The organism is Gilliamella sp. B3367 (assembly GCF_026536825.1).
Lineage (GTDB): Bacteria > Pseudomonadota > Gammaproteobacteria > Enterobacterales > Orbaceae > Gilliamella > Gilliamella apicola_E.
Genome location: NZ_JAFNNJ010000002.1, coordinates 169,228 through 226,898, shown reverse-complemented (window position 1 = coordinate 226,898; position 57,671 = coordinate 169,228). Strand labels below are relative to the sequence as shown.

Below are 57,671 nucleotides of genomic sequence, written 5' to 3'. Positions count from 1 at the left end.
GACTATGGACGGTCGCAGCCCAATAATATGCGTCACCATAATCACTATCATAAACTATCCAATCACTATCCGGATAATATTCCCTGGTTACCTTACCCCATTCAGAGAATATACCACCCATCCATTCGGTAGTCGCACTGTTTCGGTAGCTAATCTTCCTACGGTAAATTTCGCCAACTCCTGGTACACCTTCTTCCCAGTTAATTTGGTTGCCGGATGCGTCGACTTTACGATTAGAGTTTGTAAAATCCCATACTGCCGGTAGATGGTATGTACCATTTAAGGTATTACAACGATCAGAACTAGCAGCCCAATTTTCTGAAGGGCCATCCGGGAAGGCGATCATCCAGCGTTGAATAAAAAATGAATAAAATGCATGAGTTTTGTTGCGATCGGCGTACAATTTAAAAATTGAAGGAACAAAAGTACCGCCATTGCTTGCAGCTGAAGGCCCTTTTAAGGTCACTCGCAATTTTCCGTTATGCTCACTTAAGGCTAAATGTACCCCAGTTCCACCAAGAGATGAAACGTTAGTACCATTGATATCGATAACTTCAGCAACACTTAAGCCGGCAAGTTTAAGGTCGAAAAATAAGTTGTTAGATCCAATCGTTGGAAAATTGTTTCCCGGATTATCGGTATCATTTATCGTAAAGCCCTTACCTCTAACCCAAGTGTTATCTACATCACCTTCATTGTTAATATTCGGTTGTGCATAACAAAATTTAACCCCAGAAGCGACTTTCGGGTACATATAATAAGCGTGTTGTTCGCCGATAAAAGAACTTTGGTTAGGAATACCATATTGCGTGCTGATCGTGCCATTGTCAGCAGATATCAATAACTTAAAAGGGGCATCACAAGGATCTAATACAGCATTTTGATTATTTTTAACAAAATTGGTTAGATCATTACCGTCACCGTCAGTCCAATTTACCAGTAAATCGCCAGTTATTACCGGGTTATTATCGCCGTCATCATCACCCCAAAAATTAGAATTGAGGATGACATCTTGAATCGGTAGTCGAGGGTAATTCGCGTTTTGCGAAGGCAATGTGACGATAGTTTTTATATCGGAGAATTTGACATCTTCGTTATCAAATTTAATCGGATGTTCAGTCGATGAGGTATCAGTATGCGCAGTGATTTCTTCACCATTGGGTAATGTGATTGACAACAAAGGGGATAGATACTCCGATTTGGTTTGTCCATTATCAAATGATACATAAGGTGGGTAACCTTCGATACTTTTTAAGGTGGATACCGAGATTGACGTAGCTGAATTAGATATAGTAAGCAAGCCTAAAGTTGATAGTAATATTTTTTTCTTTTTAAGAAGAAAATTGTATTTGAACATATTTTAGTCCTTTTTTGTTACAACTTGTTTTTTATTGTTTTTTTTATTGTATTTTGATCTTTCCTGATCTTTTCGAGAGTATAAATTAAAGATATTTGTTAATCAATTTGTTATACCTATCGTATTAGTCAGAGAAAATTAATCTTGGATATTTTTTGAACACAATCTAGAGGATTTGGATTTAACGCTACAGTGATGAAGAGAAACTACATAAATATTACAGGTATAATCGACTCAACTACTGGAATTCCCCATCTCTTTTACTGATAAATCTAGCAATGCTAGCTAATTAAGATCGGAATGGTTTTAAGATTAAAGCCTGCTTGTTTATAGGTTTTATACCTTTCACGGGCTAGCGATTTTTGTTGTTCTTCGATAGGGACAAAGTCAATAATATCGCGGTATACACCAGCAAATTCAGGGTATTGCTCTTGTAGATTGATAAGTAAGTGACGTGAACCATTGCTACTGCGCTTTTGTGGCCAACAGATTTCGACAGGTGATCCGCTTTTCAGGCCTTCGCCAGCTAGATTATGGGGAACAAAATTTTCAGTATCGAGTTGCCATAAATATTCATCAATACGTTCAGCTTGAGCTTGATCTTGACAGGCCACTAACACACGTTGCCGATTTTGCCATGCTTCAACAATTTTTTCACACGCTAGCTTTTCTTTGAATAAAACCCCGGCTTCATTGGCTGGGGTTGGGTTTTCAAGTAGATAAAATATCACTTTTTTCATGTATTTACTCATTTTTGGTTAAGTAAGTATTGAATTAACATCGCGACTGGTCTGCCTGTAGCGCCTTTGTTTGCACCCGATTTCCAAGCTGTTCCTGCAATATCAAGATGTGCCCATTGGTATTTTTCAGTAAAGCGAGATAGGAAACAAGCGGCTGTAATCGTTCCTCCATCTCGACCAGCAGCATTGACAATGTCAGCGCAGGTTGATTTGATTTGTTCTTGGAAATCACTATCAATCGGTAATGACCACGCTTTGTCCCCTGCTTGATTTGAAGAATTCACAAGTTGTTCAGTAAGTTCTGCGTTATTTCCCATCACCCCAGTATAATGATGACCGAGTGCAATGATACAAGCACCAGTAAGTGTAGCAATGTCAATCACAGTCTTTGGTTGGAAACGTTCAACATAAGTTAAAGCATCGCATAATACTAAACGACCTTCTGCATCGGTATTGATGATTTCAACGGTGGTGCCCGACATGGTGGTTAAGATATCACCAGGACGGTATGAATTACCATCTGGCATGTTTTCACAACCAGCCATCACGCCAACTACGTTGATAGGTAGTTTTAATTCAGCCACAGCTTGCATTACACCAAACACAGTGGCAGCACCACACATATCATATTTCATTTCATCCATACCGGCTGAGGGTTTGATGGATATGCCACCTGAATCGAAGGTTAATCCTTTACCAACTAATACATATGGTTTGGCTTTTTTGTCTTTGGCGCCATGATATTCTATGACCGTCATAATTGATTCATTAGCTGAGCCTCGTCCAACCGCTAAATAAGCGTTCATGTTGAGTTTAGCAAGCTCTTTTTCACCTAAGCATGTTACTTTCAAGCTTGAATGCTGTTTACCTAAACTTTTACCCTGCTCTGCTAAGTATTTAGCATTGCCGATGTTAGATGGCATGTTGGCAATGTTTTTGGTACTGACAATAGCATTTGCAATAATTTGTCCTTGCGATAATTGACTTTCAACATGCTTGATTGTTTTTTTATCACTATAAAGTAGCGTTACTTTTTGTAAGCTTGGTTTTTCTGATTTTGTTGATTTGAATTGGTCAAAGCTATAGGTTAATTCGCTAGTAATTTGTGGTAGTTGTTTAGCAATTTCACCACTTATTGCAGGATTTAGAGTTAGAATGTCCCAACTGATATTTTTAACTTGTTTAGTTATTAACTCTTTTGTAGCTGCTTGTATCATTTTTTTTGCAGCGTTAATATCAAAATTTTTTGCTTGGCCACACCCTACAACCAATATTTTCGGAGAATTCGGGCTAGCGTATAAAAAGGTGGTTTTGCCTAATTCGCAGTTAATGTCACCTGACTTGATCAGCTGACTAATCATACCCTTGGTTAATTCATCTATATCCTTGATTAAACTAGTTTGTTTCTTGCCTAATTGGACAGTTACCACTAAACATTCTTCTTTTTGTAATGTGATTAATGAGCTGTTTTTGATTGAGTATTTCATAGCGTTCTCTTGTAAGATTTTTATGGTGAATAGTAACATTTTATCGGTTCATTAAACGATAGCAACAAAAAGATAACGAAACAACGCAAATCAGATTATAATAGTGCGATTTGATAAAACGGATAGATAGGTAAAAAAGTGATAATTCGCCGATATTTAATTAAAGAGACGATGAAAACACAAGGTGCAATACTGTTTATTTTATTGCTAATTTTCTTTTCTCAAAAATTAATCAGAATTTTATCCAGCGCTATTGATGGCAGTATTCCGCGAGATTTGATTATGCCACTTTTAGTGTTAGGTGTATCGAATATGGCTGATCTTATTTTGCCACTAAGTCTGTTTTTAGGTGTGCTTGTTACCTTTGGTCGACTTTATTCGGATAGCGAGATGGTCGCAATGCATGCATGTGGGATTAAGAGGAGACTTAACTATCAAGTTGTGCTATTTCTGTGTGTGATCACCTGTATATTTACAGCACTCAATAGCCTTTGGTTTGGGCCTTGGTCTAGCGTGAGACAAGATCAGCTAGTCGAAAATGCCAAGATTAATCCAAGTTTAGCCGGTTTGTTAGCAGGACAATTTCAACAAACACCTGATGGCAATTCGGTGATTTATATTGGTAATGTTGATCATAATAAGCTAGATAGCGTATTTATTGCCCAAATCAATCCGAAAAATGCTCAACGCCCTTCTATTATTATTGCTAATAAAGGCAAAACCGAAGAAGATAAAGATGGTAATCAAATCATCACACTTGAAAATGCAAACCGTTATGAAGGCACGGCACAGTTAAAAGATTTTAGAATATCAAATTTTCATAACTATTTAGGTATTATTAAACCTAAGGAACTAGATACCAACATTGATGATGATAAAGTGGATGTTCAACAATTAGGATTGCTTGAGCTTCATGAAAATCCAACACCTAAGGCTAATGCTGAATTTTATTGGCGATTGACGTTGATAATTTCGGTTCCTTTGATGGCTTTTTTAGTGATTCCATTAAGTGTTTCTAACCCAAGACAAGGACGGCTTGCACAAATTTTACCCGCGTTACTGCTTTATTTAGTCTATTTTTTACTTTCTAGTTCGGTTAAAGCTAATGCTGGTAAAGGTCGCTTAGATCCCGCTTTGTGGTTTTATCTGATTAATCTAGGGTATTTTGTTCTGGCTTTGATTTTAAATTGTTGGGATAACTTATTTATGCGTAAACTTCGTTTAAAATTTATTGCGTCTTAAGGGGAGAACGATGTTTTCGATTTTAGATCGCTATATTGGTAAAACTATTTTAAATACCATTGGCATTTGCTTATTTTTATTAATTAGTTTGTCAGGAATTATTCGTTTTATTGACCAACTTAGAAAAATCAAAGTTGATTATGATGCCTTGTCAGTGGGTTTTTATTCTTTGCTAATGGTACCTAAAGATATAGAAATATTTTTCCCTATGGCAGCACTTTTAGGCGGCTTAATCGGTTTAGGGATTTTAGCTTCAAGAAGCGAGCTTATTGTGATGGAAACTTCAGGCTTTAGCCGTTTTAAAATTGCATTAGCTGTGATGAAAACTGCTCTCCCTTTAGTGCTTATAACAATGGCAATTGGTGAATGGGTTGCGCCTATCAGTGAACAAACCGCTCGTAATATGCGCTCAGAAAAGCTTTATGGTAATTCTTTATTAGCTCAACAAGGCAGTTTATGGGCGAAAGATGGTAATGATTATATCTATATCGACCATGTTAATAATGATAGTTCTATCTCAAATATTGATATTTATAAAGTTGATAAAAATAAATTACTATCGATTACTCATGCTGATAGCGGAGTGTTTGAAAATGGAAGTTGGACGTTATCACAAATCGAGATGAATGATTTAACCAATCCACAACAAATAACGGGTACGAACTCACTTACTATGCAGTGGAAAACTAATATCACACCTGATAAGTTGAGTATTGTAGCTTTTGACCCTGATTCATTGTCAGCATCAGGACTCTATCAATATTCGCAATATTTGAAAAATTCGGGCCAAGATACAAAATATTATGATTTGTTATTTTGGAAAAAGCTGATTAAACCCGTTTCAGTTGCAGTGATGTTGTTGTTGGCCTTATCTTTCATTTTTGGACCATTACGAAGTGTATCTATGGGTATTAGGGTGATTATAGGTATTACTTTTGGCTTTATCTTTTATATCGCCGATAATCTTTTTGCTCAAGCCAGTATTGTGATGGGCATTTACCCTATCGTTGGCTCCATGATAACGAGCTTTGTGTTTTTGTTAATCAGTTATATTTTATTTAAAAGAAAAAATTAAATTATAGCTTTGATCTCCTACGATATTGGCATATAAAATTGATAAGTTATATGCCAATTTCATCCGCAATATTCATCAAAATTTCCTTTATGTATACCAATTAAGTTAAACAATGATTTTGTAGGCTTCAGGCTAAGGTTGATTGGTTTAGTTCGCACCCTTTATTTAAATAAAGGATGCGTAAGATTAATTTATTTAAATAATTTTAAGTAGTCACCATAGCCTTGAGCTTCTAATTCTTCTTTTGGTATGAACTTTAGCGCTGCAGAGTTGATACAGTAGCGCAATCCCCCTAAAGCTGCAGGCCCATCATTAAATACATGACCAAGATGTGAATCAGCTTCTAATGAGCGGACTTCTATCCTACGCATTCCATGGCTGTTATCTTCTTTTTCAACAATTTGTTTAATCGGTTTAGAGAAACTTGGCCAACCACAGCCTGAATCAAACTTATCTAGTGAGGTAAACAGTGGTTCACCAGAGACGATATCAACGTAGATCCCATCGCGGTGGTTAGCGTTATATTGATTATCAAATGGAGGTTCTGTACCATTTTGCTGCGTAACATGATATTGCATTGGTGTTAGTGCTGATATAGCTTTATCTTTCATTGATTTGTTCATGTTGTATCTGCCTCACGTTATAAATGTGATATAAATAAACGTTTAAATTTGTGTTAATCATTGCTACTTAACATTGATTGCAATACTTTATCTTTAACCCAAAAATAGTGGTACAACGCACCTAATACATGAAATATAACTAAAATAGCTAGTACATAAGAACTAATCAAATGTAATGAATGAAACATTTGGTGATATGGCATATCAATAGCAGGGATCGATATTAAACCAAATATATTAAGGTCCCTTCCACTCATTAAATACCCCGATAATGGCGTAATTAGCAGTAAAAGGTAGATCACTCCTTGAGTGGATTTTGACAAAATTCGTTGCAGTTTTTTGTCTTTCGGTAAGACATCAGGCACACCTTGACTGCGGATCACCATAATTCGCCATATTGTTAATAGCAAAACAAGCACTCCAAAGGATTTATGTAATAAATAGACTATTGCCATTCCACCCAATATATGTGACATTGTCACTTTAATTAAAAGGAGCATTGTTACCATTATGACAAGTAAAGCCGATGTCCAATGAATCCATTTTTGTTTACTGCTATATTGCGGGTACTTTTGCATATTTACTCACTTTTGGTTGTTGACTTATCTTGCCAGTTATCTGCAATAAAATTAGCTCGTCCAGATAATTGATAATAACGGTTATAATGTTCTGGCTGTTTTTTATAGTAATCTTGATGATACTCTTCGGCGGGATAAAATATTGTTGCCGGTTCTATAGCGACATCAATCGGATGATTAAATCGTTTGCTTTCTTCAAGCGCTTGTTTAGATGCGATCGCTTGCTGTTGTTGTAATTTGTTATGATAAAATATTACTGGACGATAAGAATCGCCACGATCGGCAAATTGTCCTTGCGAATCTGTCGGGTCAATTTGTTGCCAAAAAATATCCAGTAATTTTTTATAGCTGATCATCGTTGGATCAAAGGTAATTTGCACCGCTTCTGTATGGCCTGTGTTGCCTTGGCAAACTTGTTGATAAGTTGGATTTTCCGTATGACCACCAGTGTAACCTGAGATCACATTAATAACGCCTTCATATTTGTCGAAAGGTTTTACCATACACCAGAAACATCCACCTGCAAATGTTGCTTGTTCATATTGTTGCATAAAAACCTCCAATTAACTTACATTAACAGAAACGATCTTTATAAAAAATACAACACTTACTTTGCTTTTTAAATGATGTGTTCATATTACTTGAAACTGGTCAAATAAGCACCATATTATTCATCTAATATAAATTTTTAGGAGGTGTAATTATGGTTAGTGGCTGGGCATCTGACGATGCCGTTAACCAACAGATCGAAAGTACAATCACAGATGCTATCGAAATCGCCAGACGCCAACTAAAACACGATAAACCTAGTGCCGAATTTTGTGTTGAATGTGGCGATACTATTGCAAAAGCCAGACAAATTGCCTTACCAGGTGTGCAATACTGTTTAGCTTGCCAACAAGAAATAGATAAGCAATTGGCAAAATCTGCAATATTATATAATCGACGTGGTAGTAAAGATAGCCAACTAAGATAACAAGCTCTTAATAAGGGGGATTGAGTAAAACTCCTTCCCCTTTTATATTTTGCTTTCCTCAATTATTCTTTATTTTTTGAATTACGAACTTCATCATAAGGGTAAACTAATAATTTACCATCAAACCATTCTGCACAAAAAACTTCATCAATATCTTTATAACCTTGTTTTTTGATTTCATTCTTAAGCCATGTTTCACTTTTGTGGAGTTGTTCAAGGTTGTCTTGACTAATAGCGCCATTTTCAATCACCAGTACTGCGATATCTTTATCTCCTTTCTTGATAATGGTTAAAGATCCATTTAATTCGTACCACACTTGTTTTAATTCACTAAATGCGCAAATTCCTTGAATATTGATTAGCGTTTCAAAATCTCTAACAGGTAAATTCGCTTTTTTGAAATTTTCAGAGATTAGATTGCCATTTTTGATTAATTGTATAGGTTCACCATCAATAGCATCTCGCAGTTTTGAATTTTTAGATTTGATAAATCGTACTAAGATAAGAAGACCTGCCCAAATCGCCACAGCTCCAGCGGCTTCCCACGCAGAAACATTAGCATTAAGTAATGTTCCACCTACCAATGCACCAATAACCATGCTACCAACCTGATCCAGCTGTGACATCGGTGCGATTTGGCTTTTTCCTGATAATTTGACATAAATAAGTAAAATGATAAGTGCAATTAAAAATTTTGGTGCCATTTCAAGTAAATACATTCCTGCCTCCAAGTGTAGATCCAATCTAAACGACCATTGCTTAGCTATCTGGTCTAATCGGATAAATAAAAGATGTATTACGAATTAACTAAATTTTTATTTATTTGAAATCAATGACTACTTGTTTTTTAATAGAGATTAGAAAGTTTAATACGAGAGCATTGTTATTCTACTCCAAAAAGGATTTTAAAAAAATGATACTTGCAATAGATGTTTACTATTTAAATGATAAGGCAAAAACTGTTGGCATTTTATTTGAGCAATTTACTGATGGTATCAATGAGATAAAATCTGCTATCAATGATTATCAATCGAATGTTCTGCCTTATCAATCAGGCCAATTTTATAAACGTGAATTACCTTGTATATTAGCATTATTGTCTCAGGTTGATCTCAATTTGATTGATGTGATTATAGTCGATGGTTATGTTCATTTGAATGATGGTAATCTTGGTTTAGGTGGTTATCTTTATGAAGCACTGGATAAAAAGATACCTATTATCGGCGTTGCAAAAAAATCTTTTACAGATAATAAACAATATGCCATTGAAGTAATGCGTGGTAAAAGTAATAATCCAATCTATATAACATCATTAGGAATGTTACTTAAAGAGGCAGCAAATCATATTCAATCAATGGCCGGCAAATATCGCATACCAGATTTACTGACCTATTTGGATCAACAAACTAAGTTGTTTAAATTCGAATAATACAATAAAAATGGTTAAATAGGTTTATGTTATTAATTCACCAAAATACTATTGATATAGATTTTAATATAGTCTTCATATTAGTCATTTAATATTAATAATTTGCACCAAAGAGTTTATATATTGACTATCTTTCGTTTATCTTTTTTTAACTTAAGTTGTTTATTAAAACGCTAGAATTTTTAAGCCAAACTTTTATGTAATATATTTAAGATGTTTCTTAGATCTTTTACATCTAGCTGCCCTGGTGCAGATGCATTTTTTGCTGCACCAAAAGTGAGGTCTGACCCAAAAGTTTCACCTGCAATTCGGCTAATCGCACCTGTTCCAGCCATTGCCATAGTAATTAGTGGTTTACGTGCATATTTGTCTTTCATTTCAGCTGTTGCAGCAAGTAAGTTAATTACATCTTCACGCGAACGTGGCATTACGGCAATTTTAGGAATATCTACACCAAGATCCTGCATTTTGCGTAATCTTGCTACAATTTCATCTTTTGGCGGAGTCTTATCAAAGTCATGATTGGAGGCTATCACTAAAACGTTATGCTGATGAGCCAACTGGACAATTTCTTCAACATATTTGTCACCAGTGAAAACTTCGATATCGACAAGATCAATTAAACCACTTTTTATCATCTGTTTATTAAGGTTGATATAAAATTCAATCGTAGCAGGATAAACTCCGCCTTCATTAGCGGTACGGAATGTAAATAAAATGGGTTTGTAGCCAATGATTGTTTGTAATTTATTTGCTGTTTGTTTTACTTTTTCAACATCATCAACTTTTTGAAAATGGTCTACTCTCCATTCAACCATATCAAAGTCAATTTTTGTCAAAAATTCAGCTTCATTAACTAATTCTTGTTCTGTTTTTCCTACAATTGGAACAATAATTTTAGGCGCTCCAACACCAATATCTAAACCTTTAACTGTAATTTTTGACATCTATCCACCAATTTATCTTTTCTACTCTCTTAATTTAATTGACTGAGAGAATAGTCTGTAGTTATAAATAATTTTAATAAGTTAACTAAAATTTTTAGTCATTAAAGCCCATTTTTTCTTTAACATAATCAATTGGAGCTTCTTTTCCTGTCCAAATTTTAATTTGTGCATGACCTTGCCATAACATCATACCTATACCGTTTAACGTTTTACAACCTTGCGATTCGGCTAGTTCTAATAATTTTGTTTTACGTGGACTGTAAATACAATCGGTTACGACGAGATCTTTTCTTAGCATAGTTGGATCGGTAATTAAGCTTTTTCCTTCTGACGGCTTCATACCAATACCAGTAGCATTGCATAATACTGCACTTTCAGCAATTTCCTGACGTAATTTTGAGTGATCAGCTAAATCATAAACTACTGCTTCACAGTCAGTTTTTGCATTTATTCGGTTAACTATTTCTACAATTTTGTCAAAGCATTCATCTTTTTGATTAAAAATTGAAATCTTTTTAACGCCATCTAATGCGGCTTGTACGGCAATAGCACTTGCAGCACCGCCTCCACCAAGTAAAGTCAACTTTTTACCTATAACATCAACACCCGCCTCTTTTAATGAGCGCATATATCCTATTCCATCAGTATTATATCCGGTTAATACTCCATCATCATTTGAAATGGTATTACAGGCTCCAATAAGCTCTACTGCTGGTGTTAATTTATCTAAATATTGGCACACGAGTTGTTTATTCGGCATTGAAACAGCACTACCGCGTAAACCTAATGCACGTAAGCCTTTTATAGCATCAGGTAATTTTTCTTGCGTCACTTCAAAAGCTAAATAGACATAGGGAATATCTAATTTAGAGTAAATTATATTTTGCATTTTTGGTGATAAGCTGTGCCGAATTGGATATGCCATTAATCCAATTAATAAAAAGTGTCCATCAATATTAGCTCTCATGCTTCTCTCCAATTATTAATGATTAAAATTCAGCGAGTTTTTTAAGTAATCTTTTCGTATCTTATAGATACATTTTTGCTCGTTCAATTGGAGAATGACTCAATAAAAATTCATCATCACTACGCTAAATTGAAGTTGGCATTTCATGTAAAGATTTTAGTAATGTTATTACCTCAATACCACCTCGCTCGGTGATAATTGATAATTCTTGCTTAATAAAGTAACTCCTAACTGTTATTAAGCTTTTCTCAAATTATATAATCGCATTTGATAATTCTTAGATGTTTTTTCAAACCTAGGATTAATACTAAAAACACCAACATTAAGCCATAAAAAACACGAAAATCAACGATAAATACTTTCCAGTATTATTTTGATGTTTAAGATAACTTTCTAAAAATTCTAGGCTTACTAATTTACCATTTTTTTTACTTTAAATTACTTATCATCGTAAAGCACCTTATCGTGATAAGGTGCTTTTTTAGTATTGCTGAAAGTCATTAAATTTTATTCATATCAATAACTTTTTTGAAACGTGAATAAACAATTAATCCTAATATTACACTTGATAATGCAACAACTAGATCGACTAAGATAGCATAGCTAACATTGATTAATGCTAACTTAGGGACTATTAGGGGAATGACAATAAATGATAAACCACTGAAAGTATACATTGTTCCAACTGCAAACCCTTTACGATCAGGAAATAGCTGCTGCATAACAACTAAGGTGAGTTGTAATATACCTCCTGCTGCTGTTAATCCCATTCCTATTGCCACAATTAAACTCATTGTAGGATTAAGATTAAATAAAAACATTAATAAAGTTAATGCAGAAAGTAACGGCAATATAATAATGCAATAAATTGGTTTTATGAATTTTTTAACAATATAGGCTGTTGTAAACACAGAAATTATTGATGCAGTACTATAATAACTAATCAATTGTTTGGAAGCGATTGGTTCCATTCCTATACCTTTCTCTGCAATCGCAGGTAGCCATTGTAAAATGATGACAAAGGTTGCAGTGGTGGTGAAGCCCATAATTATTAATAAAATACCTTCAAAGAAAATATTCGGTTTACCAATGAAATAGTCACTATGGCCTTCATTGCCACAAATAACTGTATTTTTGGAAGGAAATGTTCTTGGCGCCAAAAGTAAAAAATTAATAATGATAAAAGTAACAAAACCAATGAAAGCATAGCCATACCATAAATCATAAGCATGAAAGAATGTAACAATGAATGGTAAGACTAACGTTCCTATTGAAATAAATGCTTTAATTAAAACACTTGCAGTACCTGCCGAACGAGGAAAGCATTCGGTTAAAGCAGGCATGGAGCCGGTATCTAAAAATGAGTTTCCAGCACCAATAAACATAGCCAAACAAAATGCAACATGTATATTGTGACAAAAGAGAGTCCCAACGAAAAAGATAATATAACAAGACATGCCCATAAGGATAAATGGTTTGCGTCCAAATTTATCAGATAGTATTCCTCCAATAAACATTAATAATATTTTTCCATATCCTATTCCTGATGCAACGTAACCAATACCTATAACATCATCAGTTTTTAATTGTGCAGAAATTTCGACAGAAAATTGCATAATTACTATTAAAGCAATACTTTGAATAATGTAATTAGCATAGATAGAGCCAGCTATCGAATATGAGCTGTGATTACTCATTAGTTAATACTCCAATACAAATTTAAAAATCTTATAAAACTAACTGGCTCAATATTAGCGGTAAAAGTATCTGAATAAAAGGAAAAATAATCTTTGAAATAGTTTTATTAATTAATTATTGTTAATTTAGATAAATTTTTTAAATAATCATCTCAGAATTGAAAAATGGAGGAGCATTTTTTAAAAGATTATAAAAAATTGAATATTTCTAGCTATGAAAAAAATCTAGATAGTTTATTTGTAATACGAATTGAGTAATGAATTTCAATGATAAATTTGATTGAGGATAATGATTGAAAAAAAATTGGAGCGGGAAACGAGGTTCGAACTCGCGACCTCAACCTTGGCAAGGTTGCGCTCTACCAACTGAGCTATTCCCGCTTACAAAAAAAAGTGTTTTTAATGGTGCCCGGGGCGAGACTTGAACTCGCACGGCCAAAAAGGCCGAGGGATTTTAAATCCCTTGTGTCTACCGATTTCACCACCCGGGCTCAAAACTTATTACCGAAAGGTAACTGCGTTTTGGATGCTGTGCATTTTACCTATCTTAAAATTTACGTCAATAAAAAAATTAAAATAATTGTCTAACTGCTCAATGTTTGTCACATTTAAGGAAATTTTAATCAATTCCCTTAAAATTTGGATTTAATATAAATAAAAATTTTGGCTAATGTTTTGTTACTAATTAGACGCTGAAAGATGATCCACAACCACAGGTTGTAGTTGCGTTTGGGTTATCAACAACAAAACGAGAACCCTGCAATCCTTCAATATAGTCTATAGTTCCTCCAACAAGATATTGTAAACTCATAGGGTCAATAATAAGTGAGACACCATTTTTTTCGATCGCCAGATCATCTTCATTTACTTTTTCATCAAATGTGAAACCATACTGGAATCCACTACAACCACCACCAGTGATATAGACTCTTAATTTAAGATTTGGATTTTCTTCTTCCGTTACTAAAGTTTTTACCTTGTTTGCAGCAGCATCAGTAAAATTAATGGGTAACGCATCGCTCATTTTATTCTCCTACTTTAAGTACTGATATATTATATACTCTTGAAAAAATAAAATACAAAATGAAAACATCAATTAGTTAAATTTGTAATAGCTTGCTTGAATTTAAGTTAATTTTATGAATAAATACGACAACAATTACTATAAAGAAGACCATAATTATGCTTAAAACATTTAAATCTGAAATACTTTACCGCGAAGCAATGGCTTTTATGCCAGGTGGTGTTAATTCACCTGTACGTGCTTTTAATGGAGTTGGTGGTACGCCATTATTTATAGAGAAAGCTAATGGTGCTTATATTTATGATGTTGATGAAAAAGCTTATATTGATTATGTCGGATCTTGGGGACCTATGATTTTAGGTCATAATGACCCTGATGTTGCCAATGCAGTTATTAACGCTGTTCGTAATGGTTTGAGTTATGGTGCGCCAACCGAAATCGAAACAAAAATGGCTAACCTAGTTACACAATTAATTCCATCAATAGAAATGTTACGTATGGTGAATTCAGGCACTGAGGCAACTATGAGTGCAATTCGCCTTGCACGAGGCTATACAGGACGTGACAAAATAATCAAATTTGAAGGTTGTTACCATGGACATGCTGACTATTTGCTTGTTAAAGCCGGTTCTGGTGCGCTCACTTTTGGGCACCCTACTTCACCGGGTGTGCCTGAGGATTTTGTTAAACATACATTAGTTTGTGATTATAACGATTTAGAATCAGTAAAAAAACAATTTGAGCAATATCCTAATGAAATTGCTGCAATTATTATTGAACCTGTGGCAGGCAATATGAATTGTGTCCCAGCTAAAAATTCGTTTTTACAAGGATTAAGAAGCTTGTGTGATACTTACGGGGCTTTATTAATTATTGATGAGGTGATGACTGGGTTTAGGGTTTCACTTGGCGGAGCTCAAGAGTATTATGATTTAGTTCCTGATTTGACTTGCTTAGGTAAGATTATAGGTGGCGGTATGCCTGTAGGTGCTTTTGGCGGGCGTGCTGAAATTATGCAACAATTAGCACCAACTGGACCAATTTATCAAGCAGGAACACTTTCAGGGAATCCTGTTGCTATGGCAGCGGGTTATGCCACGTTGACAAAGTTAATGGATGTTGGTATTTATTCAGAGTTAGAAGAAAAAACTGCCTCACTAGTTAATGGCCTATATGCAGAAGCAAAACGATATAATATTCCGTTTGTGGTTAATCATGCTGGAGGAATGTTTGGATTTTTCTTTACAAATGCTCTAGAAGTGAGCAGTTATAAGGATGTAATGAATTGTGATGTTGAATTATTCAAGAAATTCTATCATCATATGCTCGCCGAAGGGGTTTACTTTGCGCCTTCAGCTTTCGAAGCAGGTTTCATGTCACTTATGCACACAGATAAAGAAATCGATCATACGATTGATGCAGCAAGTCGTTTTTTAAAAAACATAAGTTAATTTGATAAAATATAGTAAATTATACCCATAGCGCTTAAAATTTTAACTATTAACATAGGTAATAAATTTATGGTTAATCCTTTAAAAGAAGGTGAAAAAGCACCTCAATTTTCTCTGCCTGATCAGGATGGTGAGCTAATTAGTTCAAAAGATTTCAAAGGTCAGCGTATTTTGCTCTATTTCTATCCGAAAGCGATGACTCCTGGTTGTACAGTACAAGCTTGCAATTTACGAGACAGTGCTGACGATTTTAAGAAATATAATGTAGTTGTTATTGGTATTAGTACGGATAAACCTGAAAAACTGTCGCGTTTTGTTGATAAAGAATTGTTGAATTTTACTCTACTTTCAGATGAGGATCATAAAACCTCTGAAGCGTTTGGTGTTTGGGGCGAAAAAGAGTTTATGGGAAAAACTTATGACGGTATCCATCGTATAAGCTTTTTGATTGGTAAAGATGGTAAGATCGAGAAAGTCTTTGATGACTTCAAAACGACCAACCATCACACTGTGGTTTTAGATTATCTTAAGAACCATAGTTAACACTTCTAATTAAAGCAGATTATATTTTCATTAATCTGCTTTTTTTTCACTTTTAATATTATTAATCTCTTCAAGATTTGGCCAAGCATTTATAATCGCTTTAACTAAAGTTGCTAACGGTATAGCAAAAAATACGCCCCAAAATCCCCATAACCCGCCAAAAATGATAACAGCTACAATAATCACTAAAGGATGCAAGTTAAGTTTTTCAGAGAAAAGATAAGGAACCAATAAATTGCCATCAAGAGCCTGAATAAGGATATAAAAGAACATTAAATATCCAAATTGTGCAGTTACCCCCCATTGGAAAAGTGCAATTAGGACAATAGGGATACTTGAAATAATAATACCAATGTAAGGAATAAGTACTGAAACACCAACTAACACTGCTAACAATAATCCATAATCTAAACCAAAATACCAAAATGGAATATAGACACAGGCAGTTAAAATAATGATGTGTAAAACATTACCGACTATGTAATTAGATATTTGTTGATCCATCTCTGTAGCTACTTTGTTTAATATTGTTCGATTTTTTGGTAATATTTTCGAACAATATCCCCATATCTTAGATTTATCTTTCAATAAGAAAAACATAATAATCGGAACTAATACCGCATTTATAGCAACAGAAACTAAGCTAAACAGTGAGCTGATTGAAAACTGGAGCAATGAGTTACCTGTTTGCATGACTTTATTAGTTATACCTTGGAGTATTGAGTCAAATAGACCAACATCGATAAGCTCCGGATAATGTTCAGGCAATGATGTGATGAATTTATTAACAAAATTCAACATATTTGGAATATTTGTTATTAAACTAACACCTTGTTGCCAAATCAATGGTAACAAAATCATAATTCCGGTTAAGCCGACAAACATAAATACAAATAGTACAATAACAACAGCTAATGTGTGAGGAACTCTCTTTTGTTGTAAATACTTAACCGGTCTATCTAGTAGATAAGATAAAACGATAGCAATCAAAATAGGCAGTAAAATTTTATTGAAAAAATAGATGATAAAAAATAAAACAATGATAACAATCATTAACGAAACCACATGAGGATCGCTAAAGCGTTTTTTGTACCATTCAATAAACAATTTTAACATCTATAACTCCTTTTTGTAGTTTATTAATCTAACCTATTTTTTGAAACCACCCAAGATTCCTCGAGTAATTTGTCTTCCAATTTGATTTACCATCTGTCTGGTCGCACTTTTAGCAACACTTTGAACGATACCGTCATGCTGTCCACCTTTTGGGCCGGTTCTACCAAAAATAAGTGAACTTAAAAAGTCCATTATACCACCATGTTCCTCTTTATCAGATGGATTCTGATTGGAATCAGTTTCTATTGAATTTTGACTATTTTCAGTATTTATACTAAAACCCTGTTTAAGTTTTTCGTAGGCTGATTCGCGATCGATGGTTTTTGAATATTTATCATAAAAGCGAGATTTTTGAATAATCGTCAACTGTTTTTCTATATCCATAGGCCCCATTTTTGATTCTGGCGCTATTATCATTCCGCGTTGAACAATATTAGGGCGCCCCTTTTCATCTAGAAATGAAATTAAAGCCTCTCCTACCCCAAGCTCCATAATAGCTTTTTCAGTGTTAAAATTTGGGTTAGCTCGCATGGTTTGAGCTGCCACTTTGACTGCTTTTTGATCTTTAGGTGTAAATGCTCGTAAAGCGTGCTGCACTCGATTCCCCAATTGACCAAGGATAGTTTCTGGAATATCGGTTGGGCTTTGTGTAGCAAAATAAATCCCCACTCCTTTAGAACGAATAAGGCGAACAACTTGTTCGATTTTTTCTAATAATGCGGGAGAAATATCATTAAAAAGTAAATGTGCTTCGTCAAAGAAAAATACAAGTTTTGGTTTATCAAGGTCACCTACTTCTGGTAAATGCTCGAATAGTTCTGATAATAACCAAAGTAAAAATACTGAATATAATTTTGGTGAATTATATAATTTACTGGCAGATAAAATATTAATAACACCACGACCATCAACATTAGTTTGCATTAAATCATGTATATCAAACATCGGCTCACCTAGGAAGAATTCAGCACCTTGCTGTTCTAAAGTAAGCAATCCACGTTGAATAGCACCAATAGTTGATAAACTTATATTGCCATATTGGGTAGTAAATTTTTTAGCGTTATCACCAATAAATTGGATGAATGTTCTTAAATCCTTAAAGTCTAGTAATAATAATCCATTATCATCGGCAATTTTAAAAACTAATTGTAGAACGCCAGATTGAATGTCATTGAGATTTAATAATCGACCTAATAATATAGGACCTATATCGGAAACTGTACTGCGAACGGGAATACCATTTTCACCAAATACATCCCATATTTCTAAAGGAGAAGAATTAGGAAGCCAATCTTTTACACCAATACTTTCTAGCCGTGCTTTTAATTTTTCAGATAATAGGCCATTTTCCCCTAAACCGGTCAAATCACCTTTTACATCAGCAAGAAACACGGGTACACCAATCTGCGAGAATTTTTCCGCCATCTTTTGTAGGGTTACGGTTTTACCTGTACCTGTTGCACCAGTAATTAAACCATGGCGATTAGCCAACGATGCAAGGATGTATAAATCATTACCTTCACTTTTTGCAATAACGATCTTTTCATTCATAGACATCTCCCATTCAAAAATTGCTATTAAAACAATTGAGAATATTGTAAGCTGAATTATTGTTAACTGCTATTATTTTAATTAATCTTATAAGGAGGCTGTATGTTTCCAGAATACCGTGATTTAATCTCTAAACTAAAAAACTCAGATTTACATTTCCAAAAATTATTTGATGAGCACAATGAGCTCGATCAAAAAATTAAAAATATCGAGTCTGGTATTGCAATTGATACTTCGGAAACGATTGAAAGTCTAAAAAAACTGAAGCTAAAATTAAAAGATGAACTTTACGAAATTTTGAAAAAAGCTTCTAAATAACTCATCAAATATAAGCTTATAAAGCTTTATTGTGTTATAAAACCCCAAGCTGTGGGGTTTAATTTTATAGCAATTTTTTGCAAATCATTTATAGAAAGTTATTTATTATCTTTCTCTTGTTCTTTTTTCAGTTTGCGATGTTTGATTAGTATAATTAAATTTTTGTGTGGGGTTTTCATTTTTTACTCCTCTTATTGTTATTTATAGGCTCCTTAAAAAAATTTCTAAAAAGCTCGATTATTTATACAAATATTATTATCAATTATATTTATCAAATGTGTACTCATCACTACTATAACACACTAGTTCAATATTTATACTTCTTTAGTTAATGATGTAAGCAACATCGTCACTTACATCAATTTTGTTATTTTAGAACCATTGTCCAAAGCGTTTTATGTAAATCCTTTTCATTATTTGAGCAACCACACAGTAACTTAATAATGTTGCAACTAACCATGGAAAATAGGACCATGGTAATGGTTGAAGACCAATTAGGCTACCTATTGGTGAAAAAGGAATATAAATACCCACCGCCATAATTAGTATAGTCATTACTATTACTGGGAATGCCGCGGTACTTTGTATAAATGGTATTTTCTGAGTCCTTAGCATATGTACAACTAAAGTTTGTGATAACAATCCTTCGATAAACCAACCTGAGTGAAACAATGATTCAGCTGCAACACTATTAGCACCAAAAACAAACCACATCAATGCATATGTTGTTATGTCAAAAATAGAGGATGTTGGTCCAATCCAGATCATAAAACGTCCAATATTTTGTGCATCCCATTTACGAGGTTTTTGTAAAAACTCTTCATCCATCTTATCCCAAGGTAATGATAATTGTGAGATATCATATAATAAGTTTTGGATAAGCAAATGAATCGCAAGCATTGGTAAAAATGGTAGAAATGCACTAGCCACTAATACAGAGAAGATGTTACCAAAGTTAGAACTTGCGGTCATATTTAGGTATTTCATAATATTACCGAAAGTTTCTCGTCCGCAAATTACACCTTCTTCTAATACAAGTAAGCTTTTTTCAAGCAAAATGATATCAGCTGATTCTTTAGCGATATCAGTAGCGGTGTCCACTGAAATACCAACATCTGCATCTCTCAACGCTGGCGCATCATTAATCCCATCACCTAAAAATCCAACAGTATGACCATTACTTTGTAACAATCTAATGATTCGAGATTTTTGTAATGGAGTCAACTTAGCAAAAATAGTGCGTTGCTCAATTTGCTCTTTTAACTCAGCGTCACTCATTTTTTCAATGTCGTTACCAAGTAAAGGTATACCCGGTTCTAAGCCAACTTCTCGGCATACTTTAATCGTGATGATTTCATTGTCACCAGTTAGAACTTTAACGCCAACTCCATGTTCATTCAATGCAGAAATAGCTTCATAAGCACTCTCTTTAGGTGGATCTAAGAAAGTCAAAAACCCACGAATGGCTAATGATTTTTCATCTTGGACACTATATTGAGCTTTAGTTTGTGATGCTGAAATATCTTTTACACCTACTGCTAACACTCTAAATCCATCTTTATTATAATTGTGTGCAAGTTCAATCAATGCTTGTTTACGATTTTCGTCTAACGGTAAATACTCGCCGTTTTCATAAACAAAATCTGAAATAGATAGCATTTCTTCAACTGCGCCTTTACAGATCATTAAATGATTTTCATCATTGCCTTGTACAACAACCGATAAACGACGGCGAACAAAATCAAATGGTAATTCATCAATTTTTTTATAAAGACCTACACCCACTTTTTTAACACTGGTTTTTTCTTCAGCAAAACGGATGATCGCTTTATCCATCAAGTTTTTCATTCCACTTTGATAGTAACTATTGAGCCAGGCCAGTTGTAAAACAGATGGATCAATCTGCCCATTAATGTCTAAGTGATGTTCTAAAATGATTTTATCTTGTGTTAAAGTACCGGTTTTATCAGTACATAAAATGTCCATCGCGCCAAAGTTTTGAATAGCATTCAAACGTTTTACCACAACTTTTCGTTTTGCCATGCCAACAGCACCTTTAGCTAGATTTGCACTAACAATCATCGGTAACATTTCAGGCGTCAAACCAACAGCAACAGCTAATGCAAATAATGTTGCTTCCCCCCAATCGCCTTTGGTAAATCCATTTATTAGTAATACAATCGGAACCATCACTAACATAAAGCGAATTAATAACCAACTTACGCTATTTACACCGCGATCAAATGAGGTTTCGGCTCTTGAACCCACTATTGATTTTGCTAATGAACCAAAATGTGTATCAGCACCTGTTGCAACAACAATAGCTTTAGCTGTTCCACTCACTACATTGGTGCCCATAAAACAAATATTGTTTACATCAAGTACATTGTCCTTATCAATTTTTGAAGAATCTATCTCTTCTGTCGTTTTTTGCGATACCGCGCCTAAGGTGTCATATTTTTCAACTGGAATTGATTCACCGGTTAACACCGCTTGACTCACAAATAAATCTCGCGATTCGATTAAACGAATATCGGCAGGAATCATGTCCCCAGCTGATAAAAACACAATATCTCCAGGAACGATATCGCTTAAAGGAACTTCAATATGCTCAGTTGGCATATTTTTATTACGACGGCGTAGAACTGTGGCTGTAGTTCGGATCATTGACTTTAATGCTTCAGCAGCTTTATTTGAACGAAACTCCTGCCAAAAACGCAATAATCCACTAAGTGTTACCATGGTTAAAATGATAATAATTCCAGTTAGATCTGTCTCTTCACCGTTTTGTAATGGCAACCAGTAATCAGTAAAAAAACTTACCAGTGCTAATATTAATAGTACAAATATAAATGGGTTCTTAAAAGCTAAAAGTAACTGAACAAAAGCTGATGGCACTTTTTCTCGAGCCACTTCATTTTTACCATACTGTTCCAATCGAGATTTTACATTTTCTTGAGTTAACCCCGAAAGACTTGATTGAAATTTAGACAAAATGCTATCTAAGCTATTCTGAGCTTCTTCAAGTGCTTTTATGTTTAAAGTATTATCTGTCTTTACTTGAGATGTTTTTTTAATCATAGTTTGTACCTATCTATTTTTCAGGCAAAAGGAACCCGCTCTTAGTTAACGTTAAACTAGGAGTTATTAAGTTCTTATCGACTAAAATTTAAACGTAAAGCAATAACTAACCATTGCAGTTAAGGCTTAACATGAAATAAAAATATTAAAAATAATATTAGTTAAAAGTTAGATACAACTAGGTGGCTCTAAATGCTTATCAGTCAGATATAACACTCGCAAAAGTGCTTTATGAGCACAAAGGTATTTTGAATTTGTGTGATAGCGTGTAGAAAACTGCATATCGTTCACCGTTACCGTTTTTATCAATTTCGGCTTGTGAACTGAAAAAATAACTATTTAGACAGGTTCATTAACCGATAATGATGTGTTTGAATTTATCTCCCCATAGTTTGGGGTGACCCGATTGACTGTCCATATTTCTCCTGTAAATTGAACTCATCACTTTGTATTTCAACTTTTCTTAAACCTCATTTTTAACCATCTCTTATCGTTAAAAAAGTAAGAAAAGCTCAAAGGCGAGCACTTTATACGCTTTTACATTCAAGAAGTCAACCGATTACTTGTAATAAAGTTGCAATTGATTAAAAACACCACTACTAGGATGATGAAATGTAGAATTAATACCCGTTTTACATAATATCAGTTACAATTAACCAATTGTTAACAACACTGGTTAAATTGGATGGATATTACTCAATTGTTGCAAGATAATTGGTTTAATTTATTTATTATCTTCGCTCTATCAATTATTGGCTTTATTTATAAAAGAAACACACCTAATAATTACTTTGACAATATTATTAGATATACAGATATATTAGAAAAAGTACCTCAACCTAGTTATCAAAAAGATTATTTAAACAATATCAAGAAAAAGCTGATTTGGGAAAAAGTTTGTTTTTATAAACCAGGCAATATTAACAAAGAAAGAATTGCTATTTCTGTTGTTAATGCAGATATTCATAATGTTATTGAATTGAGTCAATTAAATCAATTAACTCAATATTTCGGTATTGAAAAAAACCGTATTACATTTCTTAGACCTTTTTTAATTAAAGACGTGATTTTAACTGCTGCTGTTAGTCTATTTACCTTTTTTATGGTTATATATAATCTCCATACTATTTTCAAATCAGAATGGATTATTAATGTCATTATTTCTGTATTGACGATTTTTGTTTTAATAATCATTGTTGCGCAATTTGCTAAAGGACCATTAAAAAGATTAAATAGTTACCGCATCCTTTTAAAGGATAAACAATTTTTAATTAGAGCAAATAAAGTATTTGCTAAAATCCTCGATGAAAATAGACCAATTGATACACTCTCTAAAGAAATTGACAAAAAAGAGTCTACGGATTTAGAAGAATAATCATTATTTAGATTTTATTATTAGGCAGGACAATAAATAATAAAACTATTTATTGTCCTTTTGCTAATAGAAATTTATGATTGAATTTTCAATCTTGAATTTTTTAACTGTTCAACTAATGTAAGCAAAGACGAATTTAATTGATACATAAATTGTTGATAACTGAATTCTTTTTTACTAATTTCCTCAAGCTGTAACTCCCAATGTGCAGTCATATCTGGCATTGAAACACTTTCCGGTAATGATAAAATCAAATTTTGGCCTACTTTCGTTGAACGAATTGATTTACCTTGACGCGTTAAAAATTGACGTTTAAATAAAAGCTCAATAATACCAGCTCTTGTTGCCTCAGTACCTAATCCATCAGTTTCGCGTAATATTTTTTTTATCTCAGGATCTTTAACAAATCTAGCTATACCTGTCATTGCAGAAAGTAAAGTCGCATCCGTAAATGGTCTTGGAGGTTGAGTTTCTTTACTGAGTAATTCGGTATCAATACATAGGACTGATTCGCCTTTTTTAACTAATTTAGTTAATAAACCATTATTCTCACTATTATCGGTATCGTTCTCTGCTTGATAATTTTTACTTCTAAACAGTACTTTCCAGCCTTCGTCCAACATTTGATTGGCTTTAGAGATAAATTTACCACCATTGATATCAACATCAATCTGTAACTCAGCATATTTATAAGCTGGATAAAATTGTGCTAAGTATTGTGTAGCAATCACTTGATAGACGGCTAACTCATTACTAGATAAACTTTCGGTTCTCACTTTACGCAATGTTGGAATAATAGCGTGGTGAGCCTCAACTTTTTTATCATTCCAAGCTTTGGAACGTAAAGTGAAATCAGCATTATTAATTGCAAATTGTAACGCAGAACAATTGTTTTCAATCGCAGATTTTACACCATTAATTTGTGTTAAGTGCTCTTCCGGCAAAAAACGGCAATCTGAACGAGGATAGGTAATTAATTTATGTTTTTCATATAATGATTGGCAAATATCAAGCACATCTTGTGCACTTAGACCATTTCGTTTTGCCATTTCAATTTGTAAAGCAGATAAATTAAATGGCATAGGTGGTGCAAGTTCTTTCTTTTTATTACTTACTTTATCAATAGTACCTGTCTGATCTTTAATTCGTTGACAAACGTTTTCTGCTAAACCTTTAACTAAAACTCTGCCCTCTTCATCTTGATAAGGTTCACATGCCTCGCTTGGTTGCCATTTGGCCTTGAAGGTTTCGTTATCCTTGGTTTGTAATATGGCATAAACTTCATAAAATGGTTTAGGAACAAATTGCGCTATCTCTAAATCTCGTCTAACTACTAATCCTAAAATCGGCGTTTGTACGCGCCCAATAGATAGTACACCACGATAACCGCTTCGTTGCCCCACAAGAGTACAAACACGACTCATATTCATCCCATATAACCAATCAGCTCTTGCTCTTGCTAAAGCAGAAGTAGATAATGGGATAAAATCTTGATTACTACGTAATTGCTCAAGTGATTTTTCAACAGCACTAGCATTCAAATCGCTGATTAAACAACGTTGAATAGTTTTCCGCTTTTCTGGTGGTAACTGGCAATAGTTAAGTACTTCATCAACTAATAATTGCCCTTCTCTATCTGGGTCACCCGCATGTACAATTTGTTCAGCTGATTTAATCAATTCAACTAAGGTGTTAAATTGTTTTTCGGTACTATTTTTGGGTATCAATATCCATTTTGCAGGAACAATGGGTAGATCGTCTAAAACCCATTTTTTATAGCGTTCATCATATATTTCAGGTGTTGCTTGTTCTAATAAGTGCCCAATACACCAGCTAACAATATCACCATTACTGGCTTTGATAAATCCATTTCCCTTTTGGTGGGGTTTAGGCAAAACATCAGCAATAGCTCTAGCTAAGCTCGGTTTTTCGGCAATAAATAGACGATAAGGTTCTTTAGATTGCATAATAATTAGTGTTAATCATAAATTCCAAACGACATAAGCATTATAGGGTTGATTTAAAATATAACCCAACTCAGTAGCAAGCTTTAAAGAGGGCTTGTTGTGAGCATCCCAGTTAGGTGTTATTTGACGATCTAGGCAAGCTAAAATTAACTTTGCCGAACTAATCAATGCAAGTCCTTTTCGTCTTTCCTCAACTATTGTATCGACTTCAATGTCGATACTATTATTATATGCTAAATAAGATGATGCACCAGAAACAATAACATTATCTTTTAAAATAATAAATCCCAATCCTGATTTTTCAAAATCCAAGTATGAGTTAAAGTTTTTACACAAGTCTTTAGCCCATTCAAGATTGAGAATTTGCTGATAATACTTTTCATCAATAGCTTTTAATTGATAGTTTTCAGGTAATTTTGAGATAATTAATTGTAGTTTCTGAATATCAAATTCTGTAGGAGTATAAAAACTATAACGTGTAATTTTTTCATAATTGTTGCGATATACATTTTCAATTAAATTTTGCCAAGTTTTATCAATAGGGATAAGAATTGCATAATCATCACTATATACTTTTGGAATATAGTGAAGCATTTGCTTGTTTGGTTGACCTGCTAAAAAAAAGAAGCAACCAAGATTAATTGCTACTGATGTAGGCTGCAATAAATCATCAGCATATGCAAAACCGATATTTCCTTCCCAATAAGCTTGAATAATTGTTTGAGTTGTACTTTGAAATAATGATTCAATATCTTTTTTATTAATAATTTTATCAAAATACATCAATATATTTCCTTTTTCATATTTAAGCTTAATTTTTTACCACCATTTTTTTAGCTTAAGCCATATCACTGAAAGTATACTGATCAGAATTAATAGTAATATTAACCCAATAAATGACCACTCTTTTTCATTGAACGGAATGCCGGCCAAATTAACACCAAGCAAACTAGTGATAAAAGTAATTGGTGTAAAAATGATGGTAAACAAGGACATTAAATAAATACGTTTATTGGTCGATTCGGCCAAAATGCTATTAATTTGTTCCATAACGGAACCAATTCTAATCAAACAACTATCAATTTCAGAGACATAGTGATTTTGTTGGCTAGAAATGTCATGCAATCGCTGGCGATCATTGTCATCAATCCAAGATATTCTTTCAGTCGAAATTTTGACAAATATATCGCGCTGTGGGGAAAGTAAACGACGTAATATAAAAAGTTGTTTACGAACTCTTCCAATTTCCTTGTGAGAAAAAATCCGTTGATTTAATAATAGATCTTCCAATTTGATGATTTTATTGTGAACCCCATCAAAAGATAAATTAACTTGATCACAAATTAATTCAGAAAGTTGAATTAGCCAATCAGCAACATCTACAGGGCCAATACCTTTTTCTAAATTTTCTTTTAATTTGATGATGGCATCAATTTTTTGGTGCCTAGTTGATATTATAAAATTATCAGTTATATAAAATCGGAAAGTGACGATAGGATCAGGTAGCTCATTAGGTGTAAAATTAACACCTTTAAGTACGACTAAAATGCCTGTATCAAAGCGAATTTCTTTAGGAAACTGATTGGGTTTAATCAATTCATTTTTGACAAGATCTGGAATTAAATTTGTTTGGTTAATCCAATTGATTGTTTCGCTTTTAGCAAAATCAAGATGTATCCAATAAGGTTGTGAAATTGAAGCTTCACTTTTATCATTTAAAGGGTTGGCTTTACCCTTCCCATCCAATTGACAACTAAAGACAGGGTGTGCTGCAAGTAGATCTGAAACCAGAATAGAATTATTACTATTTTCGTTAATCATCATCAGCCCCAATTGTTAAGTTTGCTTAATTATATACTCATTTTGAACGAAAATGGAGCGGATGATATTAGATTTATCCTTTAGGGATTTAAATAGATTTGAGGTATTGATGAATGTTTAGGGTGATTATAAACACCTAATTCAACACCATACCATCGATTGATATTTTCAACAGTTAATACTTCAGATGGTACGCCTTGTTCTACAATTTTTCCTTGGTTAACAAGAATAATTTTATCAGCATACAAAGCAGCTAAATTGAGATCATGTAAGATGCAACATACAGCCAATTTCTGTTTAATAGCTAACTGCTTTAATAATCTTAAAGTATGTTGTTGATGATAAAGATCAAGTGCAGAGGTAGGTTCATCTAAAAATAATAATTTTTCATTAGATTGCGGTTGCCACAATTGAGCTAAGACTCTAGCTAATTGAACTCTTTGCTGTTCTCCTCCGGATAAACCTCTATAATCTCGGTCAGCAAATTGTAAACAATCAGTTTGTACCATCACTTCGTGAATTGATTCATCAAAATGTATTTTGCCATAAGGAGCTCGTCCCATTGCTATTACTTCTTTTACTTTAAAAGGAAAAGTAAGTTGGCTTTGTTGAAGCATAACTGTTCTTATTTTTGCTAATTGTTTTTGTGGCCACTGTGATAATGGTTTATCTAATAGATAACATTCACCAGATAATGGTTTTTGATAACCTGTTAGTAAACGCAATAAAGTGGACTTACCTGCGCCATTAGGACCAATGATAATTACAATTTCGCCTGAATTTATTGATAAAGATACATCATTAATTATCATTCGACGACCATAACCAAATGTTAAATTTTTAGCGGTTAACACAATAAATCTCCATCAGTTATTTATGTCTCAGAATAAGCCAAAGAAAATACGGACCACCAATTAGGCTGGTTAAAAGACCGACAGGAATTTCAGTTGGAGCAACTAATGTTCTAGCTAAAGTATCAGCTAATAAAAGTAAACATGCCCCACCTAGTGCAGAACCTGGTATTAACCATTTATGATTTGCACCAACTTGTAATCGAATCATATGAGGTACAACTAAACCAACAAAAGCAATAATCCCACTAACCGCAACAGAAGTACCAATCAAAACCGCACTAAGTATTAATAAATAGCGTTTAGTACGTTCAACATTTATCCCCAAGTAATGAGCATCTTCATCCCCGAGCTGTAATATGTTGAGATGATGAGCAAGTTTTATCACACACAAAAGTGTTGGAAAAATTAATGAAATAGATACAATTACAAGATCCCAAGAGCCTTTTCCTAAATGTCCCATGGACCATAACGAAAGTTGACGTAATTGTGACTCATCACTAATGTAACTGAGCCCTCCCAATATTGATCCAATGATGGCATTAATTGCGACCCCTAACAAAATCATTTTAGCTAGGTTGCATTGTTCGTTGAGACTATAAAGATAAATAAGAACGCAGATAAATAGACTACCGGCAAAGGCTGCAATCATTTTACCGTAAAGCATCATTATAGGAGGAAAAACAGCAGGAAATAGTATCGTTACACCTACCATCAGGCTCGCACCACTACTAATGCCTAATAAGCCCGGATCTGCTAACGGATTTCTGAATAATCCTTGCATAACAGCACCAGAAGTGGCTAATGCCATACCGACCACTACAGCAAGTATAATTCTGGGTAATCGAATGTTACACCAAATATTCCATAATGGATCATCAAATGACATATTAATTAATTGCGTAAAAGATAATTTTAATGCTCCTGAGTTTGCCGAATAGACAATTAAAATTAATAGTAAAGCAAATAATCCCAATAACAATATTTGTTGACTAGATTTTCGCACCGATTAACCTCATATTTTTAATACTAATAACTCACCGCTAAGCTTGGGTCAACAACACTATATGCTCGGTTATCAAATTGTTGATTAGCTATTTTATCGATGATGATTTTGGCTAATTCTTTGCGATATACAAAACCATGAACTTCTTTAGCGAAATAACATTCACCATTATTTGTTATTTCTCCATCTCGTAAACCACCTGGTCTTAAGATCACATAATTTAATGAACTGGTTTGTAACCAAACTTCAGCTAGTGATTTTTCTCGAACTGCATTACCAAATGCTTGCTTGGCTCGTAAAGATAATGTTGACCATGTATCACCACAACCAAGCGAGGTCACTAATATCATTTGTTTAATTCCAACCTGTTCTGCGCAATCAATGATAATGCGCTGAGCAGTGTAATTACCCGTTTCTCCACCTAAAGTTGAAATTACTGTCGCGTCACTACCGTTTTGTTGACATATCTGTTTCACTAATTCAACGTCAGTTGCATCGCCAACATGAGTTACAATACCTTGTTCAGATAATTGTTTTGCAAAATCGGCATCACGAACTAATACAATACAACGCCACTCAGGGTGGCATTGTTTGATTAATTGAGATACTTGATAACCAGTTCCTAGCTTTGAACTTACACCAAAAATAATTACTGTTTTCATTTTATTGTTTCTTAAAATTAATTGATTTTTTTTGCTAAAGCTCTAAATTTTTCAAGTTGTTCTGCTTTTAATTGATGTTTTTCATCACGCCCAACAAAAATTTTAAACATTGATTGACCTAAATGATTAAGGAATATAATAGAAGCTGTCGACATTTTCATAAATTTTCTTTCAATAAATGCAATATATTGGCAATGTTCTGCTTTTATGTGACCACTTAACCCTTTTTGATGGCGTAAGTTAAAGTATTTTTGGCTATGAGTTCCAGGAGGCAATTCACCTGAAATTTCAGCAATAATGTCACCAGTATGAACTAAAAACAATACGTCACCCCAAGTTGTTACTTCTTCCCAAATTGTATCAAAGTTACTTCCATCTACGATTTTTGCATCAGGTATTGCTTGGATCACTTGCGTCATAGTGACTTTATGATCTTGGGCAATTTTCTCTAGTAATTCTTCAGGGTTAGATTGCATATAAGTTGCAAGACTATTTAAAAGGGTTTGTTTATCTGCCATAGTAATTTCCTTTAATTTTCTGTTTTTACTTGGATGTTTTGCATATGTGGGTGAGATTTAGGCATACCATTACCTTGTTGCATGGCTTGTCTAGCTTGTGCCATCTTGTTTTGTAATTCGATATGCTCAGGATTATTAAGTTGTAGTAAAAGCTGTTGCAAAGCTTGTACAATATTACTTGACCAAAAACGTCCCGATAAAGTCAATCGTAAACAACGATCTTCATTTTGTAGTAATCCTACTTCATGCCATTGCTTGATTAATGGATCAAATAATTCAGCTTGATTGGTAAGTTGCGTTAGATCAACACGCCCTTTTTCTATACCTGCTTGTAATTTATGCAGCCAGTCACCGAGTAATGGTTTACCGGTTAACATCATTAGGGGCTTTTTACCTTGATCTAATAAGGAATAATATTGATTTAAATCACGATGGATCATATATGATTGCCCGTCTAGCTTTCCACCAGCACAAGAACCAAATCCAAAAAAGTGTGAGCCTTGTTTAATTAAAAAATTGTATAAATTCCGTTCACGACTCGTTTTTGCCCAATGAGCATTGGTTAAATGAATCCAACCCTGTCTATCTAAATATTTAGCTCCTTGATGATAAAAATCGCACTTATCAGTTACTGTTGGAATCTCTATTCTTTTATTTTCAACACCTTTAGCTAATGGAGTTGTTGGTAAAAGATTTAAGGAGTAAAGATCAACCCCGTCGAGAGGCAATTGATCGGCGATTTCTAAATCTCTTTGCCAAGTAACTGGAGTTTGATTAGGTAGTCCAAACATAAGGTCACAAACTAAAGCAACACTATCTCGTGCAGCAATACGTTCAAAACTTTTAATAATTTCCTTTTCAGAAGACTGGCGTCCTAATCGCTGTCTAATTTCGGTATTAAAGGTTTGAATACCTATCGAAAAACGGTTTGCCCCAGCCTCAATGTAACTATCAATTTTATCCTCATCGAAATCAGAAATTCGCCCTTCTACAGTAATTTCGCAGTCAGGTGCTAGAGGAGCATGTTTTTTTAGATAATTTATTACACGAGCTAATTGTCCTGCAGCTAAAGCTGAAGGTGTTCCACCTCCAAAATAAATAGCATGTATTGGCGCAGACTGCATCGCTTTATTGTTAATTTCTAGGGATATCTCTTGTAATAAGTAATCAATATAAGTGTTGGTATCAAATTTACGCAAAGGATTTTGATAAAATCCACAAAATTGACAATGAATATCACAAAAAGGAATATGTATATAAATTAGACGTTTTCGTCCAGATAGATCTGAATTTTGAACAATACTCCATTGTTGTTCCAATTCTTGAGGTGATACTGGTAAACTTGCTTGTAAAGGCATTACTGCCCAACGATCTTTAAAAGGTAAAACTGAGTTTGAAGCGTAAAACGCACTTACATCAAATGATTTCATAACATCCATTCATAAAAATAATCTCGGTGAATTAAATAATAATTATTATCATTTATCAATATTTTTTTAATTATTTTCTTATTTATCTATTTAAATCTGATTATTTTTTAAAATTTATGCTCAGTTTTCAAACTAAACGCTAGTATTTTCATAAAAAATTAGCAAATAAAAACCTTTTTTTAATAATGCTGATCGATTTATTGTATTGATTAGTAACTCGTGGAACCTTTATACAAATTTTATTTACATATTTTGCTAAAGATGAAATTACTATGGATAACATTATTGTTTCCCCAAATAAACGCTTATCTTGTATTGATATTTCGGTAATTTTAAGTCAATTTTATTTCTTAATTCCTTATAATATTTAGCATAATCGATAATTTTCTTAAGTTATTTAATCAATCAAAACTTGATGATTAAGCGCAAAATGTGAAGCTAGTAAAATAGAATTACTCTATGAAAATATGAGTAAAATTATATTTAAGTTAAATAAACTGAAACAGAAATAAAAAGTACCAAAATTTCCCTACAAGATATCATTCTAATTTTCATATCCCCCAAAATATCAATGTATTATTTTTGTAATAATTTGTTATAACATTATTATTTATTTAAATAAATTTTAATTCATCATTTATGCTTGATCAGTTTCTAATGCTTTACTATTAAATCCCCCAATATTTTATGTTGATAATGGTTATCATTTTCACTATATTATTCTTCCAAAATTGAAAACCATGGTAGGTAAATTAAATCATGAAGAAAAATTTTATAAAAAGGATTAGCCTATTTTTACTATTATTTAGTATCAACAGTCTTCTCAATTATAGTTCAGCAAATGAAAGAATTGTTATTGCTGGAGGATCTCTTACTGAAATTGTATTCGCACTAGGTGCTGGAGATGATGTCGTAGGTGTTGATAAAACAAGCAGTTATCCTGAGAAAGTTAAACAATTGCCACAAATCGGTTATTGGAAATTATTAAATATTGAAGGTGTTTTATCGCTTAGACCAACCTTGTTTATAACATTAAATGATGTAGAACCTGATAATGTTATCGAAAAAGTGTCTGAGTCAAAAGTAGATGTATTAGCATTAAGGCGTGTACCTGGTACAATTGAACTGTTATACGAAAATATCAATAAAATTGCATCTAAATTAAATAAACAAGAAGAAGGCGAAAAATTAATCAATAGAATTAAAGCCAATCTTGCCGACATTCAAGCCAAAATCGCAACTCACCCACAAAAAACAAAAGTTTTATCCCTAATGAGTATGAGTGGTTCAAATTCTGTAGCAGGTAAAAATACTACAATTGATGCATTAATTACTATCGCTGGTGGTGAAAATTTGGCAACGCATAATAGCTTCAAAAGTTACACTGCAGAATCAATTATAGCTATCAATCCAGAAGTTATCATTTTAAATAAATATTCGATTGATCAATTAGGTGGTTTAGACAAAGTCAATACTATTCCAGGTATTACTGAAACGAGTGCATTTAAAAATAATCGTATTACGGTTATAGATGATAGTTACTTATTTGGAATCGGGCCAAGAGTTGATGAAGCAGCAAAATTGCTATTCCAAAGCTTTTACCCTGAATAAACTATTTTAATAATATTTTTATTAATTGAAGCAATAAATGCGCGCATTAAACATATTAAGTTTGAAAGGATAAAAATGTGAATTTTAAATATTTAAAAAAGACAAGTTCATTAGCAATAGGTTTAACATTAGCACTACCTACTTTCGCTACTGATAAACATAATGATGAAAAAGACATTGATACTATTACTGTAACAGCTCATGAAGCAACAAAAAATCCGGGAATGAATACTGAAATTTCTGAGCAAGATATTCGCCGTGATGGAGGTACTAATTTTGGTACTATAATGCGTTATCAACCTCTAATTTCTGCCCCAGGAAGTATTTCAGGTTCAGGTAGTGGTAAAAGTAGTTGGGACCGTGGTGGGTTTACTGGATACAATATTCGTGGTTTAGATGCTAACCGCGTGTCAATCGATATTGATGGTATGCCTTTACCAATAGCTCAAGGTCGGGTTAACTCTGTTGGACGAGCTGGGTTTGGATCTTACGGTATTGGCCGAGATTATATTGATACCTATATGTACAATAAAGTTGATATTCAATCAGGAGCGACATCGGTTAGTAATGCAAATAATGCCCTCGGTGGCTCAGTTTCATTCCAAACCAAATCGGCAAGTTATTATCTCTATCCAGGTAAAACGACCTACTTTGGTTATCAAAATAACTATGATAGTTCAGATAGAAGTTTCCACCAAGGCTTAACTATGGCTGGTGGTGATGATTATCTAAATGGTATTTTAGTTTTAAGTCGGCGGGATGGCCAGCAAACACGTAATAATGGGGACTCAATAAGTAGTTATCCAGAAAACTGGCACTCTAACTCGATTTTAGCTGGTTTTGGCTGGCAAATGACAGAAGAACATTTAATTAATACAACAGTTGATTACAATAATAAAACCAAAAATTCTCATTATGATACTTGGGATAAATACGGTAAAAAAGTTGAATCACTTGATCATCAAAGAAGCAAAAACAATCGCTTTAATCTTGCTATTAAAGATCAATGGAAACCAACTGCTATAAGCTGGATTGATAGTTTAACTACTCAATTAAATTATCAACGAACCAATGTCTATGATAGTACCGATATTAGACATACAACTAAAGGTAATTTTAATACTCAAACAAATTACAATACAAAAACTTATAATTTTATTACTACTTTAGTTAAAAACTATGAAAATCAGAAAATTAGCGCTGGTTTAAATGGTAAATGGAGTGAAGATGAATCACCATTCTTTACTTCAGCCCAATCTCAAAATGGTAGAATATTTCCAGACGGAGATTACACTAAACCCCAAGCAGATAGTCGAAGTTATCAATTAGGAGGATTCCTCGAAGACAGAATTAGTTTTAATATTAAAGATAGTAATAATTTCTATCTAGTACCTGGTGTTAGAGTTATTTACCAAAATACTAAACCTCGTAATTTAGAAAATATGGCTGTAACAAACATCAATGGTAGTCAGTTAGGTAAACAATACAGTAGTAATAGTGATTTCCAAGTTTTACCTTCTATGTCATTTATGTATGATATTAATCCTGACTTCACTGCTTATTTACAATACAAACGTTCTGCACAAATGCCAAATCAGAACCAATTATATGGATCTTATTTAGCGCATAGCAATATGTATGTACTTGTTGGTGATTCAAATCTTAACACTGAAACCAGTGACAATTTTGAATTAGGTTTGAAAGGACATCCTGTTTCAGGTGTAACTTTAACATCTTCAGCTTTTTATAATAAATATAAAAATTTCATCGCTTATACACGTTATAGAAAGAACTTTGTTGGAACAGGTAACCGAATTGTTTATCAAGCAGAAAATCGTGATAAGGCATACATCTATGGTGCTGAATTGAGCAGTGAATTCAATATCGGCAAATGGGTAGAATCTGCTAATGGCTTAAGCGCTAAATTTGCAATTGGTTATAACCAAGGCAAATCAAAATCAAGCTATTTAGGTGATAAATATATTGAAATGGATTCAATAGCACCAATGAAAAGTGTTGTCGGTTTAGCGTGGGATGATCCGAATAAATTTTATGGTGTGGCTGTTACAGCAACATTCCAAAAAGGTAAAAAAGCCGAAGCGACATCTAGAGAATCTTATGGTAATGATGGTAGACCACTTCCTAATTCTAAAGATGACTATTTTAGAATCGCCGGTCATAGCATTATTGATTTAACTGGTTATATTAATATTACTAAGAATGTTAAATTGAATGGTGGAGTTTATAATCTTACCGATCAAAAATATTGGGATTATCTAAGTAATAATAAATTATACAGCACATCAGATCATAAATATCTAAACATGTTTACTGCTCCAGGCAGAACATTCCAATTAGGTTTAGATGTTGATTTCTAGAATGATATATCATTTTTTCAAATAAATAACCCGCATCATGCGGGTTATTTATTCTATAGCCTTCTATAAAACCTCCCTAAAGGTGTTTAGTTTTTTATTAAAATTAAAGTAAATTTAGCATCAATAAATTGATAAAAAATATCACATGTAATATTTACATGTGATAAAATTATGCTAATATAAGTTGTATAAAAAATTAAAGAATAACCAAAATTTATGAAAAAAACCAAAGAAGCTAAAAGCTCAGCATTTTATCAACAACAATACCGACAACGTTTAAGAGAACAGGGGTTGATAAAAAAAGAAGTTTGGATTTTGCCTGAAAATACTGCTGAGTTACTTGAAATCGAAAAAAAATTTCGTCAACCAGCTGTTGAAAATAAATCTTTTTTGTACCATGTGAAGGAAAACAATGAAATGAAAAATAAAGAAATCTGGAAAATTAATGACCTTTTCCAAGAATTAAATCAAACTGATTTAATCAAACAAGGTTCTGCAAATATTGAAATAATTGATGGTGTCGATGCTTGTTTACATATCATTATGCATGACTATGGTGATTTACCACTTTTTTTAAGCGTTTCAAATCAGCAAATTATTGTAGAAGCACTACTTTGGCCAGTTTCACTAATCAAAAATCCTTCATCATTTAATGAAGAAATTCTGTCTGCTAGAAAACTATTTGCTTTATCAACTATAGCAATTGAAAAAACAGGAGATGGAGAAATCAATTACATTATGTATGGTGCACTTAGTTCATCCTCAACCTTAAACGATATTATTTATGAACTCGAAATGTTATCAGACAATGTGATCAAAGCGACTGAAGCTTATGAGCATTTCTTTAATATTGAATAGTTAAAGCGAAAAGTTGTAGAAGGAGTTAAATATGGTTATCTTCAAAAAATTAGTAACAGCATTACGTGGTGGAATAAATGAAGTTGGCGAATCAATAATTGATTCTCAAGCGTTACGTATATTAGACCAAGAAATTAGAGATGCTGATGAAGAATTAAGACAAGCTAAAGAATCATTAGCTAATATTCTAGCAGAACAAAAATTAGCAGAGAAACAAGTTGAATCAACAAAAGCTCAAATTACTGAATATGAAGCATATGCTATTAAAGCACTTGAAAATAACAATGAAAAGTTAGCTTTGGAAGTAGCGGAAAAACTTTCGGTACTCGAAAATCAATATGAAAATAACAAAAAGCAAGCTAACTATTTTGCTGAAAGTGTTAAAAATTTACGACAAACTATTTCACAATCTGAAATCAATATTCGTAATTTAAAACAACAAGTTGATATAGTTAAAGCTACTGAAAGTGTCCAAAAAGCACAATCTGCAGTAGCACAGCGTTACGGTGGTTCAACAGCTAAATTGCATACTGCACTCGATTCATTAGATAGAATCAAAAAACGTCAAGAAAAAGCTGCTGCCACTTTTGAAGCAAAAAAAGAATTAGCAGCAACTGAAAATCCTGATTCGCTTGATAGTAAATTAGAAGCGGCCGGTATTAAAGCTGGCAATAATAATGCAGCTTCAATTTTAGCTAGATTAAAAGAAAAACAATCAAATTAAAGTTTTCGCGTTTTGATATTTTTAAGTTAGAATAGCAAAAACAATTATAAAATAATTAATTAGTTAAAACTAGTTTGGATAGATGAAGGGAATATAATGGAACTGTTTTGGGGAATATTTTTTTCTTTTCCCGTAATTATCTTTAGTGCATTGTTAACAATCTGTATCTTATATTGGTTTGTTGCAGCATTAGGACTATTAAGCGTTGACTGTTTAGATTTTGATATCAGTGTCAATGATGTTTATAGTGATGTTCCATCTACTGGATTAGGTGGTTTATTAATGAAATTTGGCTTCAATGAAGTACCAATGACTCTCATCATCACTTTGATCTCTTTAATTGGATGGTCAATTTGTTATTTTGCCTTTCGTCTATTAATCCTACCTTTGTATAATTTTGTATTTCTTTATTATTTAGCAGGGATAACTCTTTTAATTATCTCATTTATTTTATCAGTCTATTTAACTGCTTTTTTTATTAAACCACTTCGTCCTTTATTCAGAAAGTTGATAATTAACCACAATCATAAATCATTATTAGGGCAAGTTATCGAAATACGCTCAAGTACCGTAACCAGAACTAAAGGACAAGCTACCTGTGAAGATGGAGGAGCGGGCCTTATTTTAGAGGTAAGATGTGATGAATCTTATCAATTCAAGCGCGGTGATAAAGCCGTAATCCTTCAGTATGATGAAACAACAAATTGTTATGAAATAATTAGCCTAAAAGATTTTAATGGCTAATAGAAGTTAATTTGGAGAATAGAAAAATATGTCTTTAAGCAGTGATACTATAATGTTTTTTTTGGTAATAGTTGGAAGTATATTCCTTGTAATTGTCGGATTCTTCCTATTATTTAAGGCATTTTACATAAAGGTTCCTCAAGGTACGGCGCTTATTGTTAATGACATGACGTCAAAACCTAAAGTTCATTTTACTGGTGCATTGGTATATCCAATCATCTACAAAAAAGAGTTCATGAAAATTTCCTTGATCACTTTTGACGTAGAACGAAGAGGTAAAGATGGTTTAATTTGCCAAGACAACCTTAGGGCTGACATCTGCGTAGCCTTCTATTTACGCGTTAATGAAACAACAGAAGATGTTCTTAAAGTTGCCAAATCAATCGGTGTAGATCGTGCATCAGACCAACAAGCGGTAAGCACATTATTTAGTGCTAAATTTTCAGAAGCATTGAAAACCGTAGGTAAACAATTTGAACTTGCAAAGCTATTTGAAGATCGAATGAATTTCCGTGAACGTATCATTGATGTAATAGGTAAAGATCTTAACGGTTATGCCCTTGAAGATGTTGCTATCGATTATTTAGAACAAACTCCAATTAAATCACTCGACCCAGATAATATTTTTGATGCTGAAGGTATTAATAAAATTACAGCTATAACTGCTGTACATAAAGATGAAACCAATAAGCGAGAACGCGATCTAGAGTTAGCTCTTAAGAAAAAAGATACTGAAACTATCGAAGCTAAACTTGAATTAGAACGTCAACAAGCTGACGCTGAGGCTCGACAAAAACGTGAAATTGAAACTATTCGAGCTAGAGAAGCCGCTGAAACATTAAAAGTTCAAGAAGAAGAACGTTTGAAAGCTGAACAAGCTAGAATTCAAACCCAACAAGAAATTGAAGTAAGAGAAGAGAATCGTTTACGTGAAGTAGAAGTTGCACAGAATAACCGCCTAAGAGCTATTGCGATTGAAGAAGAACGTGTAATCCGAGCTCGTTCACTTGAAATTGTTGCTCGTGAACGTGAAGTTGAACTACAACGAATAGAGAAAGACAAAGTTGTAGAAGAGGAAAAGAAACAGATTGCTAATGTTATTCGTGAACGTGTAGCAGTTGAAAAAACAGTTGCAGTTGAAGAGGAAAACATTAAAGAAGTTCGTGAAGTTTCAAGAGCAGATCGTGAAAAACAAACAACAATTATTGAAGCTGAAGCTAGAGCTGAACAAGAGCTAGTTAAACAAGTAAAACAAGCTGAGGCAGATGAACAATCATCTAAACATCGCGCAATTGAAATCAGCACGATGGCTCAAGCTGAATTAGAAGCTGCAGCTAAACAAGCTGAAGCTAAAAAACAATTAGCTCAGGGTATAGAAGCCGAAGAAGCGGCAATAGGCCTTGCCGAAGCTAAAGTACGTAAAGCAAGAGCAGAAGCAGAAGAAAAAGAAGGTTTAGTCAAAGCAAATATTACAGCTGAGACATTATTAGCTGAAGCGAAAGGTAATCAAGAAAAAGGCTTAGCAGAAGCTAAAGTTATTGAAGCCAAAGCAATTGCAGTAGAAAAACAAGGTTTAACTGAAGCTAAAGTACTTGAGGAAAAACTTTCTGCTCAAGCTCGTGGTGATGAACGTATTGGATTCGCAAAAGCATCAGCAACAAAAGAACAAGGTCTTGCAGAAGCGTTAGTAATTCGCGAAAAATTAACTGCTGAAGCAAATGGTTTAGTAGATAAGTTCCAAGCAATGGGTACGATGAATGAACAATCGAAAAATCATGAGGAATTCCGTTTAGCGCTTGAAAAAGGTTTCGAACAAGCCATGGCTGCTATTGCTGCTAACAAAGAAATTGCTAGAGAACAAGCTGACGTGCTTGCTGCGGCATTCAGTAAAGCCAATATTGAAATTGTAGGCGGTAATGATAACTTCTTTAATAGCTTCTCTAAAGCAATTAGTGTAGGTAAAGCAATAGAAGGAACTGTTAATCAGAGCCCTGTACTACAATCTGCATTACAATCAGTACTATCTCGCTTATCGGGAGACAAAAACATAAACATAAAAGAGACTTTGCAAAACACTGATTTAAAAGCGTTAGCAAAACAATTTTTGTCATCCAATAATGAGAATGAATAGGTTACTATCAGAATAGCCATTTATCTATAATGTAATCAGTTTTAGGTAGGATTCATTTCCTACCTAAAACATTAGGTATTTCAGTATTATCTTCAACGAGTAAAACATGTCAGAAACCCAAGATCAGCAACAAACATCAATTGATAAAGCAGTCGCGGAAGGCGGAGCTTATGAAATTCTTCGTAAACGTTTAACCTCTTTAGGACAAGAACTTAATCAAAAGACAGAAGCTCTAAATCAGGAAAGGCTATCTGAGTTTGGTAAAAGTGACATGTCCATTATTAGCCGTATTCGTATTAGAACGGAAAATAACTGTGTAGCACGAGATATTGTTCGCTTTGGTGATTGGTTGTTGTTTGGTTATAACGTCTATTTAGGATTAAAAAAAGAAACCAAGATAGAAGATGTATTTTCACTTTATCAATTAGTTGAACGTGATAACAATTATGAAGCTGATCCGGTTGATCTCTCAAATACATTCTTAAATATAGATCGATTTATACAAGACTTTAATGAACTTTATACTTATTATAAAAATGCTCAGTTACTTCAGCTTGTTGAACGTGATGGAAAACTTCTTGCTAGTTTTCAAATTGGAGAACGAATTAGTGATATTCGTGTATTTCGATGGTCTATATCTAGCGATAAAAAAACAATTGAGTATATAGATAATCGAGGTGAGCGAGATATCGCACTACCTCCTGCCTACGATTTTGAATGGATCGAAACAACACGTGAAGATATTGTTAATGGGCGATTTCCCCATATCAATGTTCTTGATACAGTATTTGTTGAAACCATTGGTGGTGACTTAACAATAAAGTGTGAAAATAATACTAATGATGGTTTAGGAATTTATCGAGAAGAGGTTGTTGATAAAAATCAATCAATTAATGATGCTAAAATAGAATATGCAAAAGTTGGTTCATTAATCCTATTGAAAATTCTCCCTTACCGCGAAGACAATTGGCGCTATTTAGTTTATAACTCGCTAACCCAGCAAGTCCATCGTATAGATTTTATTGGTCAATCATGTATTCAACTTCCAGAAGATCATGGAATTATATTTCCTGGGGGATATTACTTACAAAATGGAGATTATAAAACTTTTGACCAATCAATGTCAGGTATGCGTTTCAGACGAATTCGCCGTTCACCAAATGGTGAAGATGTTTTATACATTTTCTATGACCCAAGCAATGGGCGACTAGCACTGTTCAATTATAATATGATTGAACGCAAACTAGATAACCCAATTTTAGGTCATGGCTACGCCGTTTTTGAAGATGGTCGAATGGTCGTTTTTGAAGGAGAAAGTGATGAGCCAACTAGAGTTCATCCAATGCAAATTTGGCAAACTCCTTTTTATAGTGATGAATATGCAGCACAACAACCGACAAATAATAGCTTCCTCGGAAAAATAGGTAATGCTGAACTTGTTCGAGGAATTTCAGATCTGTATTTTATCTCGCGCGAAATCGATAACCAGGCAGTCTCTTCACAACTCTATAGCAAACTAAGTGAAGATACAAAACGGCTCTTTGATAATTACTTTTGGCTCAATGACGAGAAACACCTATCATTCTCCCCTATTCTTCGTAATATTTCACAAACGAGTGAATTAGTTATAGATGAGTATGAAAAAGTCGAAAGCATTCGACGTCAATCCGAAAGCGCTATGCGTGAGGCAATTTCTAATCAACAAGATTTATTAACCAAGCTTTACCCTGATAGCTGGCAAGAAACACAAGAATTTGTTGATGCATTAAATGCAATAAAATTACAACTAGGCAGTTTAGTCACATTAAGAACTTACCGATACATTGATTTAGACCAAATCGATGAAATGGAAAATAAACTAAAAGCTAGACAAGCTGAGGTTTCATTAGCTACTGCTGAGTTTTTAGGAAGTGATAAAGCATTAGAGCCATTCAATATAAAAATTGGCGATATTGAACAGCAAATTACCAAAGCAGATACTGTTGCAAAATTACTTGAATCTGTTGAAATAACAGAAACTATGTCAACTGATTTAGATATGCTTTCACAATTGATAGCAACCCTAAAATTTGATGACGTCACATTACAAACTAAAATCATAGAATCAATAGCTGAAGTCTATGCAAAACTTAACCAAACAAAAGCTAAAATCCAACAAAAACGAAAAAATTTAGCTAATGTTGAAATGGTCGCTCAATTTGGTGCTCAATTTAAATTATTTGGGCAAAGTATTGCCAATGCCTTGAGTATGGCAACAACACCTGAAAAATGTGATGATGAGCTATCTCGTCTTCTAGTACAACTTGAAGAGCTTGAAAATCAATTCAGTGAAAGTGAAGAGTTCCTTAATGATATTCTGGCTAAACGAGAAGAGATATTAGAATCATTTGAAACCCATAAACAATCACTACTTGAAGATAGAACAAGACGAACAGAAGCGTTACTTACGGCTGCCAATCGAATTTTAGATAGTATACCAAGAAGAACGGCTAAATTTTCTGATCAAAATGAGTTAAATGCTTTTTTTGTTGCCGACGCTTTAGCTTTAAAAATTCGTGAAATAGTCGAAAAATTAAGAGCACTTTTTGATAATGTCAAAGCGGATGATATTGAATCTCGTTTCCAAAGTGCCAGAGATCAATCAATACGCGCCTTACGAGATAAATCAGAAATCTTTGAATCTGGCGGAAATGTAATCAAATTGGGGCCAAGACATAAGTTTAGTGTCAACACCCAAGAGCTTGATTTAACCATTGTACCAAAAGAAGATCATCTTTATTTGCAATTAACGGGTACTGATTATCAGGAAAGAATCAATCACCCTAAATTAGAAAGTTATAAACCTTTCTGGTCAATTTCATTAGAATCCGAATCGCCTAGTGTTTACCGTGGTGAATATTTAGCATATTCAATAATTAATTCAGCGCTTAAAAAAGAGCATGATTTAAGTTATGACGATTTAAAAAATCAATTAAACCAACCTGAGGTATTAGCTAAAACAGTAAGAGATTATGCGTCAATGCGATATCGTGAAGGCTATGAAAAAGGGATTCACGATCACGATGCATTAAAAATATTAGCCAAACTGATTCCGCTAGGTGAAGCGGCCGGTCTATTACGCTATAACCCTTTAGCCCGAAGCTTAGCTATCCTTTTTTGGCATCATAATCAAAAAAGTGATATTGCCAAATTATGGCCAGAGCGAGCCAAAACTTGTAAAGATATACAGGCGTTATTTGGTCATGATGAAGGTATAAGAAATCTTCAAACAGAGATGTCTTTTGAATTAACCCAATTTTTAGAAAAGTATCCTATTCAACATGAACAGTATCATGTAAAACAAGCAACTGAATATTTAAGCTATATATTAGCCGAAACACCACAAGAATTTACGTTAAGTAAATATGGCCACTATCTATTTGAAGGTTTAAAAGCCCGCCTAGAGGAATCTCATATGTGGGGTGATTTTAACCAATCACAAAGCAATCTTCAAAAACGACTTGCCGATCGCTGGATTCTAATCGAAAGTTGGTTTAAAGGTCTTTGTACCCTACCCCAATATCAAAAACTATCAGACTATATTGCTGAAGCTTTAGTATTGTGTATGTTAGATAAAGAAAGTAGCATTACGCTGGGAATTAGCGAGCTTGAGCTTGATATTTCCGTCAACGATTTACTTGGCGATCATCCAAGTATAATTCAGGGAGTGTTGAATATTAATCTTGATGATTTCTTTAGTCGCATGCGTAAACAGTCCAGAATTATTATTCCGGAGTTTCAGCATTATCAAAGTCTTCGTCAGGAAGTACTCGATGAACAACGTGATCTTCTACATCTGGAGGAATTTAAGGCTAAACCATTAAGTTCGTTTGTGCGAAACAAACTCATTAATCAAGTTTACTTACCTATCATTGGTGATAACTTAGCTAAACAAATGGGAACGGTTGGTGAAACTAGACGTACCGATTTAATGGGGTTATTACTGCTTATATCTCCACCGGGTTATGGTAAAACGACATTAATGGAATATGTTGCTAATCGTCTTGGATTAATCTTTATGAAGATTAACGGACCGGCTTTAGGCTATAGTGTGTTATCTTTCGATCCAAATCAAGCACCGAATGCAACTGCCAAACAAGAGTTAGTAAAACTTAATCTAGCGCTTGAAATGGGAAATAACGTCATGCTTTATATTGATGATATACAGCACACCAATCCGGAATTCTTACAAAAATTCATCTCCCTTTGTGATGGTTCACGCCGAATAGAAGGTGTTTGGAAAGAAAAAACTAAGACCTATGATCTCCGAGGTAAAAAATTCTGCGTTATTATGTCAGGTAACCCGTATACTGAATCAGGAGAAGTATTCAAAATACCAGATATGTTGGCTAACCGTGCAGATATTTATAATTTAGGTGAAGTTCTTGGTGGTATGGATGAAGTTTTTGCTTCAAGTTATATTGAAAACTGCTTAACTTCAAATCCAATTCTAGCACCACTTGCGTTACGTGACTTAAATGATCTTTATCAACTCATTGACCATGCACAAGGCAAGCCACTTAATAGCAATGAATTAAGTTATGCTTACAGCCAAGCAGAAATCAGTGAAATTGTTGCAGTACTTAGTCACCTATTGAAAATTAGAGAAGTGGTATTCAAAGTTAACCAACAATACATTGTTAGTGCTGCTCAATCAGATAAATACCGTACAGAACCACCTTTCAAACTTCAAGGTAGTTATCGAAACATGAATAAACTTGCTGAGAAGGTTTCTTCTGTTATGAATGATGATGAACTTAATCAAATCATCAACGATCACTATTTAGGTGAAGCTCAACTATTAACTAATGGTGCTGAAGAAAATCTTCTTAAACTCGCTGAAATTCGTGGCGTATTAACTGATACACAAACTAAACGTTGGCAACAAATCAAAGCTGATTTTATACGCAATAAAACTCTAGGTGGTGATGAAAGTGATACCGGAAACCAAATTGTTACGCAATTGGCTGACTTAGTGCAAAGTGTACAGGCTTTGCAGTTATCATCAAATAAAAAACCGAAAAAAGAGAAAAGAAATACAAAAGGTAAATAGCGAATTTTAATTATATTTTATTATTTAGGAAAAAGGTAATTAAAATAGGTCAAATCCACATTAATGATAAAAATCCGTATAATAAATAGGCAAAAATATAACAACTTATTGGTGTGATTATCAATAAAATACCTAATCTTCGCATAATTTTGGTTTTAGCGAAGCATAAAATTATTAGACCAATTACGAAAACTAATAAATAAACCCACCAAAACATAAATAGTGACAATAAAAAAAAACCTACTCCATTTAAATAAATCATTTAATTAACTCCATTAATTATTGTTTTTTCTATTTTTAACCTTTTCGAGTTATTTACCATAATTGACTAATCCGACTTTTATTTCAGAAGCTTAAGAAGACAAAACGATACTGGGTATTAATTCATCAAGCCCAGACAAATTAAATCAGGATATCCTTTTTCATTTTAACACCCCAACATTGCATAACTGGTTTATTGGGGAAGTTATTTGCCCAATCTGGGATAAAATATGGGGTAGTTTCTAATTGGGAAAGATTATGAACAATAAGTTTACTGGTATCATCATTCACATTAATTGATAAATAATATTCAGACAGTTGCATTACTATTTCAAAATAACCAATAGTATTGAAGCCAAATTTTTACACTAAAATTCAAAATAATATACCGTTTAAAATACCATAGGGATTTCTTAACATAATATTTAAAGATAGGTTTTATAGGTTTCGATTATTTTAACACTTTTTGCGATCCAAGTCCCTATTCTTCACTTCAATTCACACACCAAAAAGTATTAGTTTATGATGAATAAAACTAACTAAACTTTCATAACATGATCACAATACACGACACAAAAGCAATTTACATACTAACCGATCCAGATAACGATTCAATTTACGATTGCGAAAATGATTCGTACCTGATTTTCCCATCTCTCGACATTTATAATGACTGAAGGTGTTTTTATCAGAATGACAGATTAAATAAAGTCGGAATTTTTAGATCGTATAAAAATGCGGTTGAGTATGTAAAATTGCTGATTGATGGCATTTAGTTATTCGGTTTTTCAGGCCAGTCGATATCAGGTGCGGTATTAACATCTATCTGATTTAACTCAAAACGATATTTTTTCCATTTTTTCAATATTTCAACTTGTTGTTCTGTAGCTATTTCAGAGTCAACAGCATCTTGAAAATTGCTGATTTCATTATTAGCTTCTTTTAGCAATTGTGATTTTTGTGATTGAGCAATCGCTATCTCATATTGATGTTGTTTGTCTTTATCTAGTACCCATTTTTTGCCGTTCCAGCTATCAAATTCGGAATTAGGTTTTAATAATGTAAACCCTGCTGGGATATCGCCAATATTTTTCACGGTTGATTCTGCGCCAGTTTCTGTCGAGTAAATTGTTTTACCACGATAATCGGTTGGGTATGTCCATTTATCATCTTGGCGTACAATTGCATGATCATCGTCTACTTTTTTTGGTGCGTCTAAATATGACTGAGCAGGCAATCCAACGCCGACAGGCAGAAATTGATACGTTGCCCCCAAATATTCGCCAGTTTGAGAATTAACATTGTAAACAATAGCCCACCCAGCCGATGCTGTTAGTCCATTTTCATCTAAAATAGCTGTTTCTGGTTGTAATTGATATTTCATTGTAGTCTCCAAATTATTCTGCTCTAACTATATACATAAATGCGATATTGCGCGGGTGGTTATCGTGAGAAACCGGGGTGACTCGAGATGCGTCAAAAAAAGCTGCTGGTACGTTTATTTGTTTTTGATAAATACCTGAACCATTTGACGAATAAATGGTGTTGGTAGTCCCCACGATCGGTCGCATTCCAAATGCCCCCGATGTTGACGCTGGTTGAGATAGCACGCCCGGCGATGCCAGAGGCCAAAATTCAGCTCTAATATTACGAATGGCATCAACCTGCCAGCTGAATATACCTCGCCCAGGATCTACACCTCGCCCTGCGTCCCACCCCCTAATAAATTCCCCACGCAGGTCTGGTAATCGTCCATTTGGGTAGGCGGCCGCTAATCGAGGATAGTCGCTTGTGTTAAATGGTGATCCGTTACATTCAAACCAGCCAGCGGGCGGGGTTGCCTGCGGCCATGGCATGGGAACGCCTACGGGAACGCTTCTATTGCGAACGAACCAATCTAGATTTGTAATTCGCTCAACTGGTACATAGCCTTCACATAGCGACCCATCAGAATTAAATCCCCACGCCGCTCTATTTGTTACACGATTATACATTGCGATAACGCCGTCATCACGTACAAACAAAAAAAATCGTTTATCGTGAGAATGTACCCGGGATTCATTAGAGCACAACTCAAATTTATCAGAAATATCGCCGATTCTATTATGTGCATTGTTAGCATTTGTAATTGCTTTCGCCGCATTATCATTAGCTTTTTTAACAGCCAGAGGTGTAGCCGCTTCGGTTTCTGATTCGCTGTTAGTTGATGAGTTAAGCTTTACACTACCTTTACTGACAAACTCTTTAATAGCTGTGGCAAGTTGATCATGTTTTGTTTTATCAAGCACGAAACCTGCTGATTCAATAGCATTAGCAATTTCCTCTTGAATCGAATCACAATAAAAATAATCAAGTTGTGTTGCTGGTGTACCAGTTTGTGGATTTCCCCTAGTAAACCCATTTTTTCCTTGCCCAAATTTATCTTTTTGGGCTGTTGGTGTGTCAATTCTATGCATTGATTACTCCGTATTTAAAAATTACATAGGTATGTGATGGGCATAATTTGTCAATTATGCATTCGATCTGTTTGTCACTCCATTCCCTTAAATATGAATCACAATGATCCTCACATGTCATTTCTGTTATTTTATAATTGTGGGGAATGTTAATAATCCAGTAAAAACGCCATTCTTCATCATACAAATAATCTTCGCATGATGATTCACATGTAAAAACATCATTGTTATAGTTAGTGATAGTTGCATCTGGATAACCGTTGATAGCTAATAGATTTAGATAAAAATCTTTATTGATTGCTCCTGTCAGATTTAATTTAGAATCTAAACGATTTCGACGAGTTGTTAACGTTTGAAATAACTCTGAATAACAACTATCAGGTAAACCACAAACTTGCTCATATCTGTCAATAAGTTCTGTTGTAGTTCGCGGATCAATTTCTCGCATTAGGTCATCAACTCGATGATGTGTTTTTGATAATGTTAATGCTAATGATAAAAGTATTGGCTCTTCTTTATCCCATGCTGGGCCGTATGGTAATAAATGACTAACCATACTTTGATATTGTTTTTCTACATCCATTCAATATTCCCCAATACTGCAACTTCATTTTTTTCTATAAAAATATTTTTATTTGGGTACATTAATTCATGCGAATATTCACCAAATGAAGAACTGATTACTTCACTTATACGAGATCTAAATAGTGTTGATTGTGGTCTTCCTTCGCGTAGAAGAAATTCTTTTAACTCTGCTTCTATTTGATAACGAATTTCTGGGTTGTCTGGGGTTACTATAATTTTAAAATCAATGGGCTTAGGGAGAGGCGAAAAAACGATTAACCTAGAGCCAGCAACAGGTGCTAGAGGTTCAATGTGCTTTTTGATATTTTGAATTGTGGTATTGTCTAAAATAGGATTAACAGGATCGCTATTTGCAACCATCAAACCTACGCTACCAGTACCGGCCCAATGACGATAACACCAAGCCCTTGTAACTCCTGATATTTCTTTAGCCCATTGCACATAATCCTGATCTGCTCCACTTTGAGGGGTATAATACCACCTATCTATAACTCGTTTTCTGAATGTTTCTATATCTTCAACATCTGTACCGCTTTCAATAGAATCAGCGAAACATGTTGATGATAGCCCTGTAACCGGTGAAATCAGTGACATGCTTGTGCCATCATCACAGTTCCCTTTTTTTCCAAGTTCATCACAGATTACAGGCACTCTTAAGATATTATTTGCAGATGTTATTGTCTGTGTAACTGTATACATACACTGATCAACTTGGCGTCTAACTTTTTGATCTTTTTTGATAATAATGCCGTCTGATACTTCATCAAACCTAATATAGCCAACCGCAGATGTAGGTTGTTTTCTATAGCAACGCTTCATATTGCCATGCCGAATTAGCCAATTTTCATCAGCTTGATCAGGTAAAATATTTTTTGCCATGTTTTCTATATAACCCAATAATATATGAGTCGCTCCAGCGATAACACGCCCATAAACTTCAGGATCATTGCGTCGTAACGATATTAATTCATCATCAATAGCTAAACGTGCATACAAATCATTGCGAATAGTTGTGATTAAATCTGGTAAAGTCGGTCTTGAAAATTCACTAGCCATTGATTTTACTCCAAAGGTTATCAAACCTATATTCTTCATTACTTCCATCTTTTTTAAAGATATTAATAGTAGCAACTAAAACAGTTAAATCGATTCGCTTAACAGAAACATCGATACGTGATGCCAGCCCATCATTAATCATCCATTGCACAGCTTCTTTTATATAAATTTTTGCAAAGTTAGCTGTTTGGTTATTTAATTTTGAACGGGCTAATAAATAAAGTCGTGATCCGATTTTGTCATTAGCGATACTAGGATATGAGTCACCCCACCAGCCATATGGATGATCTGAATCATCACTGGTATTTTTTCTGCGCCAAGTGAATAAGGAAATTATTAGCGCACGATATAGCGTATTTTGAATATCAGTTGGATTGGTATTTTTGCCATTTACTGTCAATATCATTTTTTTTACTCATGAAAAAACCGTCATTAGACGGTTTATATAGTGAAGTGTTAATTACTTTAATCGTTGATTAGGAACCTGCGTAATGGAGTTTGTTTCATTATGAGTGTGCCCATTATAAATGGTTCTAATATCTGAAATAGTGCTGGTTTGGTCTTCAATTTCACCTGTAGATTTTAATAACGGTGTAGCAAAATTTGTCCCAACTGATGCTTTAACAACTAAGTTTTTGGTATTTAGTTCTATTGCATCATCAGCATTCACAATAAATTTTTTAGTTTTTACATTAATTTCATTATTGCGATTAAAAATAATGTAATCACCTTCATCTGTATAAATGGCTACTTCACCCTGCTTAAGCGACTTAATTCGATAACGACGATCCCCTGCTACTAATATTACACCATGAGACTTATCACCGTCTAAAAATAATGCAACGGCTTCAGCTCCATCTAATGGCCTTGAAGTAAAACCATAAGACTCTATTTGTTCTATATCGCTTTTCTGCTCTCCACCAGACATTTTTATTTGCAATGTTTGGCATTTACTTCCACTGTTACTAGATGTTATATAACCACGTGAAACCAAATTCATTATTTTATTTAAAACTTGTCGCATTAAAACACCTCACAAGTATCTGCTTTAACTATTTTTTTTCTTTTTCTCAGGTAAATATGCCTCGACTGGACCAACCTTCAATTCACACAGTGTTCCGCGGCTACTTAAACTATATTTAACTTCGGCAATAACCAGTTTTTCACTATCAAATCCCAATAGAGGATCATCAACAACTACCATTTGATTAGGTTTCCACAATGACCCATCACCTTGTCGCCAGCCTTGAATGGTATAAGTCGCTTCTCGGGTTTTACTCGCTCTTAACGTTTTTTCCATTTCACAGCGTTCTTGGCACGTACCATTATTTGAATCCCCTGACTGTTTAATAATTAGAGGGCGATAACGAATAATTTCTTCATCCTTAGATGAAGAGCTGACTGAAGAAAGCGTTGCTTTTCCAAAGTTTTTATCATCACCAATGCTCTGTCCAGAAACAAAATAATCTGAATAGCGATCTTTAATACTTTTTTCAGCATCTCCTGAGAGAATATTAGCACCAAGGACCAATGCAGTTTTTGCCTCATCTGAACCAATATCACCAATAACTAGTTGTCCTTGTTCATCATCAAATACGATAATCTGTTTCATGCCCATTATTTTGCTAATAACATCGAAAACAGTATCACCCTGATCTGCCTGAATGCTTAGAGAACCTGCATCAGTACTTTGGTTAAATACATTTAGTTTGAATGGCTCAACTAAATCTTGTATCACTTGTATTGTTGAACTATTACTATATTGTTTTGGTAATGCACTACAATCAACACAATCAGCAGTTTTACTCCTACCAACGATGCCCATAGATAACGATCCTGCATCATATCGAATCGGCAACGATTCAATATAACCAGTTAAAACAACATCATCATCAATAAACACCTCAACAAGATCACCGTTTTTAACAGCTATTTTAGTTTCTAAATTTTCTCCTGATGAAGGCCATTGACGGGTGATAGTGACATTAAAATCTCTTGCCAGTCGTTCAATACCTGCCGAGATACTAATTTCAGTCCATCCTCCGAAATATTTGCCATTAACCTTTAATAAAACATTATTCATGGTTTGGGTACTCTTAGTTCTTTAACCGGAACGAATCCAGGATGAAAAATACTGTTGCGAATCGAGATATCCTCACAACGTGTAGCATTGTTATAGAGATAGTGAGCTAAAACTAAATCAGGCAACACCTCATTAGGGATATAGACAATTGTTTTTTCTATCTTGATTAGGCGAGCATTGATATCTTGATTTACTGCGGCCTTTAATTTTGCTAACGCAATGTATAATCCATCATACTCCGTTCGCGATAATTCTTTATCAAATGACTTATTGATGGACTCCTTGATATCCAACAAATCATCAAATGAAATGGTATTATGTTTTTCAACTGTTGATGGTGTTGATACATGTGTGCTTGTTATATTAGTAGTTAAATGACTAGTTGGTAACGTATGTTCTTGATCAAAATAATTCTCTTTTTTACCTTTTGTTGACTCTAACGCCACAGGAGCAAAAGCTTGTTTTCTTTTATCTTCAACTTGTTTAGGTAACGATGCAATTATTCGTGATACTTCTGTAAGTGCGGTAACTCGAATAGCAGTATTAATCAAGTTTTGATTTTTCTTTCTTTTTTTGGTGGATTTGCTATCAGTTGACCAAATTGCACTCGGAAAAATGTTTTTTATAAATGATATACCATTAAACACCTTTACTCTTGCTATTAACCCGTTTATAGAATTGGAAAATTTTGTCGCACTATGCCACACCTTTCTGATTGAGTTAAAGATTGATGAACCACCCGTTCCGAGGATAGGCGATAAATTACCATTTAGGATTTTAACTGCATCATTAACATACGGGGTTATTGCATTAAAAGCATCGGCTATGTCATTTAAAATTGACATGGTGTTATCAAGAATACTGTGCTGTACAAAATCAGGCGCATCAATTAAGTCAAAATCCTCAAATGCATCTAAAAGTGCTTGATCTACATTATCTGCATTTTCTTCTACTATGTCATCAGTCGCTACTGAAGAATCGGGGAATATTAACTCACCAGCTTCGACAAATGAAAATGAAATTACACTCATTCGACCGTTTTCAACTGAATTATTTACTGTTATTTGCCCTTCTATATTAACATTAAGTTCACCAAGAAATGGATGAATTAACATTCCTGAACCTTCCTGTTCAATAGCATTAACTAATTTTTCAGTTTGTTCTTGATAGTCATCCCCAATTAAAAAAGCTTCTATTTTATTTTTACGTGCTGAACGCCCCATATCTTCAGTATACGGTATATCTCTAAATGGATATTCATGAGTTTGATTACGCCGTCCAAATTCAGATGAGGTGCTTCTAACTTGAAACCCTACACCACGAAAACTTGCTGGAAGCAAATCATTCAACCAACTTAGATTTATCATCAACCTCTCCCTAAATTCGCATACGGATTCCAGCCAACATCTGTTTTCATATTAAAACCTGATGCTTGTTTAGTTTCTTTTACTATTGTACCTTCGGGTGCATTCTCAAACTTCACAACAAGTTCGCCATTACCAACTGTATTTGAAAATTTATTAATTGGCATTTGAGGTGTTTGATAATAAGGATAATTATCCATCAGCTTTGTTACTTCTTGAGGTAAGCTCGATGTATCAATATTAACCTTTATATTTTTTTTATCATCACCGAAAAGAAATTTCCACACATTCAATAACGGTTCAATGCCAGACTTAACGTTATTCCATAACTCTTTGAAGAAGTTTTTGACACTATCCCACATTTTAGGAATCAAATCACCTGCTGCTTCAAATGGGGTTATGAATACATCAAAAATAGGCATCAGACATGGCTTTATAGTTTCCCATAAACCACTGAAAAACTTACTGACAGCTTCCCATGCCTTTACAATTATTTCACCACCTGCTTTGAATCCCGCTATAAAGGCGTCAATAATAGGCATTACAAATGGTTTGATAAATTCCCATAGCCCACTAAAGAACTTACTGACAACACTCCAAGCATTAACAATGAAAGAAGCCCCAGCTTTTAAACCTTCAACAAAGAAATTAATAATCTTCATAACATAAGGTTCAATTGTTGACCATAAATTGCTAAAGAATTGACTAACAATTCTCCATCCATTTACAATCAATGCTGCTCCATCTTTGAATACTTCAATAAAATCATTAATAAATGGCATAACGTGAGGTTCGATAATTCCCCAGAGCCATTTAAAGAATTGAACTATTTCATCCCAATATTCAATAATTAAACCAGCTGCTAATGCTATGGCGCTCATAGCAAATCCAATTGGATTTGCTTTCAAAGCAGTGTTAAATCCTATTAATCCTATTCTTGCAAAATCAAATGCTTTTTTTAATTTCAATTTAGCTATAGCTAATGCCTTTGTGAACCAGATGTATCCCTTTGTTATACCAGTTGCTATTGTAAGGGTGTTAGAAACTGCGCCAACAATAATATTTACACCCGCACATGCAATACGAAGACCAATTAACCCAATAACTGCCATTGCAACCATTTTTACCAGTTCAGGATTTTCTTGAATAAAATGACCAAATTCAACCACTAGCGGCTGTAATTCATTTAAAAGCTCTGTAAATGCAGGTAATAAAGCATCATTTATCGATAAACTAATATTAGTTAACGCATTGTTAAAAAGCTGTAATTTATTAGCCGTTGTATTTGAACTCGAATCATATTTTTTTTGCATCGAACCAGCATATTGTGCTGCATCACCAACTCGGTTAAAGTTAGTTTTTAACAAGTCCATATTGCTAAGCAATGGAGATAAAGATTCAACATTTTCCTTACCGAATAACATAGTTAGCGCTGTTGTGCGTTTATCTGCTGACATATTTCCCAAAGATTCAAGCACCTTCATAATCGTTCCTTCGGCATCTTTTTGCATGCCTTTGGCTATTCGTGTTGATGTGAATCCCAATCGTTGTAATACTTTTTGTTGTTCTGCTGTAGCTGCCTTACCTGATGTTAACGTCAGCATAAAGTTTTTAAGGCCAGTTGCTGCCTGTTCTGTATTTGTACCTGTTGCAATAATGGTTGAACTTAATGCAGCTAATTTATCAGCACCAACACCAGATTGTGCTGCAAGAGTACCAATTCGTGAAACAACATCAGAAATATCTTTTGCGTTTACATTTTGTGTATTGCTTAATAGATTGATTTTATCTGATAAGCTAACTACCTCTTTTTGTGTCAATTTTAAAGACGTTCGCCATGTAGCCATTGTAATACCAGCTTCCTCAGCAGATGTCTCAAACGCGATCCCCATTTTTATGGCATCTTGAGCAAACTGTATTAATTCATCCCTTGGAATATTTGCACGACTTCCCTGTGCAACAATAGAAGCAATATCTTTAGACGCAATTGGTAAACGTAATGACATTTCGCGAATATCTTGCCCCATTTCTTTAAATTGTTCTGGCGTATCAAAGTTAATCACTTCTCTAATATTTTCCATTTTTTCTTCAAATGCCATGGCATCCTTCATTCCTTTGACAAACATCGAAGAAAAAGGAAGATCAGTAACAGCATTCTTTAAATTAAGTTTCCCAAAATCTGATTTACTTAAGTTTTTGTGAAATTCTTTGAATTTATTATTCATTTTATTTAAATTTGGTGACAGTTTATCAACACCTATCACTAATTTTTTTGAGTCAAAGTCTGCCATTATGATTTCCTACTGCTTTCTATGCGGTTTGCTTGTTCGACTAATTCAAATACTTCCGATAGTGAACGTTCTTCTAAGATGTGAAATGGTGACAATTGCCAGTACTTGGCTATATCAAAACAAAGGTTTACAAGATATTCTATTGTGATTATTCCGGTGTCACTTCTCCCTCCACTGTAGTCACTTCCTTCGCCTTTGGGCCAAAGAACATCATGATTTCACCGGTAATCATTAAAAAATCGTAAGGTGTAAGTTGTTCGACGGAGCTGGGTGTAACGTTACCTAGTGTAACGATATACTCAGCAATTTTTTTGGGATCCCCAATCATATTACTATCAAATGGAAAGCCTAATTTTTTAATATCCTTAACAGTTGGTTCGTTAAGTTCAAGTACATGTAATTCGTTGCCATGAGCCATAATAGGCTGTGATAATTTGATTTCTTTCATTATTGATAAAATCCTTCTTGACCATGAAATTCGATTTCTGCTGTACCTTCTTCTGCGTTGTGATTTACTTCACCTTCAATCCATGCGTTTGACAGTACATAAACTTTTCCGTTGGCTAGTTCTGCTGTAACTGTCATAGAATCACTTGAAACTAACATGTCTATAGGAAAATCACCTGGCACTTTAAATGTTCCTTTAATGTAGGGAGCACGAAATGTTTCTTTATAATGAACACTATTATCTAACCCTAAAATACTTTCTTTAACGTTAGTATTCATTGGGACTTCTATGCCGCCGGTTAATGACAATTGAAAAGAATCAACTTTGATGTAAGTTGTTCCTGAAATACGTTGTTGTGTCATTATTTTTTCTCCTCTGGATATTGCAATCTAAACTGTGCTAACACAGCAAAAACACGTAATTGATTAACGAGATCGGGTGGAAATAATACATCCAATCGGTTAGGATCATTGATATTTCGCTCAACAATTAAGTTCTTCTTAAACACATCAAAATTTTCAACTAATCCCATTAATTCTAGTTGACGATAAGTTGCGTTAATTTCAGCTTTAGCAACCGCCGGTGTAATAATTGCCTGCCCAGCACCAAATCGAGTACCATCGTTTGCTAGTTTATGTCGTGGATATTTCGATGTAATCACACTGCGTAATTTACGTAACACATATGCAAGCGTATGCAATGTTTCACTATCAAGATAGCTATTATCAGCAATACCATAACTGTTACGTTGATATGTAGTGATATCTCGTTGAATTAATAAATTACCACTTGAAACATATGCCGTAGCAATACCGTGACTTAGCAATGATTGTTGCTCAGTTAGTGTAAACTGATTACTATCAGAAGCTGGTAATGCACCATTTAACATTCCAGATTGAGTTGGACGTGCAGGATCATTACGAATAAAAATAGCATTACGAGCAGTGCGCATTGCGATTAATTCATCAAGTCCTGTTTGAACCCTTGATTCATAGCCTGCAACGCTAATATGTTGATAATTCAATTTATCACCAAATTCGACTAATTCTGTCAAATTACCTTTTTTAGCGGTATAAGCATGTCCATACAATTGGCGCGCATAGCTCCAACGTCCTGTAGTGTCATCCATCTCATGATTAAATGTAGCTAAAGACGATAGGTCATTAAATGGGAATGCTATAAAATCAAGTAATTTGTCGCCCATAGCTGCAATAACGGGGGTTAAATTAGGGGTACCTGTTCCTCCGCTCATTTGATTGATAACAATATTTAAACCATCAGGAGTATCTTCTCCTCCGACTGTACCATAATAGTTAAAACATAGAGGAATATCATTGCCACTCAACCCTTTATTTTTGGCTGTTAGCGTAATTGTGCTATTATTTAAGACCGCGGTGACAGGTAAATCAAGATGAGTATTAATCGCATTATGCAGTCCATTTGCTATGATTTCTGCACTATCAGAGACGGTTACTTGTGATTGAATTTTACTATTACCGATATAGAGACTTAATGTTCCTGTTTCTTCTGCAGTACCTGATATTTGAATAGTACCAGTCGCATTCGAGCCAGCTGTAGGTTCATCTACCGCGATAACAAAAAGCTCGCCAAAATTATCAATATTACGATAGGATTCTACCATTCTTGATAATTGACTGCCTCGCCCTGCAAGTTTTTTAGCCTGATCTGCAGATGGCATAATAATTAACTTATTACGTTCAATGCTACTATCAGCTAACGGATAAGCAATAATTAGT

Annotated in this window: 50 protein-coding genes and 2 tRNA genes (2 of these 52 only partly in view); 15 read left to right on the top strand and 37 right to left on the bottom strand. The window is 34.0% G+C overall.

What is annotated here, in order from left to right:
* The 3 genes from J3U23_RS04055 to J3U23_RS04045 form a co-directional block, all read right to left on the bottom strand.
* Nucleotides 1-1,357, bottom strand: the 5' portion of a protein-coding gene (locus tag J3U23_RS04055) for a hypothetical protein (protein ID WP_267338556.1). The gene continues 95 nt to the left of window position 1, outside the view; the window shows 1,357 of its 1,452 coding nt (coding positions 1-1,357); its start codon is at nt 1,355-1,357; its stop codon lies beyond the left edge, outside the window.
* Nucleotides 1,358-1,638: 281 nt separating this feature from the next.
* Complete coding sequence (locus tag J3U23_RS04050; protein WP_065734189.1) at nt 1,639-2,097, bottom strand: DNA polymerase III subunit chi; 459 nt, start codon at nt 2,095-2,097, stop codon at nt 1,639-1,641.
* Nucleotides 2,098-2,105: 8 nt separating this feature from the next.
* Entirely contained in the window at nt 2,106-3,584 is a 1,479-nt protein-coding gene (locus J3U23_RS04045) for a leucyl aminopeptidase (RefSeq protein WP_267338555.1), read from the bottom strand.
* A gap of 138 nt (nt 3,585-3,722) precedes the next feature.
* Between J3U23_RS04045 and lptF the strand changes: the two genes are divergently transcribed.
* Together lptF and lptG are read left to right on the top strand one after the other, a co-directional pair.
* The gene (gene lptF / locus J3U23_RS04040; RefSeq protein WP_267338554.1) at nt 3,723-4,826 is read left to right on the top strand and encodes an LPS export ABC transporter permease LptF; all 1,104 of its coding nucleotides are present in this window, start codon (nt 3,723-3,725) and stop codon (nt 4,824-4,826) included.
* A gap of 10 nt (nt 4,827-4,836) precedes the next feature.
* Nucleotides 4,837-5,901 carry an LPS export ABC transporter permease LptG gene (gene lptG / locus J3U23_RS04035; protein ID WP_220226138.1) on the top strand — a complete coding sequence of 355 codons (1,065 nt, stop codon included), beginning with the start codon at nt 4,837-4,839 and terminating at the stop codon, nt 5,899-5,901.
* Between the two features lie 191 nt (nt 5,902-6,092).
* On the opposite strand, the gene msrB is transcribed toward lptG, so the two are convergent.
* From msrB to msrA, 3 genes are read right to left on the bottom strand one after another with little or no spacing between them, the layout of a single operon-like run.
* Nucleotides 6,093-6,524, bottom strand: coding sequence for a peptide-methionine (R)-S-oxide reductase MsrB (msrB, locus tag J3U23_RS04030; protein ID WP_267338552.1), 432 nt, complete (start codon nt 6,522-6,524; stop codon nt 6,093-6,095).
* 53 nt (nt 6,525-6,577) lie between these two features.
* Nucleotides 6,578-7,102, bottom strand: coding sequence for a cytochrome b (locus tag J3U23_RS04025; RefSeq protein WP_267332022.1), 525 nt, complete (start codon nt 7,100-7,102; stop codon nt 6,578-6,580).
* 2 nt (nt 7,103-7,104) lie between these two features.
* Nucleotides 7,105-7,653: a peptide-methionine (S)-S-oxide reductase MsrA gene (gene msrA, locus J3U23_RS04020; RefSeq protein WP_220226141.1), complete on the bottom strand. Its 549-nt coding sequence runs from the start codon at nt 7,651-7,653 to the stop codon at nt 7,105-7,107.
* Between the two features lie 152 nt (nt 7,654-7,805).
* Here msrA and J3U23_RS04015 point away from each other — a divergent pair, with 152 nt between their 5' ends.
* Nucleotides 7,806-8,078 carry a DksA/TraR family C4-type zinc finger protein gene (locus J3U23_RS04015; protein ID WP_267338551.1) on the top strand — a complete coding sequence of 91 codons (273 nt, stop codon included), beginning with the start codon at nt 7,806-7,808 and terminating at the stop codon, nt 8,076-8,078.
* Nucleotides 8,079-8,140: 62 nt separating this feature from the next.
* On the opposite strand, the gene J3U23_RS04010 is transcribed toward J3U23_RS04015, so the two are convergent.
* The gene (locus J3U23_RS04010) at nt 8,141-8,797 is read right to left on the bottom strand and encodes a DUF421 domain-containing protein (RefSeq protein WP_065562497.1); all 657 of its coding nucleotides are present in this window, start codon (nt 8,795-8,797) and stop codon (nt 8,141-8,143) included.
* Nucleotides 8,798-8,991: 194 nt separating this feature from the next.
* Between J3U23_RS04010 and J3U23_RS04005 the strand changes: the two genes are divergently transcribed.
* Nucleotides 8,992-9,507, top strand: a complete 516-nt coding sequence (locus tag J3U23_RS04005) for an endonuclease V (RefSeq protein ID WP_267338550.1) — start codon at nt 8,992-8,994, stop codon at nt 9,505-9,507.
* Nucleotides 9,508-9,689: 182 nt separating this feature from the next.
* Here the strand turns inward: J3U23_RS04005 and aroD are convergent, their stop codons facing one another.
* The 6 genes from aroD to erpA form a co-directional block, all read right to left on the bottom strand.
* Nucleotides 9,690-10,454, bottom strand: coding sequence for a type I 3-dehydroquinate dehydratase (gene aroD, locus J3U23_RS04000; protein WP_267338549.1), 765 nt, complete (start codon nt 10,452-10,454; stop codon nt 9,690-9,692).
* Nucleotides 10,455-10,548: 94 nt separating this feature from the next.
* The gene (locus J3U23_RS03995) at nt 10,549-11,421 is read right to left on the bottom strand and encodes a shikimate dehydrogenase (RefSeq protein WP_065734197.1); all 873 of its coding nucleotides are present in this window, start codon (nt 11,419-11,421) and stop codon (nt 10,549-10,551) included.
* 500 nt (nt 11,422-11,921) lie between these two features.
* Nucleotides 11,922-13,118, bottom strand: a complete 1,197-nt coding sequence (locus tag J3U23_RS03990) for an MFS transporter (protein WP_065734198.1) — start codon at nt 13,116-13,118, stop codon at nt 11,922-11,924.
* Between the two features lie 305 nt (nt 13,119-13,423).
* Nucleotides 13,424-13,499: transfer RNA gene (locus J3U23_RS03985), tRNA-Gly, on the bottom strand.
* A 22-nt stretch (nt 13,500-13,521) separates the two neighbouring features.
* A tRNA-Leu gene (locus tag J3U23_RS03980) sits at nt 13,522-13,609 on the bottom strand.
* A 194-nt stretch (nt 13,610-13,803) separates the two neighbouring features.
* Nucleotides 13,804-14,142 (bottom strand): iron-sulfur cluster insertion protein ErpA, encoded by a 339-nt coding sequence (erpA, locus tag J3U23_RS03975; RefSeq protein ID WP_065734199.1) that lies wholly within the window; start codon nt 14,140-14,142, stop codon nt 13,804-13,806.
* Between the two features lie 158 nt (nt 14,143-14,300).
* Here erpA and hemL point away from each other — a divergent pair, with 158 nt between their 5' ends.
* Entirely contained in the window at nt 14,301-15,593 is a 1,293-nt protein-coding gene (gene hemL / locus J3U23_RS03970) for a glutamate-1-semialdehyde 2,1-aminomutase (protein ID WP_267338548.1), read from the top strand.
* Nucleotides 15,594-15,662: 69 nt separating this feature from the next.
* Entirely contained in the window at nt 15,663-16,136 is a 474-nt protein-coding gene (gene bcp / locus J3U23_RS03965; RefSeq protein ID WP_065562491.1) for a thioredoxin-dependent thiol peroxidase, read from the top strand.
* Between the two features lie 30 nt (nt 16,137-16,166).
* Here bcp and J3U23_RS03960 read toward each other — a convergent pair whose 3' ends face one another.
* Both J3U23_RS03960 and J3U23_RS03955 read right to left on the bottom strand, forming a co-directional pair.
* Nucleotides 16,167-17,252 carry an AI-2E family transporter gene (locus J3U23_RS03960; protein ID WP_065562490.1) on the bottom strand — a complete coding sequence of 362 codons (1,086 nt, stop codon included), beginning with the start codon at nt 17,250-17,252 and terminating at the stop codon, nt 16,167-16,169.
* Nucleotides 17,253-17,285: 33 nt separating this feature from the next.
* Nucleotides 17,286-18,803 (bottom strand): helicase HerA-like C-terminal domain-containing protein, encoded by a 1,518-nt coding sequence (locus tag J3U23_RS03955; protein WP_267336914.1) that lies wholly within the window; start codon nt 18,801-18,803, stop codon nt 17,286-17,288.
* Nucleotides 18,804-18,905: 102 nt separating this feature from the next.
* Between J3U23_RS03955 and J3U23_RS03950 the strand changes: the two genes are divergently transcribed.
* On the top strand, nt 18,906-19,121 hold the full coding sequence (locus J3U23_RS03950) for a YdcH family protein (protein WP_065562488.1): 216 nt from the start codon (nt 18,906-18,908) through the stop codon (nt 19,119-19,121).
* A 372-nt stretch (nt 19,122-19,493) separates the two neighbouring features.
* Here the strand turns inward: J3U23_RS03950 and mgtA are convergent, their stop codons facing one another.
* A complete protein-coding gene (gene mgtA / locus J3U23_RS03945; RefSeq protein WP_267338547.1) occupies nt 19,494-22,202 on the bottom strand; it encodes a magnesium-translocating P-type ATPase in 2,709 nt (902 codons plus the stop codon).
* A 685-nt stretch (nt 22,203-22,887) separates the two neighbouring features.
* On the opposite strand from mgtA, the gene J3U23_RS03940 reads away from it, so the two are divergent.
* Nucleotides 22,888-23,577, top strand: coding sequence for a hypothetical protein (locus J3U23_RS03940; RefSeq protein WP_065562486.1), 690 nt, complete (start codon nt 22,888-22,890; stop codon nt 23,575-23,577).
* Between the two features lie 74 nt (nt 23,578-23,651).
* On the opposite strand, the gene J3U23_RS03935 is transcribed toward J3U23_RS03940, so the two are convergent.
* The 8 genes from J3U23_RS03935 to hutW form a co-directional block, all read right to left on the bottom strand.
* Nucleotides 23,652-25,544 (bottom strand): DNA topoisomerase III, encoded by a 1,893-nt coding sequence (locus J3U23_RS03935; RefSeq protein WP_267336917.1) that lies wholly within the window; start codon nt 25,542-25,544, stop codon nt 23,652-23,654.
* Nucleotides 25,545-25,559: 15 nt separating this feature from the next.
* Complete coding sequence (locus J3U23_RS03930) at nt 25,560-26,327, bottom strand: GNAT family N-acetyltransferase (protein ID WP_267338546.1); 768 nt, start codon at nt 26,325-26,327, stop codon at nt 25,560-25,562.
* A gap of 36 nt (nt 26,328-26,363) precedes the next feature.
* Nucleotides 26,364-27,365, bottom strand: a complete 1,002-nt coding sequence (gene zntB / locus J3U23_RS03925; RefSeq protein ID WP_267338545.1) for a zinc transporter ZntB — start codon at nt 27,363-27,365, stop codon at nt 26,364-26,366.
* 80 nt (nt 27,366-27,445) lie between these two features.
* Nucleotides 27,446-28,222, bottom strand: coding sequence for a heme ABC transporter ATP-binding protein (locus tag J3U23_RS03920; protein ID WP_416379931.1), 777 nt, complete (start codon nt 28,220-28,222; stop codon nt 27,446-27,448).
* A gap of 13 nt (nt 28,223-28,235) precedes the next feature.
* The gene (locus J3U23_RS03915) at nt 28,236-29,222 is read right to left on the bottom strand and encodes a FecCD family ABC transporter permease (RefSeq protein WP_267338543.1); all 987 of its coding nucleotides are present in this window, start codon (nt 29,220-29,222) and stop codon (nt 28,236-28,238) included.
* Between the two features lie 23 nt (nt 29,223-29,245).
* Nucleotides 29,246-29,884 carry an NAD(P)H-binding protein gene (locus J3U23_RS03910; RefSeq protein WP_267338542.1) on the bottom strand — a complete coding sequence of 213 codons (639 nt, stop codon included), beginning with the start codon at nt 29,882-29,884 and terminating at the stop codon, nt 29,246-29,248.
* A gap of 17 nt (nt 29,885-29,901) precedes the next feature.
* A complete protein-coding gene (hutX, locus tag J3U23_RS03905) occupies nt 29,902-30,402 on the bottom strand; it encodes a heme utilization cystosolic carrier protein HutX (protein ID WP_065562481.1) in 501 nt (166 codons plus the stop codon).
* A gap of 11 nt (nt 30,403-30,413) precedes the next feature.
* The gene (gene hutW, locus J3U23_RS03900) at nt 30,414-31,841 is read right to left on the bottom strand and encodes a heme anaerobic degradation radical SAM methyltransferase ChuW/HutW (RefSeq protein WP_416380074.1); all 1,428 of its coding nucleotides are present in this window, start codon (nt 31,839-31,841) and stop codon (nt 30,414-30,416) included.
* 750 nt (nt 31,842-32,591) lie between these two features.
* Between hutW and J3U23_RS03895 the strand changes: the two genes are divergently transcribed.
* The 7 genes from J3U23_RS03895 to J3U23_RS03865 all read left to right on the top strand — a co-directional run bounded on the left by J3U23_RS03895 (nt 32,592) and on the right by J3U23_RS03865 (nt 45,370).
* Nucleotides 32,592-33,443: a heme/hemin ABC transporter substrate-binding protein gene (locus tag J3U23_RS03895; RefSeq protein ID WP_267338539.1), complete on the top strand. Its 852-nt coding sequence runs from the start codon at nt 32,592-32,594 to the stop codon at nt 33,441-33,443.
* 77 nt (nt 33,444-33,520) lie between these two features.
* Complete coding sequence (locus J3U23_RS03890; RefSeq protein WP_267338538.1) at nt 33,521-35,821, top strand: TonB-dependent receptor domain-containing protein; 2,301 nt, start codon at nt 33,521-33,523, stop codon at nt 35,819-35,821.
* A gap of 216 nt (nt 35,822-36,037) precedes the next feature.
* Nucleotides 36,038-36,679: a YjfI family protein gene (locus J3U23_RS03885; protein WP_267338537.1), complete on the top strand. Its 642-nt coding sequence runs from the start codon at nt 36,038-36,040 to the stop codon at nt 36,677-36,679.
* A 31-nt stretch (nt 36,680-36,710) separates the two neighbouring features.
* Nucleotides 36,711-37,403, top strand: coding sequence for a PspA/IM30 family protein (locus tag J3U23_RS03880; protein ID WP_267338536.1), 693 nt, complete (start codon nt 36,711-36,713; stop codon nt 37,401-37,403).
* Nucleotides 37,404-37,499: 96 nt separating this feature from the next.
* Nucleotides 37,500-38,147, top strand: a complete 648-nt coding sequence (locus tag J3U23_RS03875) for a hypothetical protein (protein WP_267338535.1) — start codon at nt 37,500-37,502, stop codon at nt 38,145-38,147.
* Between the two features lie 52 nt (nt 38,148-38,199).
* Entirely contained in the window at nt 38,200-40,278 is a 2,079-nt protein-coding gene (locus J3U23_RS03870; RefSeq protein ID WP_218058451.1) for a hypothetical protein, read from the top strand.
* A 106-nt stretch (nt 40,279-40,384) separates the two neighbouring features.
* The gene (locus tag J3U23_RS03865) at nt 40,385-45,370 is read left to right on the top strand and encodes a DNA repair ATPase (protein WP_267338534.1); all 4,986 of its coding nucleotides are present in this window, start codon (nt 40,385-40,387) and stop codon (nt 45,368-45,370) included.
* A gap of 402 nt (nt 45,371-45,772) precedes the next feature.
* Here J3U23_RS03865 and J3U23_RS03860 read toward each other — a convergent pair whose 3' ends face one another.
* The 13 genes from J3U23_RS03860 to J3U23_RS03800 all read right to left on the bottom strand — a co-directional run.
* Entirely contained in the window at nt 45,773-45,955 is a 183-nt protein-coding gene (locus tag J3U23_RS03860; protein WP_267338533.1) for a hypothetical protein, read from the bottom strand.
* Between the two features lie 448 nt (nt 45,956-46,403).
* Nucleotides 46,404-47,015 (bottom strand): tail fiber assembly protein, encoded by a 612-nt coding sequence (locus tag J3U23_RS03855; RefSeq protein WP_267338532.1) that lies wholly within the window; start codon nt 47,013-47,015, stop codon nt 46,404-46,406.
* 13 nt (nt 47,016-47,028) lie between these two features.
* Nucleotides 47,029-48,087, bottom strand: a complete 1,059-nt coding sequence (locus J3U23_RS03850) for a phage tail protein (protein WP_267338531.1) — start codon at nt 48,085-48,087, stop codon at nt 47,029-47,031.
* Nucleotides 48,080-48,670: a YmfQ family protein gene (locus J3U23_RS03845; protein WP_267338530.1), complete on the bottom strand. Its 591-nt coding sequence runs from the start codon at nt 48,668-48,670 to the stop codon at nt 48,080-48,082. The genes J3U23_RS03850 and J3U23_RS03845 overlap by 8 nt, the downstream gene beginning before the upstream one ends.
* The gene (locus J3U23_RS03840; protein ID WP_267338529.1) at nt 48,661-49,728 is read right to left on the bottom strand and encodes a baseplate J/gp47 family protein; all 1,068 of its coding nucleotides are present in this window, start codon (nt 49,726-49,728) and stop codon (nt 48,661-48,663) included. Before J3U23_RS03840 ends, J3U23_RS03845 begins: the two co-directional genes overlap by 10 nt.
* The gene (locus J3U23_RS03835) at nt 49,721-50,134 is read right to left on the bottom strand and encodes a phage GP46 family protein (protein ID WP_267338528.1); all 414 of its coding nucleotides are present in this window, start codon (nt 50,132-50,134) and stop codon (nt 49,721-49,723) included. The genes J3U23_RS03840 and J3U23_RS03835 overlap by 8 nt, the downstream gene beginning before the upstream one ends.
* A 54-nt stretch (nt 50,135-50,188) precedes the next feature.
* Nucleotides 50,189-50,752, bottom strand: a complete 564-nt coding sequence (locus J3U23_RS03830; RefSeq protein WP_267338527.1) for a phage baseplate assembly protein V — start codon at nt 50,750-50,752, stop codon at nt 50,189-50,191.
* A 24-nt stretch (nt 50,753-50,776) separates the two neighbouring features.
* On the bottom strand, nt 50,777-51,811 hold the full coding sequence (locus tag J3U23_RS03825) for a phage baseplate assembly protein (RefSeq protein WP_267338526.1): 1,035 nt from the start codon (nt 51,809-51,811) through the stop codon (nt 50,777-50,779).
* Nucleotides 51,808-53,178, bottom strand: coding sequence for a DNA circularization protein (locus tag J3U23_RS03820; protein WP_267338525.1), 1,371 nt, complete (start codon nt 53,176-53,178; stop codon nt 51,808-51,810). Before J3U23_RS03820 ends, J3U23_RS03825 begins: the two co-directional genes overlap by 4 nt.
* Nucleotides 53,178-55,466 carry a phage tail tape measure protein gene (locus tag J3U23_RS03815; RefSeq protein WP_267338524.1) on the bottom strand — a complete coding sequence of 763 codons (2,289 nt, stop codon included), beginning with the start codon at nt 55,464-55,466 and terminating at the stop codon, nt 53,178-53,180. The genes J3U23_RS03820 and J3U23_RS03815 overlap by 1 nt, the downstream gene beginning before the upstream one ends.
* Before the next feature lie 148 nt (nt 55,467-55,614).
* Nucleotides 55,615-55,914: a phage tail assembly protein gene (locus J3U23_RS03810; RefSeq protein ID WP_065563249.1), complete on the bottom strand. Its 300-nt coding sequence runs from the start codon at nt 55,912-55,914 to the stop codon at nt 55,615-55,617.
* Nucleotides 55,914-56,276 (bottom strand): phage tail tube protein, encoded by a 363-nt coding sequence (locus J3U23_RS03805; RefSeq protein WP_220226171.1) that lies wholly within the window; start codon nt 56,274-56,276, stop codon nt 55,914-55,916. The genes J3U23_RS03810 and J3U23_RS03805 overlap by 1 nt, the downstream gene beginning before the upstream one ends.
* A protein-coding gene (locus J3U23_RS03800; RefSeq protein WP_267338523.1) for a phage tail sheath subtilisin-like domain-containing protein crosses the window boundary here: on the bottom strand, nt 56,276-57,671 show its 3' portion. Its footprint extends 104 nt past the window's final position; the window shows 1,396 of its 1,500 coding nt (coding positions 105-1,500); its start codon lies beyond the right edge, outside the window; it ends in the stop codon at nt 56,276-56,278. Before J3U23_RS03800 ends, J3U23_RS03805 begins: the two co-directional genes overlap by 1 nt.

Bases quoted from the DNA above. Each gene is read 5' to 3' on its own strand.
- J3U23_RS03840 (WP_267338529.1), bottom strand. From the start codon at position 49,728: ATGGCTAGTGAATTTTCAAGACCGACTTTACCAGATTTAATCACAACT.
- J3U23_RS03990 (WP_065734198.1), bottom strand. From the start codon at position 13,118: ATGAGTAATCACAGCTCATATTCGATAGCTGGCTCTATCTATGCTAAT.
- mgtA (WP_267338547.1), bottom strand. From the start codon at position 22,202: ATGATTAAAAAAACATCTCAAGTAAAGACAGATAATACTTTAAACATA.
- J3U23_RS03935 (WP_267336917.1), bottom strand. From the start codon at position 25,544: ATGCAATCTAAAGAACCTTATCGTCTATTTATTGCCGAAAAACCGAGC.
- J3U23_RS03845 (WP_267338530.1), bottom strand. From the start codon at position 48,670: ATGGATGTAGAAAAACAATATCAAAGTATGGTTAGTCATTTATTACCA.
- J3U23_RS03870 (WP_218058451.1), top strand. From the start codon at position 38,200: ATGTTTTTTTTGGTAATAGTTGGAAGTATATTCCTTGTAATTGTCGGA.
- msrA (WP_220226141.1), bottom strand. From the start codon at position 7,653: ATGCAACAATATGAACAAGCAACATTTGCAGGTGGATGTTTCTGGTGT.
- bcp (WP_065562491.1), top strand. From the start codon at position 15,663: ATGGTTAATCCTTTAAAAGAAGGTGAAAAAGCACCTCAATTTTCTCTG.
- J3U23_RS04050 (WP_065734189.1), bottom strand. From the start codon at position 2,097: ATGAAAAAAGTGATATTTTATCTACTTGAAAACCCAACCCCAGCCAAT.
- J3U23_RS03950 (WP_065562488.1), top strand. From the start codon at position 18,906: ATGTTTCCAGAATACCGTGATTTAATCTCTAAACTAAAAAACTCAGAT.
- J3U23_RS03960 (WP_065562490.1), bottom strand. From the start codon at position 17,252: ATGTTAAAATTGTTTATTGAATGGTACAAAAAACGCTTTAGCGATCCT.
- J3U23_RS03820 (WP_267338525.1), bottom strand. From the start codon at position 53,178: ATGATAAATCTAAGTTGGTTGAATGATTTGCTTCCAGCAAGTTTTCGT.
- aroD (WP_267338549.1), bottom strand. From the start codon at position 10,454: ATGTCAAAAATTACAGTTAAAGGTTTAGATATTGGTGTTGGAGCGCCT.
- J3U23_RS03885 (WP_267338537.1), top strand. From the start codon at position 36,038: ATGAAAAAAACCAAAGAAGCTAAAAGCTCAGCATTTTATCAACAACAA.
- J3U23_RS03850 (WP_267338531.1), bottom strand. From the start codon at position 48,087: ATGCATAGAATTGACACACCAACAGCCCAAAAAGATAAATTTGGGCAA.
- J3U23_RS03810 (WP_065563249.1), bottom strand. From the start codon at position 55,914: ATGAAAGAAATCAAATTATCACAGCCTATTATGGCTCATGGCAACGAA.
- J3U23_RS03880 (WP_267338536.1), top strand. From the start codon at position 36,711: ATGGTTATCTTCAAAAAATTAGTAACAGCATTACGTGGTGGAATAAAT.
- J3U23_RS03835 (WP_267338528.1), bottom strand. From the start codon at position 50,134: ATGATATTGACAGTAAATGGCAAAAATACCAATCCAACTGATATTCAA.
- msrB (WP_267338552.1), bottom strand. From the start codon at position 6,524: ATGAACAAATCAATGAAAGATAAAGCTATATCAGCACTAACACCAATG.
- J3U23_RS04010 (WP_065562497.1), bottom strand. From the start codon at position 8,797: ATGTATTTACTTGAAATGGCACCAAAATTTTTAATTGCACTTATCATT.
- J3U23_RS03805 (WP_220226171.1), bottom strand. From the start codon at position 56,276: ATGACACAACAACGTATTTCAGGAACAACTTACATCAAAGTTGATTCT.
- J3U23_RS03825 (WP_267338526.1), bottom strand. From the start codon at position 51,811: ATGAATAATGTTTTATTAAAGGTTAATGGCAAATATTTCGGAGGATGG.
- J3U23_RS03875 (WP_267338535.1), top strand. From the start codon at position 37,500: ATGGAACTGTTTTGGGGAATATTTTTTTCTTTTCCCGTAATTATCTTT.
- zntB (WP_267338545.1), bottom strand. From the start codon at position 27,365: ATGATTAACGAAAATAGTAATAATTCTATTCTGGTTTCAGATCTACTT.
- J3U23_RS03955 (WP_267336914.1), bottom strand. From the start codon at position 18,803: ATGAATGAAAAGATCGTTATTGCAAAAAGTGAAGGTAATGATTTATAC.
- J3U23_RS03895 (WP_267338539.1), top strand. From the start codon at position 32,592: ATGAAGAAAAATTTTATAAAAAGGATTAGCCTATTTTTACTATTATTT.
- hutX (WP_065562481.1), bottom strand. From the start codon at position 30,402: ATGGCAGATAAACAAACCCTTTTAAATAGTCTTGCAACTTATATGCAA.
- J3U23_RS04015 (WP_267338551.1), top strand. From the start codon at position 7,806: ATGGTTAGTGGCTGGGCATCTGACGATGCCGTTAACCAACAGATCGAA.
- J3U23_RS03860 (WP_267338533.1), bottom strand. From the start codon at position 45,955: ATGCAACTGTCTGAATATTATTTATCAATTAATGTGAATGATGATACC.
- J3U23_RS03910 (WP_267338542.1), bottom strand. From the start codon at position 29,884: ATGAAAACAGTAATTATTTTTGGTGTAAGTTCAAAGCTAGGAACTGGT.
- J3U23_RS03940 (WP_065562486.1), top strand. From the start codon at position 22,888: ATGGATATTACTCAATTGTTGCAAGATAATTGGTTTAATTTATTTATT.
- J3U23_RS03830 (WP_267338527.1), bottom strand. From the start codon at position 50,752: ATGCGACAAGTTTTAAATAAAATAATGAATTTGGTTTCACGTGGTTAT.
- hemL (WP_267338548.1), top strand. From the start codon at position 14,301: ATGCTTAAAACATTTAAATCTGAAATACTTTACCGCGAAGCAATGGCT.
- erpA (WP_065734199.1), bottom strand. From the start codon at position 14,142: ATGAGCGATGCGTTACCCATTAATTTTACTGATGCTGCTGCAAACAAG.
- J3U23_RS03865 (WP_267338534.1), top strand. From the start codon at position 40,385: ATGTCAGAAACCCAAGATCAGCAACAAACATCAATTGATAAAGCAGTC.
- J3U23_RS03995 (WP_065734197.1), bottom strand. From the start codon at position 11,421: ATGAGAGCTAATATTGATGGACACTTTTTATTAATTGGATTAATGGCA.
- J3U23_RS04025 (WP_267332022.1), bottom strand. From the start codon at position 7,102: ATGCAAAAGTACCCGCAATATAGCAGTAAACAAAAATGGATTCATTGG.
- J3U23_RS03815 (WP_267338524.1), bottom strand. From the start codon at position 55,466: ATGGCAGACTTTGACTCAAAAAAATTAGTGATAGGTGTTGATAAACTG.
- J3U23_RS04045 (WP_267338555.1), bottom strand. From the start codon at position 3,584: ATGAAATACTCAATCAAAAACAGCTCATTAATCACATTACAAAAAGAA.
- lptG (WP_220226138.1), top strand. From the start codon at position 4,837: ATGTTTTCGATTTTAGATCGCTATATTGGTAAAACTATTTTAAATACC.
- J3U23_RS03855 (WP_267338532.1), bottom strand. From the start codon at position 47,015: ATGAAATATCAATTACAACCAGAAACAGCTATTTTAGATGAAAATGGA.
- hutW (WP_416380074.1), bottom strand. From the start codon at position 31,841: ATGGATGTTATGAAATCATTTGATGTAAGTGCGTTTTACGCTTCAAAC.
- J3U23_RS03930 (WP_267338546.1), bottom strand. From the start codon at position 26,327: ATGTATTTTGATAAAATTATTAATAAAAAAGATATTGAATCATTATTT.
- J3U23_RS04005 (WP_267338550.1), top strand. From the start codon at position 8,992: ATGATACTTGCAATAGATGTTTACTATTTAAATGATAAGGCAAAAACT.